This is a genomic window from Erwinia sp. 198 (assembly GCF_003937915.1).
GTDB classification, from domain to species: domain Bacteria; phylum Pseudomonadota; class Gammaproteobacteria; order Enterobacterales; family Enterobacteriaceae; genus Erwinia; species Erwinia aeris.
In genome coordinates, this window is sequence record NZ_RHUM01000007.1 from 230687 (window position 1) to 275525 (window position 44839).

Consider the following 44839-nt stretch of genomic DNA (forward strand, 5'->3'; position numbering starts at 1 on the left):
TTCCGTATTGAAGAGCCGCGTCGTATAGCTGCTGCCGATATCGAACGTTGTATAGCTTCCTGTCCAGCTGTCGTTGGCGTTATCGGTACTGCGGCGTCCAACATAGTGCATGCCGCCATGAATATCGGTGCTGCGTAGAAAAGGTAAATCGTAAGCGGCGAACAGGCTGGCCGTATAGCGAGCGAGGCCCACTATCTGCTTGTCGCTCGTGGCGGGACTGGCGGTATCGCGCAGGCGTGGATCGAGCCAGGTCATGCCGCCATACAGATGCAGCCTGTCGGTAACGTTGCCGTCGGCCATCAGCTCCAGCCCCCGGTTGCGCTGGCTGCCGCCCACGGCATAGTCGCCGCTGGCTTTGGCATAAGCGAAAGGGCGGTCAATCTGGAACAGTGCTGCGGTCAGCAGCAGTTTATCAATCGCCAGCTTGCTGCCCACTTCCCGCTGTTTGCTGCGATAAGGCGCCAGGATGCTGCCCGCGTTGGTGGCGCCGCCCGGCGCGGTATCGCCCTGTTGCAGGCTGTCTGCCCAGCTCATATAGAGCGTCAGCGGATCGACAGGCTTAAACATCAGGCTGGCCGATCCGCTAAAGCCGCTGTTATCCGAATGGCTGCTGCGGCTGCCGGTTTTTGCATAGTTAGCGGAAGTCAGGAAGCTTTCGCTACCGGCCAGCAGCAGGCTCCACTGCGGTGAGAAGGTCAGCGTATCGCTAAGTAAAAAGGCCTGCTGCGTGGCGGTAGCCGAATGGTAGCGATGGGTGAAATCCGGATAGTCCGGTTCGGCAAAGGATTGCGGCTCGTCGAGCGAGGCGCTTCCCAGCGTGCTGGTGGTGCCGTTCAGCGGATTATAATTTTTCCAGACAAAGCCGCGCAGGCCGGTGGAAAGCTGATGATGTAGCCAGCCCGTTTCCAGCTCGCCGTTCAGGTTCGCCATATAGCTGTTAATGGTAAAGCGGCTGGCTGTAGAAGAGGACGTAGTGGTTTTATAGTTATCGGCGCGGTCGGTAAAAGTATTCGTGACCGCTGTCGATTCACGATCGGCAATCTGCCGCAGCACGCCCAGTTCGCCTTGCCAGTTCCCGTCAAAATCGTGCTTCAGATGTATGCTGGCCGTCAGCGTATGGTTATCGCTACCGGCATAGTATTGTCCCAGATACCTCTTTTTGGGATCCGGCGCGGCGGGGAAAGAGAGGCCACTGCCCAGCGCAAATTTGCCCGGCAGCCCTTTTTCATAATAGTGGTAATAGCTGAAATTGCTTTCTAACGTCGTGCGATCGGTTAGCGTTGCGTCCAGCCCCAGAATGAACAGCTGACGGCGCTTTTTACTGCCGTGCGCGAAGCCGTCACCCTCGTCATCCAGAAAATTAGCGCGATAGCGCAGGCGGTCGTTGTCGTCCAGCGGGCCGCTGAAGTCGCCGGAAACCAGGCGGCTGAGGCCGGTGCCGGCGCCAAAGGTAAGGCTATGCTGTGCGGTATCGGTGGGGCGCTTCGCCACAAAGTTAAAGATCCCGGCTGGATTTGCCGGCCCGTACAGCGAGCCGCCGAGTCCGTTCAGAACTTCCAGACGATCAAATTGCTCGGCAGCGTAATCGGTCGTCGAGACGACATTCAGGCCGTCAATCATGGCGTTCTGTACCACGCTGCCCTGCATTCCACGCGTTTGCGGGCGGGCGCCGTCACCCTGCACGGAAGGCATGTAGCGATAGATATCCGTGATGCTTTTTAACTGCTGGTGCTTCATCAGCGTGGGGGAGACTTCCTGCACGGACCAGGGCGTATTGCGGATCTCCTGCTTGCCCAGGTTACCCAGCGTGACCTGCCTGTCGGGCGCAGCCGCTTCGCTATGCGGCGCGGCGGCTACAGTGAGGGTTCCTTCCTGAGCCGCGGCCTGAGCCTGAATGCCTGTCGAAATCAGTACGCAGAGCGCGCGCTTAATGATGCGCGGCGGTGGGGTTATCGTCATTTGTTATACCTTGCCGGTCGAAAAGCAGCATCAGGGCTGCCTGAATGCTGGCGTCTGTAAAGTTCGCACGAAAGATAGCATAGCGGTATATATGAAATTATATAGCGAGTGCGTTTTGGGTGAGATTGACACCTGCTGCTGACGAATTGCTGATAAGCTATAAGTAGTGAGGGTTGCAGGCGTTTTTCATTATATCGTCTTGCCGAAATGAGGGCCTCGCCGGGCGGGCTGACGGGCAGAAAACCTGTACGATAAAAGGTAAAGCGGCGATGCCTGCAAAAAGGGGCTTCCGCCCGTACCGGCCAGCTAATATACCTTCAGGTACTTTATCGTCAGACAAACGCCGTTCCTGGCTGTTGTGCCTGCTCTAAAGTTTGATAAAATAGCGAGTTACTGATAATGTTCAGTAATAAAAAGCAGGCAGCGGGGTCGAGGGATTTCTTCAGGAACATTTAGCGTTCATGGTATTTGATTGTTTTTGTATAAAATAATTCTATATCAGTTTACTATAGGATCAATAAGATAAAGTAACCCACACGAGATTATCGGAACAGAAAAATGATGTGTTTCGGTAAGGTTTTTTTTCGGTTTCACCGCTCGTGCGGAAACTATTAAGATCTTATAGGCTATTTTAGTCTTTAATAATACTTGTTATTTTAATGTTGTTTGGATTCCACTCGGTTTTCGTATCGAAAATTTTTTGCGTAAGGATGAACGCACGATATCGGCGGCTAAACCGTCACTTATGTCTCTCATTTATTTAAAATCTATACTGGAGTTAAACTCCTTCATCACAGCATATTAATGTTGTGAATAACCTGCGTGACCGTATAAAACAGAAACTCATTGCGTAATTTATATTCAGGATGAAATATTATGCTAAAGATAATCGTTGCCAGTGATAACATATATTACCGAAAAGGCGTTGAATCACTGATTATGAGTGCAGGAAAAACCCTCAGGAATGGATTGTTTGAGGTGTATTCAGAAACAAGTAACCTGATAACGAAAGAAGCCGATATCGTGTTCAGAGACATTATGATAAGCATATTTTTTTATACACGCGAAACGATTTCCGGCAAGGGCCAGACGGAATATTACCAGACAGCGCTACACATTCCCTTTATCTGTCGTGGAGATAACATACCGCAAATTACCGGAAAGATTAGAAAAATAATGCTGATAGCAAGTACAAATGCGGCTAACTTTACCAGCCGTGAAAATTATAAGATAACCGGCCTGAAGGAGTTTATGCAGCTCTCCTCTACAGAAAGCAAGGTTATGCTGATGGTCGGCCAGGGCTATGACACGGAAAATATATCCAGGATGCTGGGACGGTCAAAAAAAACTGTCAGTACCCATTGCCGCAACGCTATCAGAAAAATGGGTATGCTTAACCGGGTCGAATTTTACAAATATGCCTCTTTTGTCGCTAAGGCTGGTAATAAAAAAGGCAATACGCTCTGCCTGTAGCACCCTAATACGGCCCGCCGGTAAGCGGGCCGTATTAAAGCCGCATCCCGGCTGTTCTTTATTGACCGTCGGCTATTGATACGGTTTCCGGATTGAAGCTGTTAATGATTTGAACATAATGTTTCCGTTGGAAATCATTAAAGTCCGTTGAGGAAGCCAGCGTAAAAACGATCAGATTTAGCCTGCCAGGATTGATCACGGGATGCCAGGGTAGCTCGACGGTAGACTGCACCTGTTTAACCGGCCGTCCATTCTCCAAAAAAGAGTTGGCCGTCTGGATCACCGGCAACTTAGCCGGGCCGATTTCGTTCTTCAGCATTTTCCCCTCGCTTTTATAGCCGGGCAGGCTGTTAGTCATAAAATTGATTTGCGTTTCACAAAACGCTTCCAGCGTTTGCCCCTCCTTTTTAAATGACCGATTAATCAGGATTGTATATTCGTTCGCTTCCGGATCGCGAAAACGCAGGACGTTAATACTTTGATCGTAAAAGGGCGCCTCGGTCAGAAAAGAGCCTTCATACATGACGTAGCTTTTTTTATTCATAGTCCACCTGTTTTATATTTGCTGTATCCGGCAATGGGATTACTTCCACACGCCTGTTTCTTTCCCGGCCTTCCCCGGTCTGATTACTGGCAACGGGCAGGGTGTCGCCCATTCCTTTAATCACAAATCTGTCCGGCGAGACTTCTGCGTGGCTGGTCAGCCAGTCACGAACTGCCTCCGCCCTGCGTATTGAGAGCTGATAATTGGTTTCAGGGCTGCCGGTATTGTCGGAATGTCCTACGATGGCAAAAGTCGTTTGGGCGTTGTTTTGGATTAGCGGCAGCAGCCAGGCCAGATTTTTACTGCTGTCCGGCCTGAGCGTGGCGCTTCCTCTGGCAAACAGCGCTACAGAGCCTGAAGCCATAAAAACCGGCGACGGATTGTAGTTTTGCAGGGCATCACTGACGCGTTCGGCCATTTGTCCACAGCGTGAAAATCGCCATAGCCGACTAAACCAGGCGTCGCGACAGTGAATCAGCTGCTGTTTCTGGTCGCGTAGCCGTTGATAAACCGCTCTTTTTTTCTGCAGCTGCCTCTCTTCCGTTTGCCGGAAATCGGCCAGCGTACGGGTCGCCGCGTCGATGCTTCTGGCCTCAAGCCAGGTAGAACCGATCAGCAGCATTGCCAGCAGTAGCGCAGAACACACCGGTAACCAGCGCCAGGAAAATCCCGGGCGCTGCCGATCGGGCTGATAAGGCGTGACCGGATCGGTGATGGCAGGCAAGTCGGGCAGCATGATGCCCGGAGAGAGTCCGGGACAGAGTCCGAACTTCTGCTGCAGCCACTGTGCCCAGGCGCCATGACGGGTAAAACCATTGCCGTTATCGGCCAGCAGAACGGCGCTTAGCCGCAGCGAAGAACCACAGAACAAGGCCTGTAACGCTTTGGCTATCCCCGAACTTTCCAGCCACAGGCGCAGCGCGTCCATCATGGCGTAACGGTAGATTGAGTGACAGCTGAGCGGCTCAGGAAGGGCGAGTAGTTTTTCCAGCTCGCGTGCGAGGGTGGTCTCGCTTGTTTTGCTGAGGTCATACTTCCCGGACCATTTCGCCTGTCCGGCCTGGCTTTCATGGCTCAGACGGGCATAGAGAGCCAGCACGCAGGGCAGCGCCTCCTGCTGATGTAACGAAGATTGCCATGCGGCGATTTGCGCCATCGCCTGCGCAGCGGTTTCCTCACCGTCCGGAAAAAAAGGGAAAAAAGCATAGAGGCGGCGTTTTTTCGCTTTCAGCCGCCCCACTATTTCCGGCAGCGCTTCCGCTTCCGACACGACGATCCAATTTATCTGCTCGTCTTCCTGCTCTGGCTGCCGGTCAGAAAACCATTTTGCGGCATAAGGGCCGATAATAAGGATGGCGGGCGCGGCGGCGGCTGACTGATTGTTTAACAACGAGATCTGCATAGTCAAAGCGCCTCCAGCCAGGCAGAACAAAATAGCCAGAGCGCGATCAGAAGCAGGCTCAGCAGGATAAGCTGCAGCGGCAGATAAAAACGAGCCGGCGAGCGCGTCGGCAGGGTATCCGGGGTAGCCAACTCTTTTTCTGTCTGGCAAACGGCGGCCGGCTGAGGCGCAGACAGTGAAAGCAGACTGGCGTGGTTCCTGCTGGTAAAGGCTGAAACAAGAAACAATTGCTGGGCGTAGGTGAAAATTTGGCCCTGACCTTCAGCCAGCAGCGGTTCCAGCCTGCCGCTCAACGTGTCTGGCCCGCCTGCATAGCCGTAAAAATAGTGCGTCAGCGAATAGCGGTCCCAGGCGATATTATCGGCACGAAGGCGTAGCGCGACTCGCCGATCCAGATAACAGCAGAGCGCATGGCACAGCTCATCGATAAGCTGTTCGCATTCACCTTCGGCAATCAGCGCTTTGCTGAACCGATCGATAAGCGTGATCAGCGTTAACTGTAATTCCGGCAGGGAAGGAATAATGCCGTCAAAAGAAATCAGGGCATCAACGCAGATCAGGCGATAGTAGAGCGTTTCGCTTTTCACCAGGCTTTCTCCACGACCTTACTCCATCCTTCACTATCGTCATAAGCGCTAAAACGTATCGCGGCGGGCGTGAACATGATCGAAAAAGCTACGTCCAGAGCGATGGCGATCTCCTCGCCGTTGTGTTCGGCCAGGCATTCTTTTATATCCTCTCCCGACAGAATTTTTTTATAAATCAGATTGTTGGCATTGCTATAAACACCAATATGCAAGCAGGTGATATCGGCCAGCGGCGAGGGAAACTCTTCCTGCGTCAACCCAATAGTTTTTTGCTGATGGCTATTTAATCTTTCCCGCCAGTTGCCATAGGGCGGCGGAAACCAGGCGACACGTTCCGTTCCCAGCACTTCCGGCAGCACGGCAAGTTTGGTAAATGAGATGCCCAGCGCAGCCTCGAACTCAGCCAGCGTACGCCTGCTGCCCAGACCATAGCGGCCCATATCGGTCGGTTCAGCCTGTTCCATACCCAGCAGCGTTCTGACTCTTTTTTTCGACAAGCTGTCTCTTTCATGCCAGGCACGATCTACGGAACCGGAATTCTTCGCCTCGTCATCATGATCGCCCCAAATTCGACTGGCTTCTTCCCTGACGTAAAAATGCCACAGCACTATTTTATGTGGATGCCAGACGTCATAACCGTGGGTAAAGGCCCGGGCCGCCATCGCTATCTCTTCGCCCTCAAAGAAGATCTGCGGATCGTTCGGCACCTCCTTTACGAAACGGCCTTCGGCGAAAATAAAGCCGCCCGCCAGATAGCTCCCTCTGACTGGCGCCGCTTGTTGAAAATCAACCGAAGTGAGCTGCACTATTTTGTCACTGGAAAAGCCTCTGAAAACCAGGCGGAATATCGCCTGGGTTTTTTCCTGTTCTTTGCCCGGCACATAGCCCGGAGGGTAGGAGGAGAGCACCGGCTTTCTACTTTGCGCCTTCAGCTCTTCCAGCATGGCTGTCATTTCTCTGTCCCAGCCCTCGACAAAGCGGCAGTGGGAATCAATTTGCAGCACATACTCTTCCTCGCGATAAAGCGTTTCACACTGGTTTCTGGCCCAGCAGGCGCCTTTACTGAAGAAATAGTGCAGGGAAATCATCTGGATTTCCGTCTCCAGATAACGCCAGGTCAGAAGGTCATACTCCGCTGTCGATTCTGCCGAGCAGAGTGTCATGCCGGCCTGCTGAAAGCGCTGGCGATCGCCGTCATCCTGCCAGCAGACGGCCACGGCAAGCCTGTAGCATCCGGAGGCCTTTTCAATTAAATCCCGGAGCGTCGGGATCAGTTCCGGATCGCGATAGCTGGCGATGCTGATAAAAATGGCTGGTTTCCTTTCCATAGAGCCGCCTTATGATGTGACGTTGATAAACCCTTTGATCGCACAATGCCGCCAGATTTGCCGGGCGCGGCTGGCTGCCGCAGCCGGCGGGCTACGCTATTCTTTGTCGCTATCGAGCCTGTCGATAATTTCCGGCGGCAGCATTTTTACCAGCTGAGAAAAGCTTTTCCCCACCGTCTTCTCCGCGTACTGAAGCAGCAGGATCGCCGGGCTGCCGGGTTCCATTCGGGTAAACCAAAGCCGCAGCTCCTGTAGCCTGAGCAGCGCATCGGCGCGGCTGGCGATACCGGTCTGGCGGGGTATAATCAGGGGGGCGCTGGCGGCTTCGTTTTCTGCCGGCGTTTCTGCCTGAACCGGCTGTTCTACGGTTTCTTCTGCGACAAAAGAAACGGCTGGCAACGGCGGCGAAACCGTATTTTCCTGACTGATAAACAGCCCCAGAACGGCGCCTAAGCGCGCAAAATCCGGGGCTTCGTCGCCCAACGAGGTCTTCAGGATGGTGCGAAGTTCCATCAGGCAGGCGTGTGCTTTTTGCAGTGAGAGGATTGTTTGATCCTGACGCGCCTGCCATTCGAGTAGCAAAGCTGCCGCCGTCGCTTCGGGCAGCGCGCCCTCTTCACGCGGCGTGGCGTGGGCTTTTTCAAAATCTTTTATGGCAATTTGCAGACCTGCCGCTTTCGGCAGAGGCAGCTGACGAAAATCGGCAAGCAGCCCGTTGATATCATCCAGCTCCGACAGAGCGTTAGCCCGCATAGCCGGATCGAACTCGCCTTCTTCCGTCAGCTGCGGATAAAGATCCGTGGGGAAAGCGGTCAGTAAGTCACGTAATATCAGTAGCCCTTCATGCAGCGCCGCCATGCCGATTTGTCTGATGCGGCAGCGCATCAGCGCCACCACCAGCCGGATATCGCGGCTTCGTTGCAGCAGCGCCTGACAGTCGCGCTCAATCTCCGCCCAGTTCACCGGCTCGGCAGCCTCGACGAAACTGCCGTACTCGGCGTCCAGCCTTGGCTGAAGCCTGGCCTGCAGCATAATAAAAGCGGCGTCATATTCCAGATTTTCACCACAGGGCCGATCGCCGGGCACCGGCTGTAACAGATCCCGATAGTAATGATGCTTGTTGCTTTCCGTCACGATGTTGTCCTTTCTATCGCGTCCGGGCGCTACGTGTGATAGCGTTCCGGCTCAAAGCTCATGCCGTAAACCGGCGTAACGTCCTCTTTTCTCTCCAGCCAGACGGCGTAGCCAAGCTGATGACTGCCGTCCAGCGTCGCCTGCGGCACCTCGCTGGCGGCCAGCACCAGCTGGACATCCCAGGCGTATTCAAACCCCGTAAAATTGCGCACCCACTCCCGCAGTACCGGCAGATCCGATCCCCACGGGCTGAAGCGCATATAGTTATCCAGCGTTAAGGGGCCGAGCAGCAGCTTGAATTTGTGCTGCCTGTCCCGCACGGTATTGCCTAATATTGCGCCATCGCCCAGCAGCATGGCCGCATCGTTGCCCAGCACGGAGCAATCGGCGGGCTCCAGAAAAATCCACTGGGTCACAAACTCTTCCAGTCGGGCTTTTATCTGGAAGTAATATTCGATGGCGCCCGCCAGGCCTTCCGGATTGCGCGCCTCGCGGATCAAATGGGCAGAAGACGCCAGTCGGGCGTGGGTCGGCAGCGGTTTATCGTGCAGCTCGGCCAGATCCATGCCTGCCAGACTGGCAATATAGAAAGAGAACTGTTCCTCATTCGGTCTGTCCAGCGAGGCGGTATCCTGCGCGACAAGCCAGGCGCGATAAAACAGCGACAGGGCACGATGATGAAAAACATCGAGAAAGTCGGTCAGCGTATTGTCCTGGGCCTCCGTCCTCGAGTAGGCCAGTTCGGAAAAATGCAGCGGCATCGCGCCCTGCGGTCCCCATATGCCGGGCCCGAAGAGTTTTATCCCGATGCGGCCATTCTCCAGACCGAGAGAAGCGATCTCGCGCGGCGCAAAAATCAAAGAGGCTTTTTGGCCTATGCGGAACGTCTCCTGGTCAGGCAGTACCGCTGTACCAGGCACCGGCAGCGTCGGCGTTTTAGCCGTGATTGCGCGCATGATACTGATAAAACCGGCTTCCCAGGGCCGCTCCTTATTAAACCAGGCGGCCAGCATGTCGACGGAGGAAGCGCGCATCAGAACGAGCCTCGTTTACCGGGACGGGCCTGCCAGCTGGCGATGACGCCCCTTTGCATAGAGTGCAGCTCCGTTTCGGTAAACACGTTGATAGCGGCGTGGCGAGAAAGGTAATTTTCCATCACCAGACCGAACAGGTAAGGACTGACGCCGGAAAAGCCTTCTTCATCTACCGTCAGGACGCAGCGCACGCCTCTGCCGTAAATCAACAGGCCGTCACCGGGAAGACGCCGGGTCACCGGAAACGTTTTACAGCCTATCAGGCTGTCTACCTGAGTATTGGACTCGCGATCGGCATTGTGTAAAAACAGGCGCAGCATATTGCGCAGCGATTCCCCGCCCGGCCCGTGCTCCAAATCGGAGAGCGGCAGATAGTTAAAGCTAAGCTGGCGGATCAAACGCCAGGCCGACTCCCCCAGCGCAAAAGGCTCACGTGGCGCGCTCGGCTGGCAGACGAAGGCCACGCCCAGCACAGGAACCGCGTCGGACATGGTTAAATCAAAGCTGCCGTTTCTGGCAATCAGGCGTGGCAGATCGCGGTTGGTGACCATCGCTTCGACCGTAAGGTAGCGAATATGATCGGCATAAGGCGCCTCCTGCTGATCGACCAGCGAGACGAAGACCTCTGTTCCGGGATAAGGCGTGCGGGTGTCATATTTTCTCTTGCTCTCGCTTTTTACTCTGGCTTCGCGATTGAGCGAAAAGTAACGGCCGAAATTGCCATAGTCGCAGTGACGCGTTTGATAAAGCGGTTGAAACACCACTTCCTCGCTGCTTTCCGCCTGCTGACCGCGCACCTTATGCACGGAAAAAACTTCGTAATCAAGAGGGCGACTGCGGTCGGGAACCACATGGAAAGCGTTTAGCGCCCGGTTGACTTCGATCCTGTCCACCACTTTAGGAAACAGGTTAATTACCGGCGTACAGAACGGTAAAAACTTTGACGCGTTAACATGGCCAATCAGCTCCAGGGGAAGCCGATCCAGCAGCACTATCAGCTCGGCCTCGTTGCTGTGGTTGCGGGACAAACCGGCGGCCAGCTGAGTCAGCGTAAAAAAATAAAAGCGCTGACGACAGGCGAAATATTCATGGATCAGGTTATGTCCATGAAACATGTTCCAGGACAGCGGCAGCAGCGTCTGATCGGGATGCAGCCCTTCAAAAGTCAGCGGGCGCTGGGCGATGACCACGTCTTCCGCTTTGCTGCTGCCGGCCCGCACCAGCATAGCCACGTTGCTGGTATGCAAAAGTTCAAAAAGATGGGAAACAATGCGCTCATCGCCGTCGATATAGAGCGGCAGGCGATCGAAGCCGCTCAGCTGCGAAAATATCCGTTCCCCCTGCGCACGCAATTTGATCCGCAGAGCGCCTTTCAGCCTGGCGTAAGGAATACGGTATTTTTCCAGATTGGGAATATCCGGCGGAACCGAAGTCAGGCGAGCCTCGACGATTTCTATTGGCCACAGCGTGACATCCTGACCGTTGCGAAACTCGCAGCGTGTATTTTCGCCAGGCAATATGCGGGTATAAAACGCACTGTTTTTAGGAACAAGATAGCCGTGGCCCAGTTCTCCTTCCTTCAGGTCAGGCGCAAGTTGAACCACGCCGATGGAAGGCGTGGGCGAATTATAATTAGGGTAGACGATGTCCAGAAGCCGCTGCGTAAACTTTGGGAACTCCGCATCCAGTTTTAAATGCGTACGTGCGGATAAAAAGCAAAATGCTTCAATCAGTCTTTCAACATAAGGATCGGCCGTTTCGATGCCTCTCATCCCCAGACGTCCGGCAATTTTGGGATGTTTTTCAGCAAACTCACGCGCTGACTCTTTCATAAAAGTGAGTTCCTGATTGTAATAATCGAGGAATTTATGATTCACGATTGCTCCCGTTATCCTTGTTTTTAAACGTAGACTTTGTCTTTTATTAATATGGCCGTCTAAACAGGTTTTTTGAGTAAGCTGACTGTTATTCTTTTTTGAAAAGCAACAGGATGTTATTAGTTAATAAATGCGTTAAATACACGCGGCGGCTTTTATTTTTTTTCAGGCTTTATAACATGTGGAAAAAACAGTCTCAAGAGCATTGTGAGGGAACGTCAGAAGTTTCAGCTGGCCATCAGGTTATTTTACGGGAAAAATCTTTTTAAATAAGGGTTTGTCATCGTGGCGGGCGTATTATTCAGGAATAGCGTTCGGGCGGTATTCTTAATTTATTTTTACGGCGTGGACAAGGGTATTATATTTTGTTTTCCTTCCCCGGAAGAATCTGGTTTGTGTGATTTTATGCCTGTGACAAATGTACCCGGAGGAATGATACGTGGCTATTACAAGGCAAAATTTATTCGGTAAGCTGGATGAGACATTATTCAGAACGATTGAAAGTGCAACCACGCTTTGTAAGCTGCGCGGCAACCCCTATGTTGAACTGGTGCATTGGCTAAATCAGATCTGGCAGCAGGAGCAAAATGACCTGCGTCTGATAGCTCGCCATTTTGAGGTTGACGCACAGGCGCTGGAACAGGGCTTCGCTCAGGCGCTGGCCCGATTGCCCGCAGGCGCCAGCACTATCTCAGACTTTTCATACCATATTGAACTCGCTATCGAACGCGCCTGGATTTATGCCAGCCTGGAGTGTTTTGAAAGCCGTATTCGCAGCGGACATTTGCTGATCGCCATGTTGACCACCATGGAGCTACGGCGCGCCCTGTTTGCTATCTCTTCCGCTTTTGAACGGATCTCTCTGGAACATTTGACCGCCGATTTCGGCTATATCACTCAGGCTTCGCCGGAAGTTAGCGAGGCGACGACGGAGGCTGGCGTAATGCCCGGCGAGATTAATGCGGCTATCGGCGGTCAGATAAAAAGCGGCGGGCTGGCGCAGTATGCCACCGATCTGACCGCGTTAGCGCGCGAAGGCAAAATCGATCCGGTCACGGGACGCGAGCATGAAATCAGCACCATGACCGATATCCTGCTGCGTCGCCGTCAGAACAACCCTCTGCTGACCGGTGAAGCTGGCGTCGGGAAAACGGCCGTCGTGGAGGGGCTGGCGCAAGCCATCGTAGCGGGTAATGTGCCGCCAGCGCTGGCAAAAGTCAGGCTGCTGGCGCTGGATGTCGTCGCGCTGGCCGCTGGCGCCAGCATGAAAGGCGAGTTTGAGGCGCGGCTGAAAGCCGTGCTGGATGAGGCTATCGCTTCGCCCCAGCCCGTTATCCTGTTTATCGATGAAGTGCATACGCTGATCGGCGCCGGGGGCAATGCCGGGACGGGCGATGCGGCTAACTTGTTGAAGCCTGCGCTGGCGCGGGGCCAGCTGCGCACTATTGGTGCCACGACCTGGAGCGAATTTAAACGGCATATTGAGAAGGATCCGGCGCTGACAAGGCGTTTTCAGGTGCTGCAAATTGCGGAGCCGGACGAGGAAGCCGCCGTCGCTATGCTGCGGGGGCTGCTGCCGGTGCTGGAAAAGCATCACGGCGTCTGGATTATGGAGGAAGCCTTACAGGCCGCCGTGCGGCTGTCGCACCGTTATATTCCGGCCCGGCAGCTGCCAGATAAGGCGATAGGTCTTCTTGATACGGCCTGCGCGCGGGTGGCCGTCGCGCAACATGCGGCGCCGGTCATGCTGCAACGTCTCCACTGTCGGACGGACGCCGCCCGCGCGGAGCTGAGCCTGGTTGAAAAGGCCAGCCGATTTGGCAAAGTGCAGCACCACAGCGGCGAACGCCTGAGACAGGAGATCGCCGAGCAGACCGAGGCTTCTCTTCAGCTGGAGCAGCGCTGGACGCAGGAAAAAGAGCTGGTTGCCGCCATCGTCGCGGTACGTGAAAAACTACAGGACGAGGCCTCTACGGCTGAGGAAGAGATAGCGCCGCTGCAAAATGAGCTGGCGGAGCTGGAGGCGCGTCTGCAGGCTGCCCGGAACGAGCAGCCGCTGGTGCAGGCGGAGGTCAATGCGGATGTTATCGGCGCGATAGTGGCCGACTGGACGGGGATCCCCGTCGGCCAGATGTTAAAAGACGATCTTCGTGCCGTACTGGAACTGCCGCAGCGGCTGGCCGGGCGCGTGATAGGTCAGGACTATGCGCTGCGTCAGGTCAGCGAAAGCATCCAGACGGCTCGCGCGGGGCTGGCGGATCCGCGTAAGCCGGTCGGCGTCTTTATGCTGGTTGGCCCATCCGGCGTGGGGAAAACGGAAACCGCGCTGGCTATCGCCGAGCAGCTTTACGGCGGCGAGCAGAATCTCATCACCGTCAATATGAGCGAGTATCAGGAAGCCCATACCGTTTCCTCGCTGAAGGGATCGCCACCGGGCTACGTGGGCTATGGCGAAGGCGGCGTGCTGACGGAGGCGGTACGCCGCAAACCCTACAGCGTAGTGCTGTTGGATGAGATTGAGAAAGCGCATCCCGACGTACATGAACTGTTTTTTCAGGTCTTCGACAAGGGCAGTATGGAAGATGGCGAAGGGCGGCAAATCGACTTTAAAAATACGGTGCTGCTGCTGACCAGCAACGTCGGCAGCGAAACGATCGCCAGCCTGTTTGCCGATGCAGAGACGGCGCCCGATGCCGAAAGCGTCAGAAAAATGGTGCAGCCTGAGCTGCTGAAAGTCTTTCCGGCGGCCTTTTTAGGGCGCCTGGCGGTGGTGCCTTATCTGCCGCTTCAGGAAGCGTCGCTACAAGGTATTGTCCGGCAACAGCTCGACAGACTGGCTTTGCGTTTACGCGAGCAGCATAGCGCTTCGCTGCATTATGGCGACGATTTGACGACGCATATTATCGGGCAGTGTCCCGTTGCTGAAACGGGCGCACGAATGTTGATCCGATTTATCGAGCAAAATATCGCGCCGGAAATAGCGCGCCAGATATTAAACAGCCAGGCACCGCTAAGCGAACAATGTCTCTACATAACCGCAGAGGATAATATCGTTATCCGTTTTCAGCCGAAAGGAGAAGAAGAAAACGCGATAGATAAAACAGGAGAGAAGCGAGAAGATCCGGCAAAACAAGACGGATTTTTAACGGGTAATAGCGCTGCATGACAGTCCGCTATTAATGTGAATAAAGGCTATTTTTAATACAGCACGATGAAAGGGATATCATGATTTCAAGAAATGGCAGTGCTCAAAAATTTATCGCCAGAAACAGGGCGCCGCGCGTACAAATTGAATATGACGTGGAGATCTATGGCAGCGAGAAAAAAATAGAATTGCCCTTTGTTATGGGCGTATTAGCCGATCTGTCCGGGAAGGCGATTGAGCCTTTGCCGCCGGTTGCCGATCGCAAATTTCTCAGCATTGATATTGATAATTTCGACGAGCGGATGAAAGCCATGAAACCGCGCGTGGCTTTTGCCGTGCCTAATACCCTGACCGGGGAAGGGCAGCTGATGATCGATATGACGTTTGAAAGCATTCATGACTTTTCACCGGACGAAATAGCCAAAAAAGTGGATTCGCTTTCTCAGCTGCTGGATGCCCGCACCCAGCTGGCCAATCTGCAAACCTATATGGACGGCAAAGCCGGCGCGGAAAGTCTGGTGATGAAAGTGCTACAGGATAAATCGCTGCTAACCGCGCTGGCTTCTGCACCGAAACCAGTGAAAACAGACGGCAGCCCATTAGGGAACGAATAAGGCGAGAGAGGGATATCATGTCGATGCAAGCTGAGAAAAAGAACCAGGCGACCTACGCGGGCCACAGCGATTTTAATACGCTGTTAAGCAAGGAGTTCAAACCGAAATCGGAACAGGCGAAAACCGCCGTAGAGAGCGCGGTTAAAACGCTGGCCGAGCAGGCGCTGAGCAGCTCGGTCACCATGGCCGACGACGCCTATAAAAACATTGCCGCTTTTATTGCGGAGATCGATCGCAAGCTGTCCGAACAGATCAATTTGATCCTGCATCATCCACAGTTTCAGTCTCTGGAAAGCGCCTGGCGCGGGCTGCATTATTTAGTCTATAACACCGAAACCGACGAAAAGCTGAAGCTGCGTTTTATGGATATTTCCAAAGATGAGCTGAGGCGCAATATGCGGCGCTTTAAAGGGATCGCCTGGGATCAAAGCCCGCTCTTTAAGCAGGTATACGAAGAGGAATATGGCCAGCTGGGGGGTGAACCTTACGGCTGTCTGGTCGCCGATTACTATTTCGATCACACTGCGCCAGACGTGGATCTGCTGGCCTCCATTGGCAAAATCGCCGCGTCCGCGCACGTGCCGTTTATTACCGGTGCGGCACCCTCCGTGCTGCAAATGGATTCCTGGCAGGAGCTGGCTAATCCTCGCGATCTGACCAAGATCTTTACGCAGAATCTGGAATATGCGGCGTGGAACTCGCTGCGTCAGTCAGAAGACTCACGCTATATCGGCCTGGCAATGCCGCGTTTTCTGTCGCGTTTGCCTTATGGCATTCATACCAATCCCGTCGACGACTTCAATTTTGAAGAAACTACCGACGGCGCCGATCACAGCAAGTACGCCTGGTCCAACGCGGCCTATGCGATGGCGGTCAATATCAACCGCTCGTTCAAACACTACGGCTGGTGCACGCTGATCCGAGGCGTGGAAAGCGGCGGCGTGGTCGAAGGACTGCCGTGCCATACCTTCCCGACCGACGATGGCGGCATTGATATGAAATGCCCAACGGAGATCGCTATCTCTGACCGTCGCGAAGCGGAACTGGCTAAAAACGGCTTTATCCCGCTTATTCACCGTAAAAACACCGATTATGCCGCCTTTATCGGCGCGCAGTCGTTACAAAAACCGGCGGAATATTACGATCCGGACGCCACGGCGAACGCCAACCTTTCCGCGCGGCTGCCTTACATGTTTGCCTGTTCTCGCTTTGCCCACTATCTGAAGTGCATCGTGCGCGACAAAATCGGCACTTTTAAAGAACGCGATGAAATGCAGAAGTGGCTGAACGACTGGATAATGAATTATGTCGACGGCGACCCGGTTAATTCCACTTTTGAAACCAAAGCGCGTCGTCCGCTGGCCGCCGCGGAAGTGGTGGTTGAGGATGTGGAAGGCAATCCAGGATATTACCAGGCAAAATTTTTCCTGCGTCCGCATTTTCAGCTGGAGGGCCTGACCGTTTCGCTGCGTATGGTCGCGAAATTACCGTCGTTGAAAGGCGCAGCATAACGATCGCAGATTTTAATATTGTTAACAGCAGCATTGTTTGCGGGGCTGCTTTAACTACATACGCTGCGCGCATGCGTAGCAATTTTAATAGTGCTGAATAAGGGAATTATCATGGCACAAGATATGTTTATTAAGATCGACGGCATTGAAGGTGAATCGCTGGATGCCGCACATACCAATGAAATTGAGGTTCTGGAATGGCATTGGGATGTTTCACAGCATTCCAATATGCACAGCGGGTCCGGCGGCGGCTCAGGCAAGGCAAGCGTGGCCGATTTCTGCTTTACCCATTACACCGATAAGGCCAGCCCTAATTTATTAAGCCACTGTCTGACGGGCAAGCATATTAAAAATATTGTCTTCGTGGTGCGTAAAGCGGGCGGCAATCCGCTGGAATATTTAACCATTAACTTTACCGACACCATTATTACCCGTGTCGATATGTCGGGATCTTCAGAGGATGAAACCCGTCCTCGTGAACTGGTTAAATTCTCCTTCACTAAAGTGACGCAGGATTACGTCATGCAGAACGCTGAAGGCAGCAAATCTGGCGTTATCTCCGCCAGCTATGACGTCAAAGCCAACCTGAGCAGCTAATACGTTAAACGATATAAAAGCTTGTCGCCCCTGGGTGGCAAGCTTTTCAGCCTGGCTTCGGGATTTTAAGGTGATATTTAACATGCTGTTAATAAACATAGCCCGATTCATCAGTCGTTTGCTTATTATTCTGGCGTTTTTAACGTCAGCGGGCTGCCGTTCTCCTTTCAGCGACTCTCCCAAACCGGAGTTAACTATCAGGCTGGAAGCGTCAAAAGAGATTAATCCCAATGAAAAGGGAGAGCCTGCGCCGCTGGATATTACTTTTTATCTTTTAAAATCATTAGATAACTTTGAAAACAGCGATTTCTTTACTCTTACCGATGGTGCGGACCCGGCCCTACAGGCGGAGGCGAAAAAAGTCTATGAGGGCATATTACAGCCTGGCGAAAACAGAATAATCAGCCTGACGCCGGAAAAAGATACCGTTGCATTAGGCATAGTCGCCGCCTATCGGGATATTGACCGTGCGGGATGGAGTGAAACTTGGGAGCTTTATAAAAAAAATAAGAAACGATCCTGGTGGCGAAAAGTGTTGCCCGGAGAAGCGGTCGTTCTGACGGTACATTTTGATGCCTTAGCCATCGCGCTTGATAAAAGGGAATAGCCAGTGAGAACAAATAAAGTTATCTGGAGCGAAGGACTGTTTTTACGTCCGCAGCTGTTTCAGCAGCAGGAGCGCTATTTTGAATATTACGCCCACAAGCGAGCGGCAACGATATCGCCTTTTTTTTGGGGGTTCGCGCAATACGATATCGATCTGGAGGCGCTCTCTTACGGCAAGCTGGTGCTGCGCGCCGGACGCGGCGTGCTGCCGGACGGCACGCCCTTTGATATACCAGGCCACGCCGAACTGCCTGAGCCGCTGACTGTTACGCCGGAGCATCTGGGGCAGCTTATTTTCCTGGCCGTGCCGCTGCGGCTGGATAACAGCGACGAAACCATCTTTGACCTCAGCGACAGCGGGTCGCTGGCGCGCTTTGCCGCTTTTGAAACGGAGCTGAGTGATACCAATGCGATCCGTCAGGGGCCAAAACCTGTCCAGCTGGCAAGGCTGCGCCTGAATCTGGTTTCTGAAAACGAAATGACGGAGTCCTGGATTGGTCTGCCGCTGACCCGCATCAGGGCCATTCAGCCCGATGGCAGCGTGCTGCTGCATACCGAAGACTATATTCCGCCCGTCACCGGCTATGCGGCCAGCGCGCTGCTAGCTGAATGGCTGACGCATCTTAACGGTCTGGTCAGGATGCGCGCCGACATGTTGGCAGGCCGACTGGCTAATAGCGACGGCAAAGCCAGCGCCAGCGCCGAAGTGGTCGACTATCTGCTGCTGCAAATTTTCAATAAATATGAGCCGGTGTTGGATCATCTGCGGCACGTGCCCGAGCTGCCGCCCATTGTGCTTTATCAGGAGCTGGCGAAATTCTCGGGCGAGCTGTCCACCTTTATCCGCACGCAGACGCGACGGCCGGTAAGCGCGCCGGGCTACGATCACGCCAGGCTTTATCCTTCTATTCGCCCGCTGGTTGAAGAGCTGCATTATTTGCTGAATCAGATTTTGATCCGTGCCGGTCAAATGATCGATCTCCATGCGAAAGGCAATGGCGTCTGGACGGCCGCTATGCTGCCGGGCGAGCTGCGAGAGTTTTCTAATCTGGTGCTTGCGGTACACGCTCAGCTGCCGATGGACGTGCTGCAGCAGCAGTTTTCGGCGCAGGCGAAAATCAGCGCGCCGCAGCAGCTGCATGAGCTGGTTCGTTCACATCTGCCCGGGCTGGTGTTACAGGCGCTGCCGGTGCCGCCGCGGCAGATCCCTTATCACGCCGGCTATGTCTATTTCGACCTGCTGCAAAGCGGGCCGTTCTGGGACAAAATTGCCGCAACCGGCGCGCTGGCGTTACATATTGCAGGTGATTTTCCTGACCTGAATATGGAGCTTTGGGGAGTCAGAAGCTGATGCGCGATGAGAGCCAATCTGCCGCGCCGGATGCAGCGCCCGAAGAAACGCTGACGCCGCAGGCCCTGGGTAAATTTCTGCTGGATGAGGATCCGGGAAGTCCCGGCACGCCGGAACGCGGCGATCCTGATGCGTTTATCCAGGGCTGGTCCAGCCAGAAAAGTGAGGTTTTGCTGCAGAGCGAAGGCGTACAGCTGCGTGTGCAAAAGGTAAGGGCGGCCGAAAATCCGCTGCTCGAAGCCGCCCAGCCACTGCTGCGCGCCCTTAGCGAGATGCCGGAAACGATCCCATATCCCGAACATGTCGAGCTGCTGAAACAGAGCCTGAAACACGACATCAATCTGTTTAGCGTGGTATGCGACGAGGTCAATATCGCCTGGAAAAAGATGGCTATCGTTCGCTATTGCCTTTGTACCGCGCTGGATGAGGCAGCCCATACCACAACCTGGGGGATGCAAACCGGCTGGTCGCAAAGCAACATCCTTAACCATTTTGAAGGCGACAACGACGGCGGCAACAAATTTTTCCTGCTGGTTGGCCGTCTTTCCATGGATCCCCACGAGTACGCAGACGTGCTTGAAGTGCTGCTGCGTATCCTCGGGCTGGGTTTTGAGGGCCGCTACAGCATTCTGGAAGATGGCGACCGACAGCTGATGAAAATCCGTCAGCGGCTTCTGACTCTTATTCAAAGCACGCGCGACTCGCTCTCGCCAGCGCTGTCGCCGCATGGCGCGGCCGTACGCGGTCAGAAAAAGTCTAAAAGGCGCATTGTGCCCGTGCGCGTCACGCTGCTGCTGAGCTTTCTGCTGGTCAGTAGCCTGTGGATTTGGTGCAAATACTGGCTGGGCGCGCATCAGATAGCGCTGCAGCAGCGGATTTTCGCGATGCAGCAGCTGAAGGTAAGCCGTCCCGTAGCGGCGATGAAACTACGGCTGGCTATTTTACTGAAAGAAGAAATCAGGCAGGGGCTGGTCAGCGTTGACGAAACGCAAAGTCAGAGCAAGGTCGTTTTTCGCGGCGATTCCGTGTTTCTTTCAGGATCGGACAAAGTCATCGCCAGCATGGAACCTATTATCAAACGCGTCGCGAAGGAAGTTCATCGCGTGAACGGCAGGGTGGTGATCGTAGGGCATACGGACGCCACGCCCATCAGAACAAAAGCTTTTCCCAATAATCAGGTGTTGTCAGAAAAACGAGCGATGGACGTGGCGCGCTATCTTCTTGCCGAAGGGATAGCGCCCGACAAAATCCGTATTCAGGGCGTCGGAGAGAGCCAGCCCGTCAGCAGTAATAACAATGCACAAGGACGTGCGCAGAACCGGCGCGTGGAATTTTTCGTGACCTACTAATGAGTTAGACATGTTTAATCTGAACAGGATGTTCTCGCTTCGTAGTTTTAAAGTTGTGATGGTCATAGCCTTTTTTATGCTGATTATCGCTGCGGTTTGGTTTCTCGGCCCTTTACTGGGCTTTGGCGACACGCGTCCGCTGGCAGGCGTTGAGGCACGCGTGATTTATATCGTGCTGGCACTGCTTTGTCTGATTGGGCTGTGGTTTAACGTGCCGTCGTTTCTTCTGCTGGCCACAACGGCCTGCGTTGTCGTCTGGACGATCGGGCCCTACCTGCTGATCGGGGAAAGCTATCCGCTAAGCGGTATCGCCCCCAGGGCCAGCCTGGTTGGCGCTATCCTGCTGGTCACGCTGCTGTATGGCGGTTGGAAGCTACTGCTGGCGCTGAAAAACAATCCTAAGCTGCTTGACGCTTTTTTCGGCAGCAAAGAGGTTAAAAGCGATGACGACGTCAGCGAGGTTAATGCGGCTATCCGTGATGCAGCGGCATATATAAGGCAGCTGCGTAAAAACGGTACCTGGCTTAAACGGTTTTTTTCATTTGGAAAAATGCACGGCGAGCTTCCCTGGTACATGATTATCGGGACGCAGGGCGCGGGAAAAACCACGGCGATCCTGTCGTCAGGACAGCACTTTCCGCTGCCGGAACAGCTGAGCAGGGTTTGCAAAGAGAGCGCGCCTACCCGTAACTGTGAGTGCTGGTTTGCGAATGACGCGCTGTTTATCGATACGGCCGGAAAATACCTCGATTCGTCAGACGAGCAGCCGGAGTGGGACGGCATCATTAAGGCCGTCAAAAAGTATCGTCCGATAGAGGCGATCAACGGCGTGATTGTGGCGATCGGCGTGACTGACGTGATGGGAAAAAATAAAACGGAACTCTACGATCTGGCTGCGAAAGTGCGCGCCAGACTGGATGCGATGCGCAGCAAACTAGGGGTTCGCTTTCCGGTTTATATGCTGATTACCAAACTGGACCGGCTGATGGGGTTCGCCGAATATTTCCGTAGCCTGACCGAGCAGGAGCGCGAACAGGTATGGGGCGTGACTTTCCCCTGGGGTGAAGAGGTGAACACCGGCATTGGCGATCTGCGCGAACGGGTTGGAGCGGAGTTTGCCCTTCTGGAAAATCGTCTGGAAAAGGCAATGACGGTGCGCCAACAGGAGGAGTACAGCAATACGGACAGAAAGCGCATGTATGTGCTGCCGCAGGATTTCCGTATGCTGCTGGACAGCGTAACGGAAGTGGCGCAGACGATTTTCTTCGCCTCGCGCTATGATGAAAATCAGGGTTACACCTCGCTGCGCGGCATCTACTTTGTCAGCAGCCACCAGCCTGAGAATACCGTTATGGTCAATAACGGGACGCTGATGCAGAAGTGGCGCAATTATATTGCTAACCGACATACGGTGCCGTTGGCTTATCCTGCTTCGCTGGCCGGCGAAAGCGAGGCTCTGGTCAGGGATGTTGCCTGGGGCAGGCATTATTTTCTGAAATCCCTGTTTTTCGACATCATCCTGAAAGATGGCGATCTGGTGCGGCGCAATTTACGGGTAGAATCAAAATATCGCTTCCAGAACTTTTTTGGTCACACGCTTTGCATCGCGGCCTGCTGCTGGTTACTGAGCGGGATCTATCACAGTTATCACCATAATGGCGGCTACCTTGTCGCGGTCGGGCAAAAGACAACCAGGCTGGAAGCAGAGGTCAAAAGCTATCAGCAGGCGGCAAATCCCGGCAGGCTGCCGCTGCTGCTGAATCTGGCGCACTACCTGCCTGAATTTAACGGCCTGGACGTGCTGCATCCCGATCTTCCCTTCCGCTATGGCCTTTATGTCGGCAAGCGTTTAACCCAGGATGCCGACGGCCTTTATCACTATTTTCTGCAGCGGCTGTTGTTTCCGCAAATCGAACAACAGGCGCATGAAGCTTTGCAGAACGCCGTTTATGAACGCGACCCCACGACAATTTACAACGCTCTTAAACGCTATCTGATGCTGGCAGGACAGGGCCAGTTCGATCGGGCATGGCTGGTCAGCGAGATTGCCCGGCAGTGGGACAATGCCGGAAAGCTCCAGCCTTATGAAGAAAGGAGCCTGTTTATCGCCCATCTTGAGGCGTTATTCAGCCGCCCGGACTGGCGGCAGTATGGCCAGCAACCGGATAAAAACCTGGTGACGGAAGCACGCGAAATACTTAATCGCAACACGCCTGTTAATCGACTTTATGCGCGCGTAATAACCCAGATGCAGGCGGAAGCGCCGGAGAATCTGACCTTAAGCAAAATGACCGATGAGGACGCCGGCCAGATTTTTACCCTGACCGACGAGGCGCTGGCGGAAAAAGGGATGCCTGGATTGTTTACCTGGGAAGGCTATCACCACGTCTTTAAAAAAAAACTGGGCGACAGCGTGCGAGCGCTACAGGCTGAAGATAGCTGGGTAATGGGCAATAGCGAGGCGCAAAGCGGCCTGAAATCGCTGAAGGTGAGCAGAAGCTCGGGCATTGTCGATCCGACCCACGAAGCCCTGATGACGCTTTATCTGAAGGAGTATACGCGGCGATGGCAGGCTTTTTTGCAAAGCATCCGGCTGAAAAGCGAGGATGCAGGCCAGAACAATACCGGGCTTTCTTTTGATATCTACATGCTGCGCACGCTGGTTTCTACGCACTCGCCGCTGGTTAATCTGGCGAGGCGCGCCGTCAGGGAAACTACGCTTGCCGTGGATCAGCAGGATAACTTGCTAAAAAACCAGCGTGTTAGCAGCTCAGGATTATCCAACAGTCGCCTGGTGGATGCCGCCTCGAAGCTTAATCTGGCGCTGGCCGCTCAGGAGAAAAAAGCGCTGCGTCAGGGCGTGGATAACTATTTCGTGCCGCTGCGTGAATTCGTGGGCGGCGGTGAAAAAGGCATGGGCGCGGCCTCCGGTACTAAACTGCACCAGATTATGGGCGTGCTGAACGATCAGTACACGCTGCTGGTCATCTCCGACAGCGCAATCAAAAACGGCAACCTGCCGTCAGTGTCCGACGCAGGACAGCGGCTGAGCGCGGAGTCCGCCGTCTGGCCCGACCCTTTTAAATATATTATCGCGCCGCTGCTGAACGGCGCTTACCGACGGGTCAATCATCAGATCGTCTACAGCAGCAATAAAACCATCGCCTCAGGGCCGGGAGAAGTATGCCGCAACACTTTGCAGGGCCGCTATCCCTTTGCGGATAACAGTGAGGAAGTCAGCCTGCGTGATTTTGAGCGCTTTTTCGCCACGGGCGGCGTGCTGGATGACTATTTTCAAAAAAAACTGGCCGACAAAGTTGATACGACAGCAAGGCCCTGGCGCTATCGCGGCGATATTAATACCCAGGATTCAGAGGCGCTGGATGTTTTTGAGAAGGCTGCCGCGATTCGCAGCGCTTTCTTCCAGAACGGTGGCCGCACGCCGGGTATCGATTTCTCCGTTTCCATTCCCTATCTGGATCCTTCGATTACCCAGCTTAACCTCAACTTTGACGGCAGCGTAATGGGGTATTCGCACGGCCCGGTTACGCCAAAACTTTTTCACTGGCCGGGCGCGCGGGCAGAATCCGTCGTCAATATGAGCACCAAACCGCGCATTCTGGGGCAGGAAAACGGTCTGACCTTCACCGGTCCCTGGGCGCTGATGCGCTGGCTGGACACCGTTAACGATATTGCGACTTCGCCTGGCGGCCAGCCGGTGCTGCTGTTTAATCTGCATCAGCGGCCCGTCAAAATTGAGGTTACCGGCCTGACCTGGAACGATGAGCTTATCGTGGATTTACTGAAAAATTTTAACTGTCCCGGCGCATTTTAAGCCGTGGGGCACGGAGCGGCATATGGCCATTCGTACCGGTATTATTGAGGCTGGAACGTTATTACCAGGCAGAGAGCGGAAAAAAGTCACCGCCGTTCTGGTCGAAAAAGTGGTGCCGGCGATGCAGTCGACGCTGCCCGGACAGCTTTTACCGGAGCATTATCCGTGGTGCTTTATCCTGCCGCCGTTGCGGAAAAAAGGCCGCTTTTACGTGGGAGCATTGGTCAGCAGTCGCGCGGCGGGGCTTTCGGCAATTTACGCCGCCGTCAGCGTACAGTGGCTGCAAAAGGAACTGGCGTCTGACTTTCATATTGCTTTCTGGCTGGCGAGAATTATGACGGCGCAGCAAAATCAGGATGGCGTGGTCAAGCCAGATATCTCTTTGAAAAAATGGGTTAATTTATTACGTTCTCGCTACTCGCCGTTTCGCGAACGGCTGCTTAATGAGCGCTATCGCTTCAGCTATCATGCGGATTTGCTGTTGGCCGAACTGAGCGAGTATGACAGAAGCATCACGCAGGAAAAAGGCGTCGGCAGCATGCCCTGGCCGAACTGGCCGGAAGTTATCCAGACGGAGCGCAAAGCGTGGCTCTGGCGGCAAAGCCGCTACGGCAAAATTATCGATTCGCAGCAAATTATCTGCTGAAAAGGAGAGGGAGAGGCGCTCCCTTAGGGTGCAATACAAACCAAGGATTAGGTGTTGATATGGCAAGAACCATAACGTTAAGCAGTTCAGCAATGCCGCTTTTGCTGGGTGAAACCGCGCTGGTATTAACGAAGCTGGAAGGCAAGGAGTCTTTCTCTTCTTTATATACCTATACGCTAACCGCCAAAACGCCAGCCAGCGATCTTATTCCCTGGCAGTCAGCGGCGAACGTGGATATTAAAGCGCTGATTGGTAAAGAGATGACCGTGTCGATAGAGCTGGACGGCAGCGGGCTGGATGAATTTATGGGCATCGGCGCGGGCAGCCGGGAAATATCCGGCCTGGTGCAGCGCGCCAGGTTTCTGGGACGGGATGCGAATCAGGCCATCTTTGAGATTATCCTGCGCCCCTGGCTTTATCTGACGGAACTGACCTCCGACTTCAAGATCTTCCAGCAAAAAACAGTGGTGGAGATTATTGACGAGGTGCTCGAGGAGTATAACTTTCCGCTGGAAAAACGGCTAAGCGGTTCCTATCCCCAGCTGGATTTTCAGGTGCAGTACGGTGAAACGGATTTTAATTTTATCGAGCGCCTGATGGAGGAGTGGGGGATTTACTGGTTTTTTGAGCATGCAGATCAGAAACATAAGCTGGTACTGGTAGATCACGTTGGCGCGCACAAGCGTTTTTCCAGCGAGGCCTATCATGTGCTGCAATATATGCCGAACGAACCCAAAGCCGGGCAGGAATATATTACCCGTTTTGAATTTCAGGAAACCATTACCTCCGGCCGGTGGTATACCAACGATTACGATTTTACAAAATCCCGAGCGGATATATCGGCTGCCGACAGCAAGCCTCGTCAAACCACCTTTAACGACATGGAGCTTTACCACTGGCCCGGCGATTACGATCGGCCGGATATTGGCGAACAGCTGGCGAAAGTTCGTATGGAAGAGCGGGGAGCGATCGGATCAAGAGCATCCGGCTCCGGCGAGCTGCGGGGCGTGGTGTGCGGTACCAACTTCGAGCTGCAAAATTACCCGCTGGAGAAAGCGAACCGGGAATATATGGTCATTTCCAGCGAGCTGATCGTTAGCGATGTCAGCCAGGTGACGGGGATGGGGGATTTCAGTTATCAAAGCCATTTCACCGTCCAGCCTACCACCAAGATTTATCGCCATCCTCAGCTGGCGCTGCGCCCAAAAACCAGCGGGCCGCAGACGGCTGTAGTGGTAGGGCCGCCAGGCGAAGATATCTGGACGGATACCTGGGGCCGCATAAAAGTGCGCTTTTTATGGGATCGCTACGGGCAAAACCGCGAAACGGATTCCTGCTGGATCCGCGTCAGTCAGGCGTGGGCCGGGAATAATTTTGGCGGGATCTATATCCCACGCGTCGGCCATGAAGTGATCGTGGACTTCATTAATGGCGATCCGGATCGTCCGCTGGTGATCGGCAGCCTTTATAACAATGTCACCATGCCGCCCTGGGATCTGCCTGCCAACGCCACGCAAAGCGGATTAGTGAGCCGCACGGTAGGCGGTGGACGCACCAACTTTAACGGCATCCAGTTTGAGGATAAACCGGGGCTGGAGCAGTACTGGGAACAGGCCGAGCGCGATATGTCCCGCCTGACCAAGCGTAATGAAACGCAAACCATTGGGCTGAATTCCGATCTTGCCGTGGGCGCGACGCGCTCTGTCAGCATCGGTATCAACAGCAACCGAGTGGTTGGCGTTAATGAATCCACCACGGTGAACGGCAGCAGCGCGTTAATGGTGGGAGGCGCGCTGGGCTTTACGGTCGGGGGCGCGCAGTCGGAGTCGATAGGCGGTGCAAAAGGAATTAACGTCGGCGGCGCTTTTATGAATAACGTGGGCGGTTATTACTCGCTTGCCGTCGGTGGCTACATCGGCATAGTTGCAGGTGGCGCGATTTCCTTAACGGCAGGCGGCGCGCTTTCACTTTGCGCGAGTAAAATTATCCTGTGCGCCGACCATATCGTGCTTCAGGGAGGACAGGTCGATTTAAATCCTGGCGACAGCTGCAGCTGCTGTGACTGCGGCGGCGGTGGCGGTGGCGGCTTTGTCCCTGGCGTGCCGAGTCTGAGCGTTTTTGGGTTTGTCGGGCTTGTTTTCCCGCTACCGCCTTTACCACCGATTACGCCGACACCAACTATAACCACACCGACGCCAACTATAACCACGCCGAGGCCGACTATTCCGGACGGCAGAACCACGCCTGTGCCGACCGCGCCCTGAGCAAGTGGTTTAACCGCGCATGGGCTGACCGCTGGCGGCGTTATAGCCAGACGCCGTTGCCCCAGGCGTTTTTTATCAGTAACCGGGCTGGCATCAGCCCAACAGCAAAATGAGGTGAAAAATGGGAAACAGCGCAGCCAGACTTGGCGATGCAATCGCACATGGCGGAGCAATAGTAAGCGGTTCGGGCGACGTTTATACCAATAATTGTAGCGCGGCGGCAATGGGCATGAGCGTGGCGGTCTGCGCTATTCATGGCGGTGCGCCCGTTGTCTCGGGATCGGGCAGCGTATTTATCAACAACTGCAATGCAGCACGGCTTGGTGACGTCACCGGCTGCGGCGCGGTCGTTGTTTCCGGTTCCGGCGACGTCACTATCGGTGGTTAACTCATGCGGCTGCTAATGACCTGGCCCGATAATCAGCCTGCTTTCCCGCTTGGCGAAAGTTATACCGTCGAACGACCCGTCTGCTTCAATCCGCAGAACGGGCAATTTAGCGAGGCCGGTTCTTCGGATGTCCTCTGGTTTTACCGCTCGCCTGGCGGGCCAGTCATCTTCAACACCTGTGCGGATTTGCTTTGTCTGATTGATAACACCAGGGTGGCAGAGGGCGAACGCCGTGTGCTCCACCTTAATACGGTGATCCAGCTGGGCCACTATGGCTTTACCGTGGTGGAGGATGAAGACATACCGGGCGAGGAGCTGTGCCACATGCTGCTCGACGGCGATCCCTTGCAGAAAAGGCCGCTACCCGAAGTGAACGATATTTTGCCCAGCGGCGGGCACTATATGGGGGATTATCGCTACCTTAACGAGGCCGCGGCGGCGGAGACAGAAGCCGCTGCGGACATTCTTGAAGCACTGGAGGAAGAATACAAAAAGTTTCTTATCTGGGGCGAGCAGCACCGCCACAAAGTCCAGGAACGCCCTACGCTGACCCGGCTTCCCGACTGCGATGATTACTTCGAGGCCATCCGGGAGGAGATGAAGGCGAAAACGTTGACGGAATGCCTGATCCAGACGCCTTCGCTGATTGATAAGGTCTGGACGGAGCTGAACGTCGAAGGGACAACCGGCCCGCTGATTTTTGATGATGAAAAAACGGATGTTTTAAAACTGCTGGCTCCGGAGAATATCGCTTCAAAAGAGAAGCAGACTATACCGGAGCTGGTTTTTCACGATCTTTATAAGCCCGGGCTGGACAGCCCTTATTGACCCAGGATGGACCCATTATGCATGATGCAAAATCTTTAACCGCACTGCTGAAAACTACCTCGTTAAACGATCTGATTGCGGAGGCGGCCGCGAACGTCAAGGCTCGTCCCGACGATAGCACGTGCCGCAACGCGCTGTTCGGCTTGTACTGCCTTGATGGGCGATGGGAAAAAGCGCTGATGCAGCTGCAAACGCTTGCCCTGCTGGATGACGTCGAGCCAAAGCAGTGCGAGCTGGGCAAGGATCTGATCCTCAGCGAGCTGATGCGGGAAGACGTGCTGGTAGGTAAACGCAGCCCGGGCCTGTTTACCGCCGCCGCACCGGAATGGATGACGCTGCTGCATCAGGCGAACAAAGCCCAGGCGGAAAGCGAGCCGGAACGGGCCGAGACGCTTCGTCAGCAGGCATTTTCTCTGGCTCCGGAAAGCGCCGGCAGCGGTGAAATAACGGGAAGGTTCGCCTGGATTGCGGACAGCGATGGGCGTATCGGACCAGCCTGCGAATTTATCAGCGCTGGCGGCTACCGCCAGGTGCCTTTTTCCTCGCTGCAGCTGCTGCACGTCCGTCGACCTAAAGATTTGCTCGATCTGATTTGGACGCCTGCCCATATTAAAACAGGCGGCGAGTTTCACTACGGCTACGTGCCGGCCCGCTATCCGCTTACCGCTGAAGCGGAACAGAGCGAGAAGCTGGGGCTGCTTAGCGAATGGCAGCAGGTTTCCGCTATGCTGACGACGGGAGCAGGCAGAAAGGTGCTGATTACCGACAGTAGGGAATTTTCCCTGCTGGAAGTGGCCGAAATTCGCTTTGGCCAGGTGTAGACAATGGAAAGAAAACAGAGTTTTTCGCCTACGCTGTTGGAAAGGCTGCTGGACGACGAGCCGAAAAAAAAGCGTGAAAGCTACGATGCCTGCTATGTAAGCGCTAAAGAGTTGCGCGCCATCGTGCACAAGGATATCGCCTGCCTGCTTAACAGCACGAACCTTGAAGAGCAGCTGGATGAAGCCCGGCACGGCGCGTTAATAGATTCCGTATTTAACTATGGCGTAGCGCCGCTGACGGGCAAATATGCCAGTCATCATAGCTGGCACATTATTGAGAAAAACATCCGCAACGCGCTGCTGCGCTTCGAGCCAAGAATTATTCCGGAAACGCTGCTGGTACGGCCGGTAACAGAGAAGGCGGCGGGACAAAACGGTCAGGTGCTGTTTGAGATAGGCGGGTTGATTAACTGGCAGCCGCAGCCTGTCGATCTCAGCCTGAAAGGCGCTTATGATGCGGAAACGGCGAAGGTGGCGTTAAAATCTTCTTAAGGGCGGGCCGCCGCCCCTTTTCATCCTTACCTGCCGATGGTTAAATCCCCTGACGATAAAAATTCAGGAGGCCCTATGCTGCCATCGCAAACCATCAGTCTGACCATCCCCCGTAACTGGGTTGATCTTTACGAGACCATCTGGAAACCCGACTATTTTCCGAAATGGATCGGTGCCCTTAGCGAAACGACGCTGGAGCAGGACGGGACCTACTGGAAAATCGTCGGGGCGGAAAGCGCGAAAAAGATCCGTTTCACCGATCATAACCCTTATGGCGTGATGGATCGCTATGTGGACACCGGTTTTGGCAAGGAGACAGTGGTGCCGATGCGGGTGGTCGGCAATGCGGAGGGATCGGAAGTGCTGATTACGATCTTCCGGCAGCCCTTTACCTCCGAGGAAAAATTTGCCGAAGAGATCGCAACGGTCCAGCAAGATTTACAGAAGCTGCATACGCTGCTGACAACCTGAGCCGCCGTGTCGATCTGTTTTGCCCAAAGCGGCCCGTCTGCCGCCGTTGTTTATGCGCATCGCCACTTATTAAGGACGTCAGCCAGCAATGAAGATCGTTACCTGCACCGAAGACCGCCACAGCGCCGCTATTCTGGCTATTTTTAACGACGCTATTGTTAATTCTACCGCGCTATATGACTACGAGCCGCGCCAGCCGGAAAGTATGCAGAGCTGGTTCGACGTTAAAAGACAGCATGATTTTCCGGTTATCGGCATTGAGGATGACGCGGGCAGGCTAATGGGCTTTGCCAGCTACGGCACTTTTCGCGTGCACGCCGCCTGCCAGTTTACCGTTGAGCATTCAATTTATATCCACCCCGACTTTCGCGGGCAGGGTTTAGGTAATACGCTGCTGGACGCGATCGTTGAGCAGGGGCGGGAAAAAGGGATGCATCTGATGATCGGCAGTATTGACGCGGATAACCGCGCCAGCATTGTCCTGCATGAGAAAAAAGGCTTTACGCTGGCCGGAACGCTGAACGAGGTCGCCTGGAAGTTCGACCGCTGGCTGAACCTGGCGTTTTACCAGAAGCGGCTGAACGACGGCGCGGCTACGCCAGACACGTCGCGATAAATTCGCTGGCGCTGCGGGCGCCCCGGGCGGAAATAGTATGGCCAACCGACGCGTCAAACTGGGTGCTGACGACCGCACCCAGCTCGCGTAGCTGCCGGGCTGCCGCTTCGCTTTCCGCGCAGGGAATAACGCTGTCTGCCATGCCGTGGATCAGCATGACCGGCGTTTTTGTCGGCATTTCATAAGGCTGCGGCGATGCCAGCCTGCCGGAAAACGCCACCACGCCCGCTACAGGCCAGCGCCCGGAAATTACGGCGTCCAGCGCCATGATGCTGCCCTGAGAAAAGCCGACCAGCACCACGTTTTCCAGGCGATCCTGCATCTGGTGGATAGCCAGAATAGCGCTAAGTTGGCGATCGAAAGCCTCCCGCGCGTGATAAACCCGCTCCGCGCGATTAACTGACGTGACGCCGCTCAGGCTAAACCACTGATAGCCGGCACCGTGTTCAAAAGGAAAGGGCGCGTTTGGGCTGGTGAAAGCCACCCGAGGTAAACCTTCGGCCCAGTGCGCGCCCAGCCCGGCCAGATCCTTACCGTTGCTGCCGACGCCGTGCAGTAAAATAATCAATCCTTTCGTCACGGGACTTCTCCTGTTGAGCCGTTCTCCACTGTGGAAACGGTTTCACTCAAGGCTACACCGATCCCATGAGGATGATAATCCCTTGCCCGGTACGGATATTCCTTCCGAAATGGAAAGAATTACCAGCCACGATCCCACTCGGCCTCGCCTGCGTAATGCGCTTCAAGAAATTCCGTTAACGCACGCACCTTATGCGCCAGATGGCGCGCTGGTGGATAGACGGCGTAAAGGCCGAGCGGCGGCATCTCATACTGGCGGAACAGCGGCACGATCGCGCCGCTGCGCAGCTGGTTTCCGGCGATAAACGTCGGCATCCGCGCAATGCCCATCCCCGAGGCGGCGGCGCTCAGGCAGGCTTCAGCATTGGAAAAGCGCAGCCTGCCTTTTACCGCCACCGACAGAATACGTTCGCTGCCGTCGCGGAACTGCCAGTTCAGCGGCTCGCGAAAATTGGTATCGATGATGCAGTCATGCTGCGCCAGCTGACGCAAATCCTCTGGCGTGCCGCGCGCGCGCAGGTAGCTTTCGCTTGCCGCCACGATAATACGGATATCGCTCAGCCTTCGTGCAATCAGGCTGCTGTCGCTGAGTCTGCCAATACGCAGCGCGACGTCGAAACCTTCATCCACAATATTGACCATGCGGTCGGCGAAGCTGACGTCCAGCTCAATTTCCGGGTACTCTTTGGCAAAGGCTATCAGCACCGGCACCAGGCTGCTGGTGCCGAAAGTCAGCGGCGCGGTCAGCTTCAGGCGGCCCGAAGGTTTGCCGGAAGCGTGACGTACCGAGGCGTCCAGCGCGTCGAAGTCGTCCAGAATGCTTTTGATACGGTCAAAATAGGCCTGGCCTATCTCCGTCGGAAAAAGCGCGCGGGTGCTGCGTTTCAGCAGCTGGACGCCCAGCTCGCTTTCCAGGCGGGAAACCAGCTTCGACGCCTGTCCGCTGCTGGTGCCCATGCGCTCCGCGGCGGCGGCGAAGCTTCCCAGCTCCATTACCGCCACCAGCATACGATCACAATCAAGCCGTTCCATTTTCGCCCCTTTGTCTCGGTCGCTATTGTCCTTATGCGCGCGTCGCCTGCCGCTTCCTGCGCGGGCCTGCTACCGACCGTCTGTCGGGCTACCAGAGGGTATAAAAAAATCGGCCAGCAGGCCAGCCAGCGTTGCCGGCGCCTCTTCCGGAATATAATGACCTACCCCGGCAACAGCGCCGCCTTTTACCTCAACCGCCAGCTGTTGCAGCGTCGTCAGCAGGGTATCGCCCACGCTGCCTTCCGCTCCAACGGCCAAAACCGGCATCAGTAATTTTTTCTCCGCCCGCTGCCGCGCGGCCGCCAGCGAGGCTGGCGAAAAGCCCGTGCGGTAGTAGCTCAGCGCCGAACGCAGCGCGCCGGGAAGCTGGTTAACGCGGACATACTCTTCCAGATCGGCGGGCGTGATGCTCCCGCTTTTCAGCGATTTTGCCGCAAACAGCCAGCTAATCAGTTCACGCTCGCGGCCCGTAAACAGGATTTCCGGTAAATCGTTCAGACGATTGAAAGCAAAGTGCCAGCTTTTCACATTGGCTTCGTCAGTGGGAATGCCGGACGGCGGCGGTGGCGAGATACCCGGCAGCGCGGCGTCGAACAGCGCCAGCCGTTTCACGTCTTCCGGCCAGTCGGCCGCCAGCGCATAGCCTATCCAGCTGCCGATATCGTGGCATACCACATCTATCGGGCCAGACTCGTTCAGCTTCAGGGTGGCGATCAGCTGATGAATATCGTTAGCGGTGGTCGTCATATCATAGCCATCGGCAGGATGGGCCGAGTCGCCCAGACCACGCGGATCGACCGCAATCACGCGGCGGCCGGCAGCGATCAGCAGCGGCATCACGTAGCGCCAGGCGTACCAGCTTTGCGGCCAGCCGGGCAGCAGCAGCACGGGGTCGCCGCTGCCACCGATGACGTAATGAAGACGAATACCGTTGACCTCAACGTACTCGTGGCGGAACTGCTGCCAAAAAGCTGCGGTTTGAAAGGCGGCGATGGCCTGCCGGTCGGCCTCCGTGTGGGTAGAGATAAGCATGGTTGCCTCTGCTGTTTGGGTATAATCGTTTCCAAATTGAATGCAATCTGGCCGGTTGGGCGCGCGCAAAAGCGAAATCTCAGCCGAGCAGCGTCAGGGCATTATCGACCAGCTGCGTCATTTCTTCTGTGGTACGGCCGGTTTTCCCCAGTACGCGCATTCCCTGCGTCAGGCAAAGCAGCATGACCGCCGTAGCCGGTACGTTAAGAGTGGGGGAAACAGATCCATCCTGTTGACCCTGACGCAGGAATTCCTCAAAGCGCGCCTCGCTGGCCCCCAGCGATTGTGCGATGCGGCGCGCCAGCTCATCGTCGCGCGTTGCCAGCTCGACGGCGCAGCTCACCACCAGACAGCCACGCCGCCCGGTCTCGCCCACGCTGCTTTCGCTGTAGTGGCGCAACAGCGCCTCCACTTTTGTCCGCCCGTTGGGCGCGTCGGCAAGGCGACGGTTCAGCGCCTCACCGCGCAGCTGCTGGTAGCGGGTCAGTGCGGCCAGGAAAATCGCCTGCTTGTCGGCGAAAGCTTTATACAGGCTGCCGGGCGTGACCCGCATCGCACGGGCCAGCTCGCTGATGGAAGTCCCGGCGTAACCCTGCTCGCTGAACAGCGCAATGGCACCGTCCAGAGCAAGCTCGGCATCGAATTCGCGCGGGCGTCCCGGCTGGCGTAACGAAGATGTTTTCATCGCTTCATAATAGAGAGCGATCGTTTCCTAATCAAGCCGCAACCTGCGCCACGTTCGTCATAACAAAAGAAAATGCACTACTATCAATTTTTTGGCTGTAAAAGTGAGCTAGCTATGCTGTATCGCCGCTTTGAGAAACTGATCGATATTTTTCAGGATGCCCCCAGCGACACGCCGCCCAATCGCGTCTGGGCTTTTTACGTTTACTATCTGCGCCAGGTGTGGCAGAGCTTTGCCTTACTGCTGGCGATCGGGCTGATCGCTTCGCTGATTGAGGTCGCGCTGTTCCGCTTTTTGAGCACCATTATTGATATGGTGAACAGGACGCCGGCCGCCAGCTTCTTTAGCGAACACGCCAGCGAGCTGATCTGGATGGCGGCGGTGGCGCTGGTTTTCAGACCGATCTTTATCGGCCTGCACGATCTGCTGGTGCACCAGACGATCAATCCCGGCATGACCAGCCTGATCCGCTGGCAAAACCATAATTACGTGCTGCGCCAGAGCCTGAATTTTTTCCAGAGCGACTTCTCCGGCCGCATTGCCCAGCGCATTATGCAAACCGGCAATGCGCTGCGCGATTCGGCAGTGCAGGCGGTAGATGCGCTCTGGCATGTGCTGATTTACGCCATCACCTCGCTGGTGCTGTTCGCCGAAGCGGACTGGCGGCTGATGATCCCACTGCTGGTGTGGATTGTGGGCTATGTCGTCAGCATGAAGTATTTCGTGCCGCGTGTGAAATCCCGCTCCGTCGCTTCATCCGACGCTCGCTCAAAGCTGATGGGCACCATTGTGGACGGCTATACCAATATCACCACGCTGAAGCTCTTTGCGCACAGCGATTTGGAAAGAGCCTACGCGCGCGAGGCTATCGGCGATCAAACGGCTAAAACGCGTCAGCAGGGCCGGATGGTCACTAATATGGACGTGGTGGTGACCACGCTCAATGGCCTGCTGATCGTCAGTACCACGGGCCTGGCGCTGTGGCTGTGGACTCAGTCGCTGATTAGCGTGGGCGCTATCGCCCTGGCTACCGGGCTGGTGATCCGTATCGTCAATATGTCCGGCTGGATCATGTGGGTAGTCAACGGCATTTTTGAAAACATCGGTATGGTACAGGATGGCCTGCAAACTATTGCTCAGCCGGTCAGCGTGGCCGACAAGCCGCAGGCACCGAGGCTGAAGATCGATCGGGGTGAAATCCGCTATGAGAACGTCGATTTCAACTATGGCAGCGCGCGCCGGGTGATCGACAACCTGCAGCTGACCATTCGTCCGGGCGAAAAGATTGGCCTGATCGGCCCGTCGGGCGCCGGGAAATCGACGCTGGTCAATCTGCTGCTGCGTCTGTACGACCTGGACGGTGGCCGCATTGTGATTGACGGCCAGGATATCGCGCACGTTAGCCAGGAAAGCCTGCGGGCGCAGATCGGCATGATTACGCAGGATACCTCGCTGCTGCACCGTTCAATTCGCGATAACTTGCTGTACGGCCGACCCGATGCCACAGCAGAGCAGTTGCAGCAGGCAATCCATCGGGCGAAGGCCGACGAGTTTATCCCGCTGCTCTCCGATCCGCAGGGCCGCATCGGGCTGGATGCGCAGGTCGGCGAGCGCGGCGTGAAGCTTTCCGGCGGCCAGCGCCAGCGTATCGCTATCGCCAGGGTATTGCTGAAGGACGCGCCGATCCTGATTATGGATGAGGCGACCTCCGCGCTGGATTCCGAAGTGGAAGCGGCGATCCAGGAGAGTCTGGAAACGCTGATGGGCGGAAAAACGGTGATTGCCATCGCGCACCGTCTTTCCACTATCGCCAAAATGGACAGGCTGGTGGTATTGCAGGAGGGGAGCATCGCCGAGATGGGCAGCCATAGCGAGCTGCTGGCGCTTGACGGGCTATATGCCCGCCTGTGGCGACATCAGACGGGCGGCTTCGTTGGCGAGGATTAAGCAGAGATGGGCAGCTTACGGGCTGCCCGTTATTCTCCGTCGCGGCGATAAGGCAGCGATGCGCGGGCTTCCAACGCCCACGCCTGCACGCCGGGCCTTTCCTGATTCAGGTAGTCCGCTACCGCCTTGAATAAGCCTTCGTGCCGTAGATAGTGCCAGGATTCGGTGATCGCCGGCTCAAAACCCCGCACCAGCTTGTGTTCACCCTGGGCGCCCGCGTCAAAGCGCTTCAGCCCGTGCGCGATGGCGTAATCCATCCCCTGATAAAAGCAGGTTTCAAAATGCAGCCGGTTAAACTCTTCCAGGCAGCCCCAGTAGCGGCCGTAAAGCGTTTCGCCATCCATCAGGCTAAAAGCCATTGCGACGGCCAGGCCGTTTTGCGTCGCCAGCACCACGCGAATGGCCTGCGGCATTTTCTCTGCCAGCAGGCTAAAGAAAAGGCGGGTGAGATAGGGGCGCTGGCCGCGTACCGCGTAGGTATTCGCGTAGCAGGCGTAGACAAAGTCCCAGTGCGCTTCGCTGAGCTGATGACCGGCCAGCCACTCGAACACAAATCCCTGGCTGGCGACCAGCTCGCGCTCTTTACGTATCTGCTTACGCTTGCGTGACATCAGCGTATCCAGAAAGTCCTGGAAATCGCGGTAGCCGGGGTTGCGCCAGTGATACTGGCAGCCAAGACGCGGCAGCCAGTGCGCTTCCGCCGCCACCAGCTCGCGGGTTTGCGCATCGCCAAAGTTGATATGGGCGCTGTGCAGCTGGCGCTGATGCAGGAAATCGGGCACGTGATGCAGCAGCTTTGCGGCAAAAGCGCGCTCGCCCAGCAGCCTTGCGCCGGTAACGGGGCTGAACGGCACGGCGGCCAGCCATTTAGGATAGTAGGCGAGGCCGGCGCGCTGGCAGGCCTCCGCCCAGGCGTGATCGAAAACGTATTCGCCCATTGAATGGCTTTTGCGGTAGCCCGGCAGCGCGGCGCGGATTACGCCCTGCTCTTCCCACAACAGGTGCTCCGGCTGCCAGCCGGTACCTTTTCCCAGACTGCCGCTTTCTTCCAGGGTGCTGAGAAAGGCGTGACGGAGAAAAGGCTGATCGTCCGGCAGTAAGGCATCCCACTGACTGGCGGGAAGGTCGGCCAACTGCGTCAGAAGGGTTAGCGACATAGGGGCACTCCGTCTTGATGCGGGCAGGTGCGCTGCCCGATTAACCATGACGCTAAAGTGAAGGTTTTGCGTGCGAAGATCAACGTCTTCCCGCACGGGCCGCTAAAGCCTGCGCACCACGGGGGCGGCACCGGTCGGGTAAGCGTTGTCCGCCGGCGTTTCGCCGCCGACGCGTTCAATCGGCCCCATCACAAACAGGAAGCAGCAGGCGGCGACGATACAGTGCGCGCCGACAAATACCAGACCCAGGCTGTAGCTGCCGGTCAGCGCAACCAGATAGCCGAACACGATCGGCGTAATAATGCCGGCGATATTACCGACGCAGTTAAAAATGGCGCCCGCCAGCCCAACCGCTTCTTTCGGCGCGGTGTCGCTGATCACCGCCCAGGTTCCCGCTCCGGCTGCCACACCCTTGCCGTAAAAAGCAAAGGACATGATGGCGATGACCCAAAAGTTGCTGTTGGCGACAGCGGCGGCCATCAGCGTCGCGGCCATCAGCATCCCGACAATATAAGGCGTTTTGCGCGCCCAGGAGACCGACCAGCCGATGCGGATCAGGTAATCGGAAATAATGCCGCCGGAAATCCCGCCCGCAAAGCCGAACAGCGCTGGCGCGACGGTGGCGAAACCGGCGTGCAGAATATCCATGCCGCGCGCCTGCACCAGATAGACAGGGAACCAGGTAATAAAGAAATAGCTCAGCGCAATGATGCAGTACTGGCCAATATAGGCGCACCACAGCATCCGGTTAGTCAGCAGCTTGCGGAAGGTCTCGCGGGAAACGGGGGTTTTCTCTTTGCGCTCCTGTACCGAGTCGATATCGATCAGGCCGCCGCCCGCGACGATATGATCCAGCTCCTGCGGCGACACGCTGCGGTGCGCGCGCGGCTCCTGCATATACCAAAGCCAGACGAAAAAGGCCCCGATGCCGATAATGCCCAGCACAAAGAAAGGCCACGGCCAGCCGAATTCGGACACCAGCCAGCCGGAAAGGGGCGAAAAGATGCCGACCGCAAAGTACTGCGAGGAAGCGAACAGCGAGGAGGCCCGGCCGCGTTCGGCTTTTGGAAACCACATAATGGCGACGCGGGCATTGGCCGGAAAGCTTGGCGCTTCGATCAGCCCCAGCGCAAAACGCAGCGTAAACATGATCGCCAGCGCGCTGGTCAGGCCGGTAGAGAATTCGCCGACGAAGCCCATCGCCAGCGTGGAGATCGACCAGAGCACCAGCGTCACGCCGTACACTCTTTTGGTGCCGAAGCGATCCAGAAACAGGCCGCCGGGGATCTGACCTATCACATAGGCCCAGCTGAACGCCGACAGGATAAAGCCAAGCTGGATGGGGGAAAGGCCGAACTCATCTTTAATCGCGCCGCCCGCGATCGACAAAATAGAGCGATCCGCATAGGCGATAACGGAAAGAAACAGTATCAGCATTAATATCCACACGCGCACGTGCGATCCGTTTTTAGCAGTCATAGTGCTTACCCTTATTTATTGTCGCTCTGAATACAGGCGCAGAGATGACGAAGCATGCCGCAGCGGCAGGAGAGAAAGGAAAAGGGCCCGCGGGCGTTTTAATCAACTATAGGAGGCGCTTTTCAGACGGGTCATTGTGCTGTTGTCGGGATTAACAGGAAATTTTTGCGATACATTCAGAAAGATGCACAAGGCGGCTTGAAGCGCTTCACATTCCGCACGTTATCCGCCGCGCTTGCCGCACGGCTTTGCTGGAACGTGCACTGGGTCTGGTTTTCTTTGCGCGCGCTCTTCTATAGGACGCGGTATTTCAGGGGTCGATCATGGTCGGCCCGGCGATACGCAGCACGTTGTAAAACCAGGTTTTTGCCGTGATGTCGCCGATTTCAGTATGCGCATAGAGAAAAACTTCCTGATTAGGCACGTGGAAGGGCAGCTCCAGCATGCGGCCATTGCCGCGACGTGCGTAGATCCTGGCGGCGCTGGAGGGCAGCGTCACCAGCAGGTCGCTGGAGGCGATCAGCTCGCCCAGCGCGGCGAAGTGCGGCACTTCCAGCGCGATTTCGCGTTCCAGCTCAAATTCTTTCAGCCGATCTTCCACAATGTGGTGACCGCTGGTGGCAGCGACCACAACGTGGCGTTCCTGCATATACTCATCCAGCGACAGGCTCTCTTTAATTCGCGGATGGTCGACGTTGAGCAGGCAGACATAGCGTTCATAGGCCATCAGCTCGCGCTGCGCGGAGGAGACGGACTCGTTGCGGCTGCACAGCGCTGCGTCGATACGACCCGTCAGCAGCCATTCGTCCAGCTTGTGCACGTCGACCGGGATCACCTCCAGCTGGATATGCGGCGCCACGCTGCGGAAAAGCGTAATCAGCTTGGGCAGCAGCAGCAGCTCGCCCAGGTCCGTCAGCGCCAGGCGGAACTTATAGCGCGAGGTTTCCGGCGAGAAGATGCGGGTTTCCGCCACGGCTTTTTCTATGCCGGTCAGCGACTTTTTAAACACCTTATAGAGCTGCATCGCGGTTGGCGTCGGCTCCATGCCTTTTCGGCTGCGTTTGAACAACTCGTCGTTGGTTTCGCTGCGCAGACGGGCTAGCGCGTAGCTGGCGGAAGGCTGTGTAATAAACAGGCGATCGGCGGCGCCGCTGACGCTGCGGGTTTCATAGATAGCGGTAAAAACGCGCACCAGGTTGAGATCCAGCATGGATACCTCTATAGAGACTATCTATTAACGAAGATTAAAATTATCTATTTGAACTATTTTACACTTCTTTATATCCTTCCGGCAAATTTTGATAAGTTATTCCTTTTGTTGCACATCAAAATTTAACTAATAAAAACATATAGATATAATATTACATCGTGGAATGGCGGCGTCATATGCAGGACGTCGCTGCAGGAGAAAGTCAGTGAAAGGTGAGATCGTAGACGTGATTATCGACTGGATTGAAGCGCATCTGGACGATGGACTGAATATTGAAGCCGTAGCCGCGCGCTCTGGTTATTCTAAATGGCACTTACAACGCGCTTTTAAAGAGAAAAAAGGCATGACGCTGGGCAGTTTTATTCGCTATCGTCGCCTGGACGAAGCGGCAAAAAGCCTGGTGACCTCGCATAAAACCATCATGACCATCTCTATGGACCTGGGGTTCTCCTCCCAGCAGTGTTTTCAGCGCGTCTTTAAAAAACACTTTAACGTGACGCCGAGAGATTATCGTAATCAGCATCGCGAGCTGCACTAACTTCGCGCATCTCTGAATAAATACCCTATGAAAAAATATGTTTTTCTTATTGCGTTGGCGATAAGCGGGACCGGTTTTGCTGCCGTTCCCGCCAGGCCAGCGGGCGTCCAGACGACCGCGGCGTGCGAGCCGGGCTTTTGCTTACCGCTCGTGCGGGCCGGCGATGAACTGGCGCTGGGGATCGGCAGTATTGACCGGCAGGCGCGCCGGGTGCTTGAACCGGCTTCGGCAGGCATGCTGACCGAGCCAACAGAGTAAATCCGTAAAATTCCCCCGGGGCAGGCCTGTGCCGTGAAAAATTTAACATTCCATCAGGTATACTATCGCTCGTGTTAACCTGCTTATGGAATGCTATGGAACGTCTTACTGAAAATCTTATTTACGCCTCGCGCTGGCTGCTGGCGCCTATTTATCTCGGGCTGTCGCTGGGCCTGCTGGCGCTGGCGATCAAGTTCTTCCAGGAGGTTTTTCATCTGCTGCCCAACGTGCTGGCTATGGCGGAAAACGATCTGGTGCTGGTGCTGCTGTCAATGATTGACCTGACGCTGGTTGGCGGCCTGCTGGTGATGGTAATGCTCTCCGGCTATGAAAACTTCGTTTCCAGGCTGGATATCTCCGAGCACAAAGAGAAGCTGAGCTGGCTGGGGAAAATGGATTCGGGCTCGCTGAAGAATAAAGTGGCGGCCTCTATCGTGGCGATCTCTTCTATTCATCTGCTGCGCGTGTTTATGGATGCGCGAAATATTCCCGATAACAAGCTGATGTGGTACGTAATTATTCATCTGACGTTTGTGCTGTCCGCCTTTGTCATGGGCTATCTGGACGCGATGTCCCGAAAAGATAAAAACGCTCTGCACTGATTGCGCTTTGCCCGGATCGGCTCCGGGCAATCCTGCCGTTATTTAGCGCCCGCCGCGAATTTCGCTTGCCTCCTGACCGATAAATCGCATAAAAAAGCGGTGTTTCTTGCCGATAAAGAATTATTCGTCCGCTTCGCCTCCTTCTGCCTGCCCGTTCCTGGCCTCCGCTTTGCATGTCTCAGCGAAGAGCGCTGCGTCGGCAGGAAGCGCGACGCGTTTATGTCACCGAGGAAAAGCATGTCAGATGATTAGTCGACGCCGGTTAATAATGGGCACCGGCGCAGCCATGTTGGCGATGACCGCCGGAAAACTGTTTGCCAGAGAAGACATTATTCCCCTGTGGCCCGACGAGCCGCCGGGCGGGGGCGGGCCGGGCGGCGATCTGCATGTGTCCGCCAGCGGCGCCTGGTCGAATATCGTCAGTCCCGCTATCCAGCGCTTTCAGCCGCAGGAGCCTAACGGCTCGGCGGTACTGATCGCGGCGGGCGGCGGCTATCGCTGGATCGGCATGGGCGGCGAGGCCTGGCCCGTGGCGCACTGGCTGAATGCCCGCGGCTATACGGCTTACGTGCTGAGCTATCGGCTGCCGCACGAAAAATGGCACGCGGGACGGCTCGCGCCCTTTCAGGATGCACAGCGTGCGATCAGGCTGGTGCGCTCGATGGAGCGAAAAGTACATCTGCTGGGTTTTTCCGCTGGCGGCCATCTGATGGGGATGACGGCGGCGCGGCCTGGTTTCGTGACCTATGCGCCGCAGGATACGCTGGATCAGATTGCGCCGGTGGCGGACAGCGTCGCCCTGATCTATCCGGTAATCACGCTGGAAGCGCCTTACACCCATACGCGTACCCACAGCGAAATCGTCGGGAAAAACGCTTCGCCGGCGGATGAGGCTGGCTGGTCGGTGGAAAATTACGTTACGCGCAGCTTCCCGCCCACCTTTCTGGCCCAGGCGGACGACGATCGTACCTCAAACCCGCACAACACGCAGATCATGCACGACGCCTGTCGGCGCATGGGCGTACCGGTCGAACAGATCAAAATTACGCGAGGCGGACATGGTTTTGGTTTGGGAAGGGCGGGGACGCCTGCGGCTATCTGGGATGAGGCTTACGCTATCTGGCTGGCGGGGCGTCGGTAAATGCTTTGGCGCCTTCCGTGGCGCCGTCTGGCTGGGCTATTTTCGGAGCCGCACCAGATCGACCGCATGATCGGTGCTTTTGGTCATAATCAGGCTGGCTCTTTCGCGCGTCGGCAGGATATTTTCTTTCAGATTCATCAGATTAATCTCTTCCCACAGCTGGGTGGCGATGCCTACGGCCTCGTTTTCAGGCAGCTGTGCGTAGTGATGGAAGTAAGAATCCGGATCGGTAAACGCACCCTGGCGGAACTTCAGGAAGCGATTAATGTACCAGTGGCGCAGCAGATCTTCCGGCGCGTCCACATAGATAGAGAAGTCGACAAAATCTGAAACAAAAACGTGATGCGGATCGTGCGGATAATCCATACCGCTTTGCAGCACGTTCAGTCCTTCCAGGATCAATATATCCGGCTGCTGCACGACCTTATCGCCGTCAGGGATAACATCGTAGATCAAATGTGAATAGACCGGCGCGGTGACCTGAGCGGCGCCAGACTTGAGGGCGGAGACGAAATTCACCAGGCGATGCATATCGTAAGATTGCGGAAAGCCCTTTTTCTTCATCAGGCCGCGCTCTTTTAACACCTGATTGGGATGCAAAAATCCATCCGTGGTGATCAGCTCGACGCGGCGATGCTCCGGCCAGCGGCTCAGCAGCGCCTGCAACACGCGAGCCGTCGTGCTTTTCCCTACGGCAACGCTGCCGGCGATACTGATGATATAGGGGATCTTCTGGCCATTGGTGCCCAGGAACTGCTCCAGCACCGCCTGACGGCGTAAATCGGAATTGATATAGAAGTTAAGCAGACGCGATAACGGCAGATAGATCTCTGCGACCTCATTAAGAGAAAGATCTTCGTTTATCCCCTCGAGCCGGGCAATTTCTTCTTTGCTCAGAGTCATCGGCACGGAATCACGCAGCGCGGCCCATTGCGAACGGTTAAATTGCAGATAGGGTGTGGTCAACAAGGATTCTTTTTTACTCATATACATGCTTCTGCCAGCAAGAACTTGCCTGTTGTGGCGTGCGCAGAGAAGACGCTGTCCGCTGCTGCCGCTCGCGTAACTAAGGTAAATTTCAGAAAACAATGGGCAGGAGGTTAACACCAGACGGGGCGGAATCAGAAGGAAAAATAAAAACGACGAACGCAAACGTAACGGCGACCGCATTTATTGAAAAATAAACACTCGCTTAATGAAAACGACAGCGAAAACAGCAGTCGATTCGCTTTGCGCCGGCGCCGGGGGAATGCTGCTGAACAAACTGAGAAAGATATCGTCACTGTTGCGCTGGCTAAAAAATAGCAATATCGTTGATTCTTTGTACGGTTACGCTGACGAATGGCAAGATTTTGCGAAGAATTGCACAAATAACAGTCATAAGAACTTTTATCGCAATTTTTTTGTTGCATCCCGCCGCCACACTTCCTAGAATGCGCACCACTTGATGCCGGCTTAGCTCAGTTGGTAGAGCAACTGACTTGTAATCAGTAGGTCACCAGTTCGATTCCGGTAGCCGGCACCATCAAGTACCCCTGGTGGGGTTCCCGAGCGGCCAAAGGGAGCAGACTGTAAATCTGCCGTCATCGACTTCGAAGGTTCGAATCCTTCTCCCACCACCATTAATACTGCTTGCAGTGTTAATAAGAGGCAGAGTTTTTCAGCTTCCCCCTGGGGCAGGATGAGAAGCGTCGACCTCGAAGATTTGACCCGAAGGGCACGGAACACAGTGACGCGGGTCCTTCTGTAGTAAAGTACAAACTGATTTGTACTATTTATTCAGTCCTGACGGTTAACGGCTGAAGCCAGATGAAAGCAACAGCGTTCATCAACAGATTTTAGACTGAGCTCAAGCACAGTCGGAGTCATCAAGCAAATGCGGGTTGACTCGAAGAGCAGAAAAGCGTTTCTGTTGTTCACAAGCTACAGACAGAACAGGTAGCCGAGTTCCAGGATGCGGGCATCGTATAATGGCTATTACCTCAGCCTTCCAAGCTGATGATGCGGGTTCGATTCCCGCTGCCCGCTCCAAGCCGTGCTGATATGGCTCAGTTGGTAGAGCGCACCCTTGGTAAGGGTGAGGTCCCCAGTTCGACTCTGGGTATCAGCACCACTTCTAAATCTCCCTCCCTGATTCTTCTCTGTGCGTTAAAATTCAACAGTTCAGGCAATGCCTGGTTGATGTGGTGATATCACCGATTTATCCGTGTCTTAGAGGGACAAGCGATGTCTAAAGAAAAATTTGAACGTTCCAAACCGCACGTCAACGTTGGTACTATCGGCCACGTTGACCACGGTAAAACTACC

General features: G+C 55.3%; 37 protein-coding genes, 4 tRNA genes and 2 pseudogenes (1 of these 43 only partly in view). 27 read left to right on the top strand and 16 right to left on the bottom strand.

Annotated features, from left to right (window positions below; all coding sequences use genetic code 11):
- Positions 1-1959, bottom strand: partial view of a TonB-dependent siderophore receptor gene (locus tag EGK14_RS11980; RefSeq protein ID WP_125289328.1) — the 5' portion only. Its footprint begins 156 nt before the window's first position; 1959 of the gene's 2115 nt are visible here — the first part of the coding sequence; its start codon is at positions 1957-1959; the stop codon falls past the left edge of the window.
- Between the two features lie 876 nt (positions 1960-2835).
- Here EGK14_RS11980 and EGK14_RS11985 point away from each other — a divergent pair.
- Positions 2836-3432, top strand: coding sequence for a helix-turn-helix transcriptional regulator (locus tag EGK14_RS11985; RefSeq protein WP_125289329.1), 597 nt, complete (start codon positions 2836-2838; stop codon positions 3430-3432).
- A 58-nt stretch (positions 3433-3490) separates the two neighbouring features.
- Here the strand turns inward: EGK14_RS11985 and EGK14_RS11990 are convergent, their stop codons facing one another.
- From EGK14_RS11990 to tssF, 7 genes are all read right to left on the bottom strand, one after another.
- Positions 3491-3976: a DcrB-related protein gene (locus tag EGK14_RS11990; protein WP_125289330.1), complete on the bottom strand. Its 486-nt coding sequence runs from the start codon at positions 3974-3976 to the stop codon at positions 3491-3493.
- Positions 3969-5378 (bottom strand): OmpA family protein, encoded by a 1410-nt coding sequence (locus tag EGK14_RS11995; RefSeq protein ID WP_233598486.1) that lies wholly within the window; start codon positions 5376-5378, stop codon positions 3969-3971. The genes EGK14_RS11990 and EGK14_RS11995 overlap by 8 nt, the downstream gene beginning before the upstream one ends.
- Positions 5379-5380: 2 nt before the next feature.
- The gene (locus EGK14_RS12000; RefSeq protein ID WP_158616049.1) at positions 5381-5965 is read right to left on the bottom strand and encodes a DotU family type IV/VI secretion system protein; all 585 of its coding nucleotides are present in this window, start codon (positions 5963-5965) and stop codon (positions 5381-5383) included.
- Positions 5962-7293, bottom strand: coding sequence for a GlcNAc-transferase family protein (locus tag EGK14_RS12005; protein WP_125289333.1), 1332 nt, complete (start codon positions 7291-7293; stop codon positions 5962-5964). Before EGK14_RS12005 ends, EGK14_RS12000 begins: the two co-directional genes overlap by 4 nt.
- A 96-nt stretch (positions 7294-7389) precedes the next feature.
- Positions 7390-8427, bottom strand: coding sequence for an ImpA family type VI secretion system protein (locus EGK14_RS12010; protein WP_233598483.1), 1038 nt, complete (start codon positions 8425-8427; stop codon positions 7390-7392).
- A gap of 29 nt (positions 8428-8456) precedes the next feature.
- The gene (gene tssG, locus EGK14_RS12015; RefSeq protein WP_125289335.1) at positions 8457-9461 is read right to left on the bottom strand and encodes a type VI secretion system baseplate subunit TssG; all 1005 of its coding nucleotides are present in this window, start codon (positions 9459-9461) and stop codon (positions 8457-8459) included.
- Positions 9461-11338 carry a type VI secretion system baseplate subunit TssF gene (gene tssF / locus EGK14_RS12020; protein ID WP_125289336.1) on the bottom strand — a complete coding sequence of 626 codons (1878 nt, stop codon included), beginning with the start codon at positions 11336-11338 and terminating at the stop codon, positions 9461-9463. Before tssF ends, tssG begins: the two co-directional genes overlap by 1 nt.
- Positions 11339-11777: 439 nt before the next feature.
- Here tssF and tssH point away from each other — a divergent pair, with 439 nt between their 5' ends.
- From tssH to EGK14_RS12100, 16 genes and pseudogenes are all read left to right on the top strand, one after another.
- Entirely contained in the window at positions 11778-14504 is a 2727-nt protein-coding gene (gene tssH, locus EGK14_RS12025; protein ID WP_125289337.1) for a type VI secretion system ATPase TssH, read from the top strand.
- A gap of 59 nt (positions 14505-14563) precedes the next feature.
- Positions 14564-15097, top strand: a complete 534-nt coding sequence (gene tssB, locus EGK14_RS12030; RefSeq protein ID WP_125289338.1) for a type VI secretion system contractile sheath small subunit — start codon at positions 14564-14566, stop codon at positions 15095-15097.
- Positions 15098-15120: 23 nt separating this feature from the next.
- Positions 15121-16608 (top strand): type VI secretion system contractile sheath large subunit, encoded by a 1488-nt coding sequence (gene tssC, locus EGK14_RS12035; RefSeq protein ID WP_370256345.1) that lies wholly within the window; start codon positions 15121-15123, stop codon positions 16606-16608.
- Positions 16609-16719: 111 nt separating this feature from the next.
- Positions 16720-17205: an Hcp family type VI secretion system effector gene (locus EGK14_RS12040; RefSeq protein WP_125289340.1), complete on the top strand. Its 486-nt coding sequence runs from the start codon at positions 16720-16722 to the stop codon at positions 17203-17205.
- A gap of 82 nt (positions 17206-17287) precedes the next feature.
- A complete protein-coding gene (gene tssJ / locus EGK14_RS12045) occupies positions 17288-17812 on the top strand; it encodes a type VI secretion system lipoprotein TssJ (protein ID WP_125289341.1) in 525 nt (174 codons plus the stop codon).
- A 3-nt stretch (positions 17813-17815) separates the two neighbouring features.
- The gene (tssK, locus tag EGK14_RS12050) at positions 17816-19162 is read left to right on the top strand and encodes a type VI secretion system baseplate subunit TssK (RefSeq protein ID WP_125289342.1); all 1347 of its coding nucleotides are present in this window, start codon (positions 17816-17818) and stop codon (positions 19160-19162) included.
- Positions 19162-20511 carry a type VI secretion system protein TssL, long form gene (gene tssL, locus EGK14_RS12055; RefSeq protein ID WP_125289343.1) on the top strand — a complete coding sequence of 450 codons (1350 nt, stop codon included), beginning with the start codon at positions 19162-19164 and terminating at the stop codon, positions 20509-20511. The genes tssK and tssL overlap by 1 nt, the downstream gene beginning before the upstream one ends.
- A 10-nt stretch (positions 20512-20521) precedes the next feature.
- Entirely contained in the window at positions 20522-24346 is a 3825-nt protein-coding gene (gene tssM, locus EGK14_RS12060; protein ID WP_125289344.1) for a type VI secretion system membrane subunit TssM, read from the top strand.
- A gap of 22 nt (positions 24347-24368) precedes the next feature.
- Entirely contained in the window at positions 24369-24992 is a 624-nt protein-coding gene (locus EGK14_RS12065; RefSeq protein ID WP_125289345.1) for a hypothetical protein, read from the top strand.
- Between the two features lie 92 nt (positions 24993-25084).
- A pseudogene (locus EGK14_RS12070) lies at positions 25085-27247 on the top strand (type VI secretion system Vgr family protein); the annotation flags it as partial.
- Positions 27248-27377: 130 nt separating this feature from the next.
- Positions 27378-27644 (top strand): PAAR domain-containing protein, encoded by a 267-nt coding sequence (locus tag EGK14_RS12075; RefSeq protein WP_125289346.1) that lies wholly within the window; start codon positions 27378-27380, stop codon positions 27642-27644.
- A 15-nt stretch (positions 27645-27659) separates the two neighbouring features.
- Entirely contained in the window at positions 27660-28472 is an 813-nt protein-coding gene (locus EGK14_RS12080) for a TagK domain-containing protein (protein ID WP_158616050.1), read from the top strand.
- 17 nt (positions 28473-28489) lie between these two features.
- Positions 28490-29293: a type VI secretion system accessory protein TagJ gene (locus tag EGK14_RS12085; RefSeq protein WP_125289348.1), complete on the top strand. Its 804-nt coding sequence runs from the start codon at positions 28490-28492 to the stop codon at positions 29291-29293.
- 3 nt (positions 29294-29296) lie between these two features.
- Complete coding sequence (tssE, locus tag EGK14_RS12090) at positions 29297-29785, top strand: type VI secretion system baseplate subunit TssE (RefSeq protein ID WP_125289349.1); 489 nt, start codon at positions 29297-29299, stop codon at positions 29783-29785.
- Between the two features lie 75 nt (positions 29786-29860).
- The gene (locus EGK14_RS12095) at positions 29861-30256 is read left to right on the top strand and encodes a polyketide cyclase (RefSeq protein WP_125289350.1); all 396 of its coding nucleotides are present in this window, start codon (positions 29861-29863) and stop codon (positions 30254-30256) included.
- Positions 30257-30344: 88 nt separating this feature from the next.
- Positions 30345-30872, top strand: coding sequence for a GNAT family N-acetyltransferase (locus EGK14_RS12100; protein ID WP_125289351.1), 528 nt, complete (start codon positions 30345-30347; stop codon positions 30870-30872).
- On the opposite strand, the gene EGK14_RS12105 is transcribed toward EGK14_RS12100, so the two are convergent.
- The 4 genes from EGK14_RS12105 to EGK14_RS12120 all read right to left on the bottom strand — a co-directional run bounded on the left by EGK14_RS12105 (position 30850) and on the right by EGK14_RS12120 (position 34200).
- Positions 30850-31452, bottom strand: a complete 603-nt coding sequence (locus EGK14_RS12105; protein ID WP_125289352.1) for an alpha/beta hydrolase — start codon at positions 31450-31452, stop codon at positions 30850-30852. The genes EGK14_RS12100 and EGK14_RS12105 overlap by 23 nt on opposite strands.
- Positions 31453-31571: 119 nt before the next feature.
- Positions 31572-32483, bottom strand: coding sequence for a LysR family transcriptional regulator (locus EGK14_RS12110; RefSeq protein WP_125289353.1), 912 nt, complete (start codon positions 32481-32483; stop codon positions 31572-31574).
- Positions 32484-32552: 69 nt separating this feature from the next.
- Positions 32553-33515: an alpha/beta fold hydrolase gene (locus EGK14_RS12115; RefSeq protein ID WP_125289354.1), complete on the bottom strand. Its 963-nt coding sequence runs from the start codon at positions 33513-33515 to the stop codon at positions 32553-32555.
- 79 nt (positions 33516-33594) lie between these two features.
- Entirely contained in the window at positions 33595-34200 is a 606-nt protein-coding gene (locus EGK14_RS12120) for a TetR/AcrR family transcriptional regulator (RefSeq protein ID WP_125289355.1), read from the bottom strand.
- A gap of 114 nt (positions 34201-34314) precedes the next feature.
- Between EGK14_RS12120 and EGK14_RS12125 the strand changes: the two genes are divergently transcribed.
- Complete coding sequence (locus EGK14_RS12125) at positions 34315-36147, top strand: ABC transporter ATP-binding protein (RefSeq protein ID WP_125289356.1); 1833 nt, start codon at positions 34315-34317, stop codon at positions 36145-36147.
- A 29-nt stretch (positions 36148-36176) separates the two neighbouring features.
- Here EGK14_RS12125 and EGK14_RS12130 read toward each other — a convergent pair whose 3' ends face one another.
- From EGK14_RS12130 to EGK14_RS12140, 3 genes are all read right to left on the bottom strand, one after another.
- Positions 36177-37304: a GNAT family N-acetyltransferase gene (locus tag EGK14_RS12130; protein ID WP_125289357.1), complete on the bottom strand. Its 1128-nt coding sequence runs from the start codon at positions 37302-37304 to the stop codon at positions 36177-36179.
- Positions 37305-37406: 102 nt separating this feature from the next.
- Positions 37407-38783: an MFS transporter gene (locus EGK14_RS12135; RefSeq protein WP_125289358.1), complete on the bottom strand. Its 1377-nt coding sequence runs from the start codon at positions 38781-38783 to the stop codon at positions 37407-37409.
- Between the two features lie 310 nt (positions 38784-39093).
- A complete protein-coding gene (locus tag EGK14_RS12140) occupies positions 39094-39993 on the bottom strand; it encodes a LysR family transcriptional regulator (protein ID WP_125289359.1) in 900 nt (299 codons plus the stop codon).
- Positions 39994-40156: 163 nt separating this feature from the next.
- Here EGK14_RS12140 and EGK14_RS12145 point away from each other — a divergent pair, with 163 nt between their 5' ends.
- The 4 genes from EGK14_RS12145 (at position 40157) to EGK14_RS12160 (ending at position 42532) form a co-directional block, all read left to right on the top strand.
- Positions 40157-40531 carry a helix-turn-helix domain-containing protein gene (locus EGK14_RS12145; RefSeq protein WP_233598484.1) on the top strand — a complete coding sequence of 125 codons (375 nt, stop codon included), beginning with the start codon at positions 40157-40159 and terminating at the stop codon, positions 40529-40531.
- Positions 40532-40558: 27 nt separating this feature from the next.
- Positions 40559-40789 (top strand): hypothetical protein, encoded by a 231-nt coding sequence (locus EGK14_RS12150; protein WP_125289361.1) that lies wholly within the window; start codon positions 40559-40561, stop codon positions 40787-40789.
- A 95-nt stretch (positions 40790-40884) separates the two neighbouring features.
- Positions 40885-41391, top strand: coding sequence for a TIGR00645 family protein (locus EGK14_RS12155; protein ID WP_125289362.1), 507 nt, complete (start codon positions 40885-40887; stop codon positions 41389-41391).
- Between the two features lie 244 nt (positions 41392-41635).
- Complete coding sequence (locus tag EGK14_RS12160) at positions 41636-42532, top strand: alpha/beta hydrolase (protein WP_125289363.1); 897 nt, start codon at positions 41636-41638, stop codon at positions 42530-42532.
- Positions 42533-42568: 36 nt separating this feature from the next.
- On the opposite strand, the gene coaA is transcribed toward EGK14_RS12160, so the two are convergent.
- Entirely contained in the window at positions 42569-43519 is a 951-nt protein-coding gene (gene coaA / locus EGK14_RS12165; RefSeq protein ID WP_125289364.1) for a type I pantothenate kinase, read from the bottom strand.
- 462 nt (positions 43520-43981) lie between these two features.
- On the opposite strand from coaA, the gene EGK14_RS12170 reads away from it, so the two are divergent.
- The 5 genes and pseudogenes from EGK14_RS12170 to EGK14_RS12190 all read left to right on the top strand — a co-directional run.
- A tRNA-Thr gene (locus EGK14_RS12170) sits at positions 43982-44057 on the top strand.
- 12 nt (positions 44058-44069) lie between these two features.
- Positions 44070-44154, top strand: a tRNA-Tyr gene (locus EGK14_RS12175).
- 334 nt (positions 44155-44488) lie between these two features.
- Positions 44489-44563 (top strand) — tRNA-Gly (locus tag EGK14_RS12180).
- Between the two features lie 6 nt (positions 44564-44569).
- Positions 44570-44645 (top strand) — tRNA-Thr (locus EGK14_RS12185).
- 113 nt (positions 44646-44758) lie between these two features.
- Positions 44759-44839, top strand: a pseudogene (locus tag EGK14_RS12190) (elongation factor Tu); the annotation flags it as partial.

Coding starts and splice junctions, on each gene's coding strand:
- EGK14_RS11985 (WP_125289329.1), top strand. CDS start 2,836: ATGCTAAAGATAATCGTTGCCAGTGATAACATATATTACCGAAAAGGC.
- EGK14_RS11990 (WP_125289330.1), bottom strand. CDS start 3,976: ATGAATAAAAAAAGCTACGTCATGTATGAAGGCTCTTTTCTGACCGAG.
- EGK14_RS11995 (WP_233598486.1), bottom strand. CDS start 5,378: ATGCAGATCTCGTTGTTAAACAATCAGTCAGCCGCCGCCGCGCCCGCC.
- EGK14_RS12005 (WP_125289333.1), bottom strand. CDS start 7,293: ATGGAAAGGAAACCAGCCATTTTTATCAGCATCGCCAGCTATCGCGAT.
- tssG (WP_125289335.1), bottom strand. CDS start 9,461: ATGCGCGCTTCCTCCGTCGACATGCTGGCCGCCTGGTTTAATAAGGAG.
- tssB (WP_125289338.1), top strand. CDS start 14,564: ATGATTTCAAGAAATGGCAGTGCTCAAAAATTTATCGCCAGAAACAGG.
- tssC (WP_370256345.1), top strand. CDS start 15,121: ATGCAAGCTGAGAAAAAGAACCAGGCGACCTACGCGGGCCACAGCGAT.
- EGK14_RS12040 (WP_125289340.1), top strand. CDS start 16,720: ATGGCACAAGATATGTTTATTAAGATCGACGGCATTGAAGGTGAATCG.
- tssJ (WP_125289341.1), top strand. CDS start 17,288: ATGCTGTTAATAAACATAGCCCGATTCATCAGTCGTTTGCTTATTATT.
- tssL (WP_125289343.1), top strand. CDS start 19,162: ATGCGCGATGAGAGCCAATCTGCCGCGCCGGATGCAGCGCCCGAAGAA.
- tssM (WP_125289344.1), top strand. CDS start 20,522: ATGTTTAATCTGAACAGGATGTTCTCGCTTCGTAGTTTTAAAGTTGTG.
- EGK14_RS12065 (WP_125289345.1), top strand. CDS start 24,369: ATGGCCATTCGTACCGGTATTATTGAGGCTGGAACGTTATTACCAGGC.
- EGK14_RS12075 (WP_125289346.1), top strand. CDS start 27,378: ATGGGAAACAGCGCAGCCAGACTTGGCGATGCAATCGCACATGGCGGA.
- EGK14_RS12080 (WP_158616050.1), top strand. CDS start 27,660: ATGACCTGGCCCGATAATCAGCCTGCTTTCCCGCTTGGCGAAAGTTAT.
- EGK14_RS12085 (WP_125289348.1), top strand. CDS start 28,490: ATGCATGATGCAAAATCTTTAACCGCACTGCTGAAAACTACCTCGTTA.
- tssE (WP_125289349.1), top strand. CDS start 29,297: ATGGAAAGAAAACAGAGTTTTTCGCCTACGCTGTTGGAAAGGCTGCTG.
- EGK14_RS12095 (WP_125289350.1), top strand. CDS start 29,861: ATGCTGCCATCGCAAACCATCAGTCTGACCATCCCCCGTAACTGGGTT.
- EGK14_RS12100 (WP_125289351.1), top strand. CDS start 30,345: ATGAAGATCGTTACCTGCACCGAAGACCGCCACAGCGCCGCTATTCTG.
- EGK14_RS12110 (WP_125289353.1), bottom strand. CDS start 32,483: ATGGAACGGCTTGATTGTGATCGTATGCTGGTGGCGGTAATGGAGCTG.
- EGK14_RS12115 (WP_125289354.1), bottom strand. CDS start 33,515: ATGCTTATCTCTACCCACACGGAGGCCGACCGGCAGGCCATCGCCGCC.
- EGK14_RS12120 (WP_125289355.1), bottom strand. CDS start 34,200: ATGAAAACATCTTCGTTACGCCAGCCGGGACGCCCGCGCGAATTCGAT.
- EGK14_RS12125 (WP_125289356.1), top strand. CDS start 34,315: ATGCTGTATCGCCGCTTTGAGAAACTGATCGATATTTTTCAGGATGCC.
- EGK14_RS12130 (WP_125289357.1), bottom strand. CDS start 37,304: ATGTCGCTAACCCTTCTGACGCAGTTGGCCGACCTTCCCGCCAGTCAG.
- EGK14_RS12135 (WP_125289358.1), bottom strand. CDS start 38,783: ATGACTGCTAAAAACGGATCGCACGTGCGCGTGTGGATATTAATGCTG.
- EGK14_RS12140 (WP_125289359.1), bottom strand. CDS start 39,993: ATGCTGGATCTCAACCTGGTGCGCGTTTTTACCGCTATCTATGAAACC.
- EGK14_RS12145 (WP_233598484.1), top strand. CDS start 40,157: ATGGCGGCGTCATATGCAGGACGTCGCTGCAGGAGAAAGTCAGTGAAA.
- EGK14_RS12150 (WP_125289361.1), top strand. CDS start 40,559: ATGAAAAAATATGTTTTTCTTATTGCGTTGGCGATAAGCGGGACCGGT.
- EGK14_RS12155 (WP_125289362.1), top strand. CDS start 40,885: ATGGAACGTCTTACTGAAAATCTTATTTACGCCTCGCGCTGGCTGCTG.
- EGK14_RS12160 (WP_125289363.1), top strand. CDS start 41,636: ATGATTAGTCGACGCCGGTTAATAATGGGCACCGGCGCAGCCATGTTG.
- coaA (WP_125289364.1), bottom strand. CDS start 43,519: ATGAGTAAAAAAGAATCCTTGTTGACCACACCCTATCTGCAATTTAAC.